General features: G+C 70.9%; 46 protein-coding genes (2 of these 46 cut by a window edge). 27 read left to right on the forward strand and 19 right to left on the reverse strand.

What is annotated here, in order from left to right:
• From OHA73_RS41830 to OHA73_RS41840, 3 genes are all read left to right on the forward strand, one after another.
• Positions 1-1,708 carry the 3' portion of a dihydroxyacetone kinase family protein gene (locus OHA73_RS41830; protein ID WP_327657928.1) on the forward strand. It extends 53 nt beyond the left edge of the window, so only the last 1,708 of its 1,761 coding nucleotides appear in the window; the start codon falls outside the window, past its left edge; the stop codon is at positions 1,706-1,708.
• A complete protein-coding gene (locus OHA73_RS41835) occupies positions 1,705-2,208 on the forward strand; it encodes a ribose-5-phosphate isomerase (RefSeq protein WP_327657929.1) in 504 nt (167 codons plus the stop codon). Before OHA73_RS41830 ends, OHA73_RS41835 begins: the two co-directional genes overlap by 4 nt.
• Before the next feature lie 321 nt (positions 2,209-2,529).
• A complete protein-coding gene (locus OHA73_RS41840; RefSeq protein ID WP_327657930.1) occupies positions 2,530-4,134 on the forward strand; it encodes a peptide ABC transporter substrate-binding protein in 1,605 nt (534 codons plus the stop codon).
• A 33-nt stretch (positions 4,135-4,167) separates the two neighbouring features.
• Here the strand turns inward: OHA73_RS41840 and OHA73_RS41845 are convergent, their stop codons facing one another.
• Positions 4,168-4,911 carry a FadR/GntR family transcriptional regulator gene (locus OHA73_RS41845; protein WP_327657931.1) on the reverse strand — a complete coding sequence of 248 codons (744 nt, stop codon included), beginning with the start codon at positions 4,909-4,911 and terminating at the stop codon, positions 4,168-4,170.
• 351 nt (positions 4,912-5,262) lie between these two features.
• On the opposite strand from OHA73_RS41845, the gene OHA73_RS41850 reads away from it, so the two are divergent.
• The 6 genes from OHA73_RS41850 to OHA73_RS41875 all read left to right on the forward strand — a co-directional run bounded on the left by OHA73_RS41850 (position 5,263) and on the right by OHA73_RS41875 (position 12,358).
• Entirely contained in the window at positions 5,263-6,792 is a 1,530-nt protein-coding gene (locus OHA73_RS41850) for an AfsR/SARP family transcriptional regulator (RefSeq protein WP_327657932.1), read from the forward strand.
• A 70-nt stretch (positions 6,793-6,862) separates the two neighbouring features.
• On the forward strand, positions 6,863-8,458 hold the full coding sequence (locus OHA73_RS41855) for a peptide ABC transporter substrate-binding protein (protein WP_327657933.1): 1,596 nt from the start codon (positions 6,863-6,865) through the stop codon (positions 8,456-8,458).
• A gap of 28 nt (positions 8,459-8,486) precedes the next feature.
• The gene (locus OHA73_RS41860; RefSeq protein ID WP_266724242.1) at positions 8,487-9,413 is read left to right on the forward strand and encodes an ABC transporter permease; all 927 of its coding nucleotides are present in this window, start codon (positions 8,487-8,489) and stop codon (positions 9,411-9,413) included.
• Positions 9,406-10,299: an ABC transporter permease gene (locus OHA73_RS41865; protein ID WP_266724244.1), complete on the forward strand. Its 894-nt coding sequence runs from the start codon at positions 9,406-9,408 to the stop codon at positions 10,297-10,299. The genes OHA73_RS41860 and OHA73_RS41865 overlap by 8 nt, the downstream gene beginning before the upstream one ends.
• Before the next feature lie 8 nt (positions 10,300-10,307).
• Positions 10,308-11,351, forward strand: coding sequence for an ABC transporter ATP-binding protein (locus OHA73_RS41870; RefSeq protein ID WP_327657934.1), 1,044 nt, complete (start codon positions 10,308-10,310; stop codon positions 11,349-11,351).
• A complete protein-coding gene (locus OHA73_RS41875; RefSeq protein WP_267073587.1) occupies positions 11,348-12,358 on the forward strand; it encodes an ABC transporter ATP-binding protein in 1,011 nt (336 codons plus the stop codon). Before OHA73_RS41870 ends, OHA73_RS41875 begins: the two co-directional genes overlap by 4 nt.
• Here the strand turns inward: OHA73_RS41875 and OHA73_RS41880 are convergent.
• The 5 genes from OHA73_RS41880 to OHA73_RS41900 all read right to left on the reverse strand — a co-directional run bounded on the left by OHA73_RS41880 (position 12,353) and on the right by OHA73_RS41900 (position 18,141).
• Positions 12,353-13,816, reverse strand: a complete 1,464-nt coding sequence (locus OHA73_RS41880; RefSeq protein ID WP_327657935.1) for an MFS transporter — start codon at positions 13,814-13,816, stop codon at positions 12,353-12,355. The two genes, OHA73_RS41875 and OHA73_RS41880, sit on opposite strands and share 6 nt — an antisense overlap.
• The gene (locus tag OHA73_RS41885) at positions 13,806-14,855 is read right to left on the reverse strand and encodes a dipeptidase (protein ID WP_327657936.1); all 1,050 of its coding nucleotides are present in this window, start codon (positions 14,853-14,855) and stop codon (positions 13,806-13,808) included. Before OHA73_RS41885 ends, OHA73_RS41880 begins: the two co-directional genes overlap by 11 nt.
• Positions 14,852-15,520, reverse strand: a complete 669-nt coding sequence (locus OHA73_RS41890) for a hypothetical protein (RefSeq protein ID WP_327657937.1) — start codon at positions 15,518-15,520, stop codon at positions 14,852-14,854. The genes OHA73_RS41885 and OHA73_RS41890 overlap by 4 nt, the downstream gene beginning before the upstream one ends.
• Positions 15,517-17,265, reverse strand: a complete 1,749-nt coding sequence (locus OHA73_RS41895; RefSeq protein WP_327657938.1) for a hypothetical protein — start codon at positions 17,263-17,265, stop codon at positions 15,517-15,519. Before OHA73_RS41895 ends, OHA73_RS41890 begins: the two co-directional genes overlap by 4 nt.
• A 90-nt stretch (positions 17,266-17,355) precedes the next feature.
• A complete protein-coding gene (locus OHA73_RS41900) occupies positions 17,356-18,141 on the reverse strand; it encodes an IclR family transcriptional regulator (protein WP_327657939.1) in 786 nt (261 codons plus the stop codon).
• 160 nt (positions 18,142-18,301) lie between these two features.
• Between OHA73_RS41900 and OHA73_RS41905 the strand changes: the two genes are divergently transcribed.
• Positions 18,302-19,345 carry a YncE family protein gene (locus tag OHA73_RS41905; RefSeq protein ID WP_327657940.1) on the forward strand — a complete coding sequence of 348 codons (1,044 nt, stop codon included), beginning with the start codon at positions 18,302-18,304 and terminating at the stop codon, positions 19,343-19,345.
• Positions 19,346-19,393: 48 nt separating this feature from the next.
• Here OHA73_RS41905 and OHA73_RS41910 read toward each other — a convergent pair whose 3' ends face one another.
• Positions 19,394-19,690: a ribosomal protein L7/L12 gene (locus OHA73_RS41910; RefSeq protein WP_267073584.1), complete on the reverse strand. Its 297-nt coding sequence runs from the start codon at positions 19,688-19,690 to the stop codon at positions 19,394-19,396.
• An 82-nt stretch (positions 19,691-19,772) separates the two neighbouring features.
• Here OHA73_RS41910 and OHA73_RS41915 point away from each other — a divergent pair, with 82 nt between their 5' ends.
• Together OHA73_RS41915 and OHA73_RS41920 are read left to right on the forward strand one after the other, a co-directional pair.
• A complete protein-coding gene (locus tag OHA73_RS41915) occupies positions 19,773-20,978 on the forward strand; it encodes a cytochrome P450 family protein (RefSeq protein ID WP_327657941.1) in 1,206 nt (401 codons plus the stop codon).
• 120 nt (positions 20,979-21,098) lie between these two features.
• Positions 21,099-21,866, forward strand: coding sequence for a hypothetical protein (locus OHA73_RS41920; RefSeq protein WP_327657942.1), 768 nt, complete (start codon positions 21,099-21,101; stop codon positions 21,864-21,866).
• Positions 21,867-21,879: 13 nt separating this feature from the next.
• Here OHA73_RS41920 and OHA73_RS41925 read toward each other — a convergent pair whose 3' ends face one another.
• Positions 21,880-22,470, reverse strand: coding sequence for a CGNR zinc finger domain-containing protein (locus OHA73_RS41925; RefSeq protein WP_327657943.1), 591 nt, complete (start codon positions 22,468-22,470; stop codon positions 21,880-21,882).
• Between the two features lie 89 nt (positions 22,471-22,559).
• Here OHA73_RS41925 and OHA73_RS41930 point away from each other — a divergent pair, with 89 nt between their 5' ends.
• A complete protein-coding gene (locus tag OHA73_RS41930; RefSeq protein WP_327657944.1) occupies positions 22,560-23,792 on the forward strand; it encodes a cysteine desulfurase in 1,233 nt (410 codons plus the stop codon).
• A gap of 66 nt (positions 23,793-23,858) precedes the next feature.
• Here the strand turns inward: OHA73_RS41930 and OHA73_RS41935 are convergent, their stop codons facing one another.
• Entirely contained in the window at positions 23,859-24,770 is a 912-nt protein-coding gene (locus tag OHA73_RS41935; protein ID WP_327657945.1) for a phosphotransferase family protein, read from the reverse strand.
• A 273-nt stretch (positions 24,771-25,043) separates the two neighbouring features.
• Between OHA73_RS41935 and OHA73_RS41940 the strand changes: the two genes are divergently transcribed.
• Entirely contained in the window at positions 25,044-25,316 is a 273-nt protein-coding gene (locus OHA73_RS41940; RefSeq protein WP_327657946.1) for a hypothetical protein, read from the forward strand.
• 67 nt (positions 25,317-25,383) lie between these two features.
• On the opposite strand, the gene OHA73_RS41945 is transcribed toward OHA73_RS41940, so the two are convergent.
• Positions 25,384-27,837, reverse strand: a complete 2,454-nt coding sequence (locus OHA73_RS41945) for a GH92 family glycosyl hydrolase (RefSeq protein WP_327657947.1) — start codon at positions 27,835-27,837, stop codon at positions 25,384-25,386.
• 172 nt (positions 27,838-28,009) lie between these two features.
• Positions 28,010-28,588: a TetR/AcrR family transcriptional regulator gene (locus OHA73_RS41950; protein ID WP_266724284.1), complete on the reverse strand. Its 579-nt coding sequence runs from the start codon at positions 28,586-28,588 to the stop codon at positions 28,010-28,012.
• A gap of 119 nt (positions 28,589-28,707) precedes the next feature.
• Here OHA73_RS41950 and OHA73_RS41955 point away from each other — a divergent pair, with 119 nt between their 5' ends.
• From OHA73_RS41955 to OHA73_RS41970, 4 genes are all read left to right on the forward strand, one after another.
• Positions 28,708-29,589 (forward strand): SCO6745 family protein, encoded by an 882-nt coding sequence (locus OHA73_RS41955; RefSeq protein ID WP_327657948.1) that lies wholly within the window; start codon positions 28,708-28,710, stop codon positions 29,587-29,589.
• 366 nt (positions 29,590-29,955) lie between these two features.
• Positions 29,956-31,458: a flavin-containing monooxygenase gene (locus OHA73_RS41960; RefSeq protein ID WP_327657949.1), complete on the forward strand. Its 1,503-nt coding sequence runs from the start codon at positions 29,956-29,958 to the stop codon at positions 31,456-31,458.
• Positions 31,459-31,502: 44 nt separating this feature from the next.
• On the forward strand, positions 31,503-32,474 hold the full coding sequence (locus OHA73_RS41965; protein ID WP_266724290.1) for an AurF N-oxygenase family protein: 972 nt from the start codon (positions 31,503-31,505) through the stop codon (positions 32,472-32,474).
• A gap of 221 nt (positions 32,475-32,695) precedes the next feature.
• A complete protein-coding gene (locus OHA73_RS41970; RefSeq protein ID WP_327657950.1) occupies positions 32,696-34,303 on the forward strand; it encodes an FAD-dependent oxidoreductase in 1,608 nt (535 codons plus the stop codon).
• Positions 34,304-34,409: 106 nt separating this feature from the next.
• On the opposite strand, the gene OHA73_RS41975 is transcribed toward OHA73_RS41970, so the two are convergent.
• Positions 34,410-35,099 carry a TetR/AcrR family transcriptional regulator gene (locus tag OHA73_RS41975; protein ID WP_266724294.1) on the reverse strand — a complete coding sequence of 230 codons (690 nt, stop codon included), beginning with the start codon at positions 35,097-35,099 and terminating at the stop codon, positions 34,410-34,412.
• Positions 35,100-35,306: 207 nt separating this feature from the next.
• Between OHA73_RS41975 and OHA73_RS41980 the strand changes: the two genes are divergently transcribed.
• Both OHA73_RS41980 and OHA73_RS41985 read left to right on the forward strand, forming a co-directional pair.
• Positions 35,307-37,202, forward strand: a complete 1,896-nt coding sequence (locus OHA73_RS41980; RefSeq protein WP_327657951.1) for a serine/threonine-protein kinase — start codon at positions 35,307-35,309, stop codon at positions 37,200-37,202.
• Positions 37,203-37,406: 204 nt separating this feature from the next.
• Positions 37,407-38,015 carry a YdcF family protein gene (locus OHA73_RS41985; protein WP_327657952.1) on the forward strand — a complete coding sequence of 203 codons (609 nt, stop codon included), beginning with the start codon at positions 37,407-37,409 and terminating at the stop codon, positions 38,013-38,015.
• Positions 38,016-38,033: 18 nt separating this feature from the next.
• Here the strand turns inward: OHA73_RS41985 and OHA73_RS41990 are convergent, their stop codons facing one another.
• Positions 38,034-40,376 carry an ATP-binding protein gene (locus OHA73_RS41990; protein ID WP_327657953.1) on the reverse strand — a complete coding sequence of 781 codons (2,343 nt, stop codon included), beginning with the start codon at positions 40,374-40,376 and terminating at the stop codon, positions 38,034-38,036.
• A 250-nt stretch (positions 40,377-40,626) separates the two neighbouring features.
• On the opposite strand from OHA73_RS41990, the gene OHA73_RS41995 reads away from it, so the two are divergent.
• Positions 40,627-41,307 carry an AroM family protein gene (locus OHA73_RS41995; protein WP_327657954.1) on the forward strand — a complete coding sequence of 227 codons (681 nt, stop codon included), beginning with the start codon at positions 40,627-40,629 and terminating at the stop codon, positions 41,305-41,307.
• A 19-nt stretch (positions 41,308-41,326) separates the two neighbouring features.
• On the opposite strand, the gene OHA73_RS42000 is transcribed toward OHA73_RS41995, so the two are convergent.
• On the reverse strand, positions 41,327-42,103 hold the full coding sequence (locus OHA73_RS42000; protein WP_266724302.1) for an IclR family transcriptional regulator: 777 nt from the start codon (positions 42,101-42,103) through the stop codon (positions 41,327-41,329).
• A 274-nt stretch (positions 42,104-42,377) separates the two neighbouring features.
• On the opposite strand from OHA73_RS42000, the gene OHA73_RS42005 reads away from it, so the two are divergent.
• From OHA73_RS42005 to OHA73_RS42015, 3 genes are all read left to right on the forward strand, one after another.
• Positions 42,378-44,030 carry an OPT/YSL family transporter gene (locus OHA73_RS42005; RefSeq protein ID WP_327657955.1) on the forward strand — a complete coding sequence of 551 codons (1,653 nt, stop codon included), beginning with the start codon at positions 42,378-42,380 and terminating at the stop codon, positions 44,028-44,030.
• Positions 44,031-44,154: 124 nt separating this feature from the next.
• Positions 44,155-45,219 carry an S-methyl thiohydantoin desulfurase domain-containing protein gene (locus OHA73_RS42010; RefSeq protein ID WP_266724305.1) on the forward strand — a complete coding sequence of 355 codons (1,065 nt, stop codon included), beginning with the start codon at positions 44,155-44,157 and terminating at the stop codon, positions 45,217-45,219.
• Positions 45,212-46,690: a M20/M25/M40 family metallo-hydrolase gene (locus OHA73_RS42015; protein ID WP_327657956.1), complete on the forward strand. Its 1,479-nt coding sequence runs from the start codon at positions 45,212-45,214 to the stop codon at positions 46,688-46,690. The genes OHA73_RS42010 and OHA73_RS42015 overlap by 8 nt, the downstream gene beginning before the upstream one ends.
• An 85-nt stretch (positions 46,691-46,775) precedes the next feature.
• Here the strand turns inward: OHA73_RS42015 and OHA73_RS42020 are convergent, their stop codons facing one another.
• The 5 genes from OHA73_RS42020 to OHA73_RS42040 form a co-directional block, all read right to left on the reverse strand.
• The gene (locus OHA73_RS42020; protein WP_327657957.1) at positions 46,776-48,728 is read right to left on the reverse strand and encodes a DUF2264 domain-containing protein; all 1,953 of its coding nucleotides are present in this window, start codon (positions 48,726-48,728) and stop codon (positions 46,776-46,778) included.
• An 88-nt stretch (positions 48,729-48,816) separates the two neighbouring features.
• Entirely contained in the window at positions 48,817-51,210 is a 2,394-nt protein-coding gene (locus OHA73_RS42025) for a polysaccharide lyase 8 family protein (RefSeq protein WP_327657958.1), read from the reverse strand.
• A 21-nt stretch (positions 51,211-51,231) separates the two neighbouring features.
• Positions 51,232-52,608, reverse strand: a complete 1,377-nt coding sequence (locus OHA73_RS42030; protein ID WP_327657959.1) for a M60 family metallopeptidase — start codon at positions 52,606-52,608, stop codon at positions 51,232-51,234.
• Positions 52,609-52,809: 201 nt separating this feature from the next.
• Positions 52,810-53,955: a LacI family DNA-binding transcriptional regulator gene (locus tag OHA73_RS42035; protein ID WP_327657960.1), complete on the reverse strand. Its 1,146-nt coding sequence runs from the start codon at positions 53,953-53,955 to the stop codon at positions 52,810-52,812.
• Between the two features lie 80 nt (positions 53,956-54,035).
• Complete coding sequence (locus OHA73_RS42040; RefSeq protein ID WP_443063243.1) at positions 54,036-55,022, reverse strand: hydroxyacid dehydrogenase; 987 nt, start codon at positions 55,020-55,022, stop codon at positions 54,036-54,038.
• 346 nt (positions 55,023-55,368) lie between these two features.
• On the opposite strand from OHA73_RS42040, the gene OHA73_RS42045 reads away from it, so the two are divergent.
• The 3 genes from OHA73_RS42045 to OHA73_RS42055 all read left to right on the forward strand — a co-directional run.
• A complete protein-coding gene (locus OHA73_RS42045) occupies positions 55,369-56,328 on the forward strand; it encodes an ABC transporter permease (RefSeq protein ID WP_266724316.1) in 960 nt (319 codons plus the stop codon).
• Between the two features lie 94 nt (positions 56,329-56,422).
• Complete coding sequence (locus OHA73_RS42050; RefSeq protein ID WP_266725733.1) at positions 56,423-57,283, forward strand: carbohydrate ABC transporter permease; 861 nt, start codon at positions 56,423-56,425, stop codon at positions 57,281-57,283.
• Positions 57,284-57,394: 111 nt separating this feature from the next.
• A protein-coding gene (locus OHA73_RS42055; RefSeq protein WP_327657961.1) for an extracellular solute-binding protein crosses the window boundary here: on the forward strand, positions 57,395-57,671 show its beginning. 1,409 nt of this gene lie beyond the right edge of the window; the window shows 277 of its 1,686 coding nt (coding positions 1-277); the start codon lies at positions 57,395-57,397; its stop codon lies beyond the right edge, outside the window.

The following is a 57,671-nucleotide window of genomic DNA, read 5'->3' on the forward strand; positions in this document are numbered from 1 at the left end:
CTTTCTCGACCTGTACGCGGACCGGTTGCGCGGAGTGCCCGGAGGTGTCGTCGCGCACCGCGGCGAACAGCCACAGGTGGCGGTCGTCATCGGCGGCGGCTCGGGCCACTACCCGGCCTTCTGCGGAACGGTCGGACCGGGCATGGCCCACGGCGCGGTGGTGGGCAACGTCTTCACCTCGCCGTCGGCCACCCAGGTCTACTCGGTCGCGAAGGCCGCCGACCAGGGAAGGGGAGTGATCCTCAGCTTCGGCAACTACGCCGGGGACGTGCTCAACTTCCGGATCGCCGCGGAGCGTCTCAACGCCGAGGGCATCGACACCCGGATCGTGATCGTCACCGACGATGTGGCGTCGGCCGAGGAAGAGTGCAAGCGCCGAGGCATCGCGGGTGACTTCACGGTCTTCAAGGTGATGGGCGCGGCGGCGGCAGAGGGCCTCGACCTCGACGAGGTGGAACGCCTCGGCCGCGCCGCCAACGCCGCGACGCGCAGCCTGGGCGTGGCCTTCTCCGGCTGTACGCTGCCGGGCGCGGGGGAGCCGCTCTTCGAGGTACCCGAGGGACACCTGGGCCTCGGCCTCGGCATCCACGGCGAGCCCGGCATCGAGGACGTACCGATGCTGAAGGCCGACGAGTTGGCGGCGCTCCTCGTGGAACGCGTCCTCCAGGAGGCACCCGCCTCCTCGAGCCGCCGAGTGGGCGCGATCCTGAACGGCCTCGGCGCCACCAAGTACGAGGAGCTCTTCCTGCTCTGGGGCCGGGTGTCCGCGCGACTGCGGGAGCGCGGGATCGAGATCGTCGACCCCGAGGCGGGCGAGCTGGTGACCAGCCTCGACATGGGTGGCTGCTCGCTCACCCTGATGTGGCTGGACGAGGACCTCGAGCCGCGCTGGCGCGCCGACGCCTACACCCCGGCGTACCGCAAGGCACGCGCACCGCTGACCGGCCTGCACGCCGCCGACGCGAACGGCGGCGCGGCGGCCGTCACCGAAATCCCCGAATCATCCCCCGCAGCAAGGGAGTTGGCGGACGACATACGCACGGCCCTCTCCGCCATCCACCGCACGATGGTGGACAACGAGGAGGAACTGGGCCGCATCGACGCGGTCGCCGGAGACGGCGACCACGGCCGCGGAATGGTCCGGGGCGCCCGGTTCGCCTCGGAGCGGGCCGAGCAGGCTAGCCGGGAGGCCGGCGCCGGATGGCTGCTGCGACAGGCGGGCCAGTCCTGGGCCGAGTACGCGGGCGGCACCTCGGGTGTGCTCTGGGGCGCGGCACTGGAGGCGTTCGGACGCTCACTGGACGACGGGGCGGAGTCCTACACGGCCGCCGATGTCGCCACGGGCGTACGGGCGTTCGCCGACGCGATCGGCGACCTGGGCCGGGCGGCACCGGGCGACAAGACCATGCTCGACGCCCTGCTCCCGTTCGCCGACACACTGCAAGAGGCAACGGACTCCGGCGTCGACCCGGCCGAGGCCTGGCGCGCGGCGGCGGAGGCGGCGACCCACGCCGCCGAGGCGACGAAGGACCTGCGCCCCAAGATCGGCAGGGCCCGACCGCTCGCGGAGCGCAGCCTGGGCACACCCGACGCGGGAGCGACCTCGCTGGCCCTGATCGTGACGGCGCTGGCCAAGCCGCCGCACGCACAGGGCCGGACACACGATCAGACACACGAACAGAACCGACAGGGAGTGACAACGGCATGACGGACCGGCTGCGTCTGGTCGTCGGCTGCGACGACGCCGGCTTCGAGTACAAGGAGCGCATCAAGGCCGACCTCCAGGCCGACCCGCGCGTCTCCGAGGTACTCGACGTCGGCGTGGAGGCCGACGGCACGACCGCCTACCCGCACATCGGCGTGGCCGCGGCCCGCCTCGTCGCCGAGGACCGCGCCGACCGTGCCCTGCTCATCTGCGGCACGGGCCTCGGCGTGGCGATCTCCGCGAACAAGGTGCCAGGCATCCGCGCGGTGACCGCCCACGACGTGTACTCCGTGGAACGCTCGGTGAAGAGCAACAACGCGCAGGTGCTGTGCATGGGCCAGCGCGTGGTCGGCCTCGAACTGGCCCGCAAACTCACCTCCGAGTGGCTGGAACACCGCTTCGACCCGGCCAGCTCCTCGGCGGAGAAGGTGGCGGCACTGAGCCGATATGAGGCGGATCCCGGCGGGGCGGCTCCGGAGGGGGTGGGGTTCACGGAGTGCTGAGGAGGGACGGCGATGGACGCCGAATGGACGTCCTCACGCGTCCCGCGTCACGCGCGTAATCCGCTCCTCCGCCGCAGAGTTGACGGTGCGTGACACCAAGCCGCCCATCGATGCCCTTGGATGCCCCCTCCCATCCGAGACGTCGGAAATCTTCCTCGCGGACAGTCGCCGAACACGGGACATGCCGCCGCGGGACGCCGGACGCGGAGGCGTCCGGCGTCCTTGACGTGCGATCGGACGCCTCTCTACCGTCGCCGCCCGTTCACCAGATGTCGACGTGGCGGGGGCCCGGGCCCGTTCCGTCACCCGCGAGGAGCTTCGATGAGACGAACACGCAGCGTCGGTGGTGCGGTGGCGGCCGCGGCTCTGACACTCTCCCTGGCTGCCTGTTCGGGCGGCTCCGGAGGCTCGGACAGCTCGGGCGGCGGAGCCGGAGGCAAGCACCTCACCATCGGCACCGCCGCGGAGGTGCCGCACCTGATCCCGCAGAACGATCTCGGCGCGACCGGGATCCAGATCGAGTCCGCGCTGTGGGCGCCGCTCACACAGGTCGATCCGAAGGACGGCCACCTGCGCAATGTGGTCGCCGACTCGATCAAGTCCAAGGACGCCAGGACCTGGACCATCAAGATCAAGCCCGGCTGGACCTTCACCAACGGCGAGAAGCTCACCGCGAAGTCCTTCGTGGACACGTGGAACTACACCGCGTACGGGCCGAACGGCTTCGCCAACAACGGCTTCTTCCAGCGGGTCGAGGGCTACGAGGCGCTCAACCCGGCGAAGGGGAAGCCGAAGCGGGACACGCTCTCCGGCCTGAAGGTCATCGACGATCTCACGTTCCAGGTGAAGCTGAAGCAGCCGTTCTCGCCCTACCCCACGACCCTCAGCTATCTCGGTGCCACGGCGCTCGCCTCCGAAGCCCTGAAGGACCCGGAGAAGTACACCCACAAGCCGATCGGCTACGGGGCGTACAAGCTGGACGGCGCCTGGAAGCCCGGGCAGCCGGTCAATTTGGTGCGCAACAAGGGCTACAAGGGCGGGGACGCTCCCGACGCCGAGTCGATCAGCTTCCGGTTCTTCGCCAACCCGGAGACCGGCTACAACGAGTTTCTCGCCGGGAACCTCGACTTCGCGCCGCTGCCGACATCCAAGATGGACACGTACAAGCAGGAGGCCGCGGGCCGGTATCTGCAGGCCAAGGCGGCCAACAGCACGGGTTATCTGGTCCTGCACGTCAACGTGAAGCCGTACGACAACCTCAAGGTGCGCCGGGCCCTGTCGCTCGCCCTGGACCGCGCCGCGCTCGCCAAGGTGAAGCCCGGCAGCGTCCCGTCGAAGTCCTTCACACCGCCGAGCATCGCGGGCCACCGCGACGACACCTGTGGTGACTGCAAGCTGGACGTGGCCAAGGCGAAGAAGCTGCTGAGCGAGGCGGGCGGATTCCCCGGCGCGCTGAAGATCTACTACTCCACCGACGATTCCGGCAGCCAGGTCTACGCGGAGGCGATCGGCAACATGTGGCGCCAGAAGCTCGGAATCAAGGTCAAGTACGACGGCCAGCCGGGTAGCGAGATCGGCAAGCTGGACGAAGCCGGCAAGCTCGACGGCGTCCGCATGCAGGGCTGGGGCCACGACTACCCGTCGATCGAGGACTACCTCACCCCGGTCTTCGCCTCCTACGGTGATGTCAACACCGGCAAGTACGACAACCCCGAGGTCGACAAGGCGCTGCAGAAGGCGAACGGCATCGCCGACCAGCAGCGGGCGATCAAGGCGTACCAGAAGGTGGAGGACATGGCCGCCGCGGACATGCCGATCATCCCGCTGTCCGTCGTCAGCCCCATCTACCTGCACGCCAAGGGTGTCGAACCGCTCAACTCCCCTTACGCGGGCGTCGATCCGATCCGGTCCACCCTCACGCGCTGACCGCCATAAGGCCCGCACCGGCCCCGCGCCACCTCACGCCGGCCCCGTACCGTCCCGCGTCGCGGCCGGTGCGGGGCCGGCTTCGCCGTCGGGCCCGCCGACCGCCGGCATCAGTTCGCGCAGCCAGTGTTCGGCCTGGGCCACATGCGTGTGGGCCGCGCAGGTCGCCGCCGCCGGATCGCGGTCGGAGATCGCCCGGGCCAGCTCGCGGTGCCCCTCGTCGCTGCGGCGTCGCAGGTGCCGGCCCTCGGGCAAGGTGAAGATCTGGTACTTGCGGGAACGGGAGCGGAAGACCGAGATCAGCGCGGCGAGCGTCGGGTTCCCGCCGATCCGCGCGATCTCGCAGTGGAAGTCGTGGTCGAGCGCCGAGGCCTTGTCGGGATCGTCCGTCAACTCCATCGCATCGACAAGGCCGTTGAGAATCCGCACGTCGTCCTCGGTGCGGCGCGCCGCCGCACGCGCCGCGGCGTGACCCTCGAGCAGCCGCCGGATCTCGTACATCTCGAGCAGCCCTGCCAGCGGCAGCAGATCCACCGTGAGTGACAGGCTGCCGATCAGATCCTGGGGTCGAAGGCCGGAGACGTAGGTGCCGGAGCCGTGCCGCGGCTCGATCACGCCCAGGGCCGCGAGCATGCGCACGGCCTCGCGCAACGAGCCGCGGGACACCCCCAGTTCGGCGCACAGGTCGGCCTCGGCGGGTATCCGATCGCCGGGTCCCAGACGCTCCGTGGCGATCATGTGGCGCAGTCCGTGGAACGCCTTCTCCACTGCCGACATCGGTTTTCCTCCCCCTGAGGTCCGGCGCGGTCCGCCGAGTATCCAGTGCGGCGCCGACGTTCGGAGCACTGTAGCCAGCCGGTGAGTCATCGTATGACTTCAACTCCTGGCCATGGGCGGCATATTGAATGCCGAGCAAGAGGGGTTGTGTCGGTGGCGGGCACCTGCCAAGATTCCCGCATTCATCAGATGACTCCTTGGTCACGAGTGAGTCGGGAGTGATGACGCACGCGGTGATCCGCTGCCCTGAGGGCGGTCGGAGCGCCGTGTCCCACCGGTTCCGTCGCCAGTGCCGTCCGAGGCGCCGGTGCGAGGCGCCGCGCCTGTCCGGAAGCAGGGAGGGAGTAGGGCATGGAAACGCTTGGTACCGGATGGCGGGACGTCGTGCGCTACGAGGTCCTCGGGCCGGTCCGTGCGCTGCGTGCGGGTACCGGGCTCCGTCTCGGTACACCTCAACAACTCGCTCTCCTATCCGTGCTGTTGCTGCACGGCGGCCGACCGGTGGAACGGCACGAGTTGGTGGCCGCCCTGTGGGGCGAGCGCCCCCCGGCCGGCGCCAACGGACTCCTGGCGACCTACGCGGCCCGCCTGCGCAAGGTCCTCGAACCCGACCGCCCGCGCCGCACCTCACCCCGCGTCCTCGTCACCCGCAACACCGCGTACGGGCTCGAACTCGGCCGCGACGACCTCGACCTGTGGTGCTTCGAGGACGCCGTGGCCGGGGCCCGCAGCGCCCGCCGCAACCGCGATCTTGACGCCGCCCGTTCCGGATACGAGCGAGCGCTGGCCGTATGGACGGGCGAGGAGGCCCTGGCAGGGGTGATCGCCCCGTTCGTCGAGGTGGAACGCCTACGGCTCGCCGAACTTCGGCTTGCCGCGCGGCTCGAACACGCCGAAGTACTCCTGGAGTTCGGTGCGTCCGAGGAACCGGTCGAGGTGCTGAGACCCCTGTCCCGCGCCCACCCGCACCACGAGCGGCTGCACGCCCTGCTGATGCTCTCCCTCCACCGGGGCGGTCGGACGGGGGAGGCGCTGGAGGTCTACCAGGAAATCCGGCGGGCCCTGCTCGGCGAGTTCGGTGTGCCGCCGGGCCCGCGCCTGGCCCGTATCCACGAGCGGATCCACGCCGCGGACCCCTGGCTGCTGCCCCGCGCCGCCGGCACACCCCTCATTCCCGCCCAACTGCCGCGCGACATCGCCGACTTCTCCGGACGTGCGTCTGAACTGGGCCGACTGCGTCACCTGCTGGCCGCACCGCACGGCGTCGTGGCGGGCCCCAGTGTCCTGGTCACGGGGCCACCCGGCGTCGGCAAGTCGGCCCTCGCCGTGCACGCGGCCCATCAGGTCGCACCCTGCTTCCCGGACGGCCAGCTGTACGCGGAGCTCGGTGGTGCCACCGGGAGCCCGGCCGAACCCGCCGACGTGCTGGGCCGGCTCCTGACCGACCTCGGCGTACCTGCCGCGGAGCTGCCCGACGGTGCCGCACACCGCGCGGCCCGCTTCCGTACCCTCACCGCGCGCCGTCGCCTGCTGCTCCTGCTCGACGACGCCCATGACGAGGCGCAGGTGCGGCAGTTGCTGCCGGGCGGTCCTGGCTGTGCGGTGCTGGTCACCAGCCGGTCCCGCCTCGCCACGCTGCCCGGACGGTCGGCCGTGCCGCTGTCCTATCTGCGCGAAGAGGAGTCGCTGCGCATGCTGACCCGGGTGGCCGGCGCCGACCGGGTTGCCGCGCAGCCCGCCGCGGCCCGCACCCTGGCCCGCGTCTGCGCGGGTCGGCCGCTGGCCGTCCGGGCGTTGGGTGCGCGGATCGCCGACGCGGACGCGGCCGAACTCCCGTTACTGGCCGACCGGTTGGCTTCACCCGGCTCGCGCGCCGGCTGACTCCCCGTCGGTCCTCGTCGCCGAGCATCACCCGCAGTCCACACACCCCCGAGACACCAAGGAGAAGCGCATGCGTCGATCCCGTCATGCGGCCCACGCCGTCACCGCCCTCGCGGTGGCCGTCGCCGCCACTGCCTGCTCGTCCGGGAGCGGTTCCGACGACGGCGCCTCGGGCGGCAAGAAGTCCGTCGTCGTCGCGACGAAGAACGAGATACCCGCCATCAACCCGGCCAAGGACAACAGCTCCACCAGCATCCAGCTCGCCTGGGCCATGTGGGCTCCGCTCACCGACCTCGACCAGAAGACCGGCAAGTTGAAGTACGTGGTGGCCGACTCGGTCACCTCCAAGGACGCCAGAACCTGGACCATCAAGCTCAAACCGGGGTGGACCTTCACCAACGGCGAGAAGCTGACCGCCAAGGCGTTCGTCGACACCTGGAACTACACGGCCTACGCGCCCCACGGCTACAAGAACAACGGATTCTTCAGCCGCATCAACGGCTACGACGACCTCAACCCGGCGAGTGGCAAGCCCAAGAAGACAACGATGTCGGGCCTGAAGGTGATCAATGACCTCACCTTCCGGGTCACGCTCGACAAGGCCTTCTCCCCGTACCCGACGACGCTGATGTACTACGGATCCGTCGCGCTCGCCCCCGAGGTGCTCAAGGACCCCGACGCCTACGACCACAAGCCGATCGGCTACGGGCCGTACAAGCTCAAGTCCCAGTGGAAGGCCGGACAGCCGGTCGACATGGTTCGCAACAAGAAGTACCCGCTCAAGGGCCCGGAAGCGGACCAGCTCACCTATCGGCTCTTCTCCAACCCGGAGACCGCCTACAACGAGTTCCTCGCGGGCAGCGTGGACTACACCATCGTCCCCGACACCAAGAGCGACACCTACAAGAAGGACGCCCCTGGCAAGGGCGCCGTGTCCAAGGCCGCGGTCAACATGACCTACCTCGCCCCGCCGGTCAACTCCGGCCCCTACAAGGACCCGAAGGTGCGCCGCGCCCTGTCGCTCGCCCTGGACCGCAAGGCGCTCACCAAGCTGCGCGCGGGATCCTTCCCCGCCACCTCGTTCACCGCGCCCTCGCTGCCCGGACACCGCGAAAACACCTGTGACGCCTGCACGTTGGACGTCGCCAAGGCCAAGGCGCTCCTGAAGCAGGCGGGCGGCTTCCCGGGCACGCTGAAGATGTACTACAACAGCGACGACCCCGGGCAGCGTGTCTTCGCCGAGGCGCTGGGCAACATGTGGCGGCAGAACCTCGGCATCAAGGTCGCCTACGTCGGCAAGCCCGCCCTCGACCTCAGCGGCCTGTTCAGCAAGGGCAAGGTCGACGGGATGTACCTGGCCGGCTGGGGCCACGACTACCCGTCCGTCGAGGACTGGCTCACTCCCATCGCCGGCAGCCACGGCGACGTGAACGGCGCCCGCTACAGCAACCCCGCCCTCGACAAGCTGATCGACGAGGGCAACGCGCTCGCGGACCCGGCCGCCGCCATCAAGAAGTACCAGGCCGCAGAGGACCTCGAGGCCGAGCAGATGCCCATGATCCCGCTGTACCACAAGCCGGACGCCTATCTGCACTCGCCCGGGGTCGATCCGCTGGACTCCCCGTACGCCGGGCTCAACCCGGTCTGGTCGACCGTCTCCCGCTGAACCACCCGACACCACAAGGAGATCCACGATGTTCAGGTATGCGCTCCGGCGCCTGATCATCATGGTGCCGATCGGGATCATCGTGACGTTCATCGTCTACGCGATGGTGTTCGCCCTACCCGGCGACCCCATACAGGCACTGTCCGGCGACAAGCCGCTCGCCCCCTCGGTGATCGCGGCGAAGCGCGCCTACTACCACCTCGACGACCCGCTGTTCTCCCAGTACCTGCACTTCATGGGGAACCTGCTGCAGGGCAACCTCGGCCAGACCTTCGACGGCCAGGACATCGGCGAACAACTCGCCCTGCGCTGGCCGGTCACCCTCCAGCTCGGACTGACCGCGCTCGCCATCCAGACCGTCTTCGGCCTGCTGTTCGGCATCTACGCCGGCTGGCGGCGCGACGGGCTCGTCGACCGGTCACTGCTCGGTGCCACCCTCGCGGTGCTCGCCGTGCCGGGACTCGTCGTCATGTTCTTCGCCCAGTCACTGTTCAGTGTCCAGCTCGGCTGGTTCCCGGTCTCCGGCAGCGCCGATGGCTGGCCCACCAGCTATCTGCTGCCCGCCACGGTCCTCGGTGTGCTCGGCTTCGCCGGGCTCGCCCGCATCACCCGCACCAGCCTCGTGGAGGTGGCGGGCGCCGACTTCGTGCGCACCGGCCGCGCCAAAGGGCTGTCCCCGCAGCGCATCCTCTGGCGACATGTGCTGCGCAACGCCCTGCTCCCTGTGATCACGTTCATCGGGCTCGACCTGGCCGGCACGCTCGGCGGCGCGATCATCACCGAAGGCATCTACAACCTCAACGGCATCGGCCAGTTCATGTTTCGCTCGATCGGAATGAAGGAGGGCGGAGTCGTCGTCACTCTCTCCACTGTCCTGCTCATCGGCTACATGGTCGTCAACTTGATCGTCGACCTGCTCTACGGCCTCCTCGACCCGCGGGTGCGTCATGTCTAGCCCCGCGCTGGTCGTGGCGACCGAGACCGAGCCGACCGCCGAGGACGCCCCCGCGGGCGCCGCGGTCCTGCGTGAACTGCTGCGCAAGCCGCGGTTCGTCCTGTCCGGTGTGGTGATCCTCGTCATCGTGGCGATGGCGGCCTTCCCACGCCTGTTCACCTCCGTCGACCCCACCGCCTGCAACCTGCGGTACAGCAAGATCGGACCCTCCGCGGCGCACTGGTTCGGCTACGACATCCAGGGCTGCGACTACTTCGCCAATGTCATCTACGGCGCCCGCCCCTCGGTCCTGGTCAGCGTCTCCGTCACCCTCGTCGGCTTCGTGGTGGCCTGCACCCTCGGCATGCTCGCCGGATACTTCCCCGGATTCGTCGACGGCCTGGTCTCCCGCACCGCCGACGTCCTGTTCGCGCTGCCCGGCCTCGTCGCGATGATCGTCATCCTGCAGGCCTTCTCGGCCCGTTCGGTGTGGACGATCGCCTTCGTGATCGTGCTGCTCGGCTGGCCCGCCGGGATGCGTCTGATGCGTTCCACGGTGCTGTCCGTGCGCAGCCGCGAGTACGTGCTGGCGTCCCGGGTGCTCGGCGCGACCGCACCGCACATCCTGCGCAAACACATCTTCCCGAATTCCGTGGCTCCGCTGCTCGCCCTCACCACACTCTCGGTCGGTGTCGCCGTCGGAACCGAGGCCGCGCTGACCTTCCTCGGCATCGGGCTGCAGCCGCCCACCATCTCCTGGGGTCTGCAGATCGCCATCGCCGCGTCCTACCGCGACGACATCCATCTGTTCCTCTTCCCCGCGCTGTTCCTGACGCTGACAGTGATGTCCTTCATGATGATGGGCGACACCGTTCGGGACGCGCTCGACCCGAAGCTGCGGAGGTGAGCGCGGACATGACCGCCACCGACACCGTCGAGCACACCGCCCCGCTGCTCGAAGTCACCGACCTCACCGTCGAGTTCGCCACACAGGGCGGCACCTTGCGCGCCGTCGACGAGGTCTCCTGGTCCCTGCACCGGGGCAAGACCCTCGTCGTCCTCGGCGAGTCCGGTTCCGGCAAGAGCGTCTCCACGCAGGCCATCACCGGCATCCTCGACTCACCGCCGGGCCGCGTCCGCGCGGGCAGCGCACTCTTCGACGGCCAGGACCTGATCGCGATCCCCGAGAAGCAGCGCCGCCGGATCATCGGCAGCCGCATCTCGCTCGTCTTCCAGGACGCCCTGTCCGCCCTCAACCCCGTGCACACGGTCGGCCGCCAGATCGCCGAGCTCTACCAGGTGCACCGCGGCATGTCCCGCAAGGACGCCATGCGCGGGGCCGCCGTCATGCTCGACCGGGTCGGCATCCCCAGTGCCCGTGCGCGGGTGCGCGACTACCCGCACGAGTTCTCCGGCGGCATGCGACAGCGCGTCATGATCGCCATGGCGCTCGCGCTCGGTCCCGAGGTGCTCATCGCCGACGAACCGACCACCGCGCTCGACGTCACCGTCCAGGCCCAGATCCTCGAACTCCTGGAGGAGATCCAGCAGGACAGTGACATGGGCGTCGTCCTCATCACCCACGACCTGGGCGTCGCCGCCGAGATCGCCGACGATCTCGTCATCATGTACGCGGGCCGGGTCATCGAATCGGGCCCCACCGCGCTCGTCCTCGGCGACCCGGCCCACCCTTACACCCAGGGCCTGCTGCGCTCGATGCCGTCGAGCGAGATGAAGGGACTCGAACTGCCCGCCATCCCCGGCACCCCGCCCAACATGCTGCGCCTGCCGACCGGCTGCCCCTTCAGGCCGCGCTGCCCCAAGGCGATCGACCTGTGCGCCACCGAGCGCCCCGAGCTGTCCGCCCTGTCGGGCGGCGGTCCCCGCAAGGTTGCCTGCCACCTCGCGGACACCCTCGACACCACGCAGACCCCTTCACTGGCCGGAGGTGCCTCATGAGTGACGTACTCCTCCAGGCGACCGGCCTGGCCAAGCACTACGACACCGCGCCCCGGCTGCGGCCCGGACGCGCCAAGTCCCTGGTGCGTGCCGTCGACGGCGTCGACATCGAACTGCGCAAGGGGGAATCCCTCGGCATCGTCGGCGAGTCCGGCTGCGGCAAGTCGACCCTGCTGCGCCTGCTGTGCGCGCTGGAGCGGCCCACCGCCGGCAGCCTCACCTTCGACGGCCAGGACGTCGGCCGGCTGCGCGGCGCCGCACTGCGCCGCTGGCGACGCCGCGTCCAGGTGGTGTTCCAGGACCCGTACGCCTCGCTCAACCCGCGCATGCGCGTACGAGACATCATCGGAGAGGGCTACGACGTCCATCCCGACGCCGTCCCTAAGCAGGGGCGCCGCCACCGGGTCGAGGAACTGCTCGAACTGGTGGGCCTGGAGCCCGCGCACGCCGACCGTTTCCCGCACCAGTTCTCCGGCGGACAGCGTCAGCGCATCGGCATCGCCCGGGGTATCGCCCTCGGCCCCGACGTCCTCCTGTGCGACGAACCCGTCTCGGCCCTCGACCTGTCCGTACAGGCCCAAGTGGTCAACCTACTGCTGCGCCTGCAAAGGGAGTTGGGCCTCAGTCTGGTCTTCGTCTCCCACGACCTCGGCGTCGTACGCCACATCTCCGACCGGATCGCGGTCATGTACCTGGGCAAGGTGGCCGAGTACGCCGACGCCTCCCACCTCTACGAACGCCCCGCGCACCCCTACACCCAGGCACTGCTGTCGGCCGAGCCGTCCCTCGACCGGATCCGCAAGCCCGACGCCCCGCGCCGTCGCCGCATCGTCCTCGCCGGCGACCCGCCGTCGCCGGTCAACCCGCCTTCGGGGTGCCGGTTCCACACACGGTGTCCGGTGGTGCGGGATGTGTGCCGACACACCGAGCCGGAACTGGAGCAGGTGGCCGGGCGGCTGGCGGCATGTCACTTCGCGGAGGAGCTGCTCGGCGCGGACGCTCTATGACGCCGACCCGGACAGCGTCTCCAGTGAGCGGCCCTTCGTGGCCGTGGACAGGGTGAGCGTGAGGACGCAGCCCGCGGCGAGGACCGCGCAGATGAGGCTGAAGACGCCGGTGAAGCGGAGGGTGGCGTACATCGTGCCGATGAGCATGGGCGCGACGATGCCGCCGATCCGGCTGAAGGCGTCCGACGTGGCCGCCGCCATCGAGCGCAGCTGCGTCGGGTAGACCTCCGGGAGGTAGGTGTACAGCGGTGCGTAGAGGCCGTTGAGGAAGAAGCCGAGGAGCAGGCTGAGGACGAGGACCGAGAGGTCGGTCTCGGCCTGCGAGACGAGGAAGGCGCAGAGCGTGGACGCGGCGAGGCACGTCACGATCGACCACTTGCGGTCCGTCCGGTCGGCGAGCCAGGCCGCGGGGTAGTAGCCGAGCACCTGGGCGACCTCGACAAGCAGCGCGTAGCTGAAGCTGTCGGTGATGCTCATGCCCCGGTCGAGCAGCATGCTGGGCAGGAACGTCAGGAATCCGTAGTAGGCGAAGCTCGCGACGAAGAACATGCTCCATACGACGATCGTCTGGCGCAGGTACGGGCCCCGCCACAGGCCGGCGAACTGCGCCGCCGCGCCCAGGTCTTCGTCGCGTGCGGTCGTCCCTGGCGGCTCGGGGGCGGGGAGGGGCGCGCCGGTGCGTGCGAGGACCGATTCCTCCAGTCTGGTCACCACCGCCTCGGCCTCGTCGTCGCGGCCCTTGAGCAGCAGGTAGCGCGGCGACTCCGGCAGATTGCGCCGCCACCACAGGGCGAGGATCACGGGCAGGCCCACGAGGACCAGGCCCCAGCGCCACCCGTGGTCGACCCGGGCCACGACGAAGGTGCCCACCAGAGCGGCCAGTACGTACCCCAGGCCGAAGAACCCGGCGAGGGAACCGACGTAGGTGGCTCGCTTCGCGCGTGGCGCGAACTCGGCCAGGTACGGGATCACGACGTTGACGTTGATCCCCACTCCGACACCCGCGAGGAAGCGCAGGGCCAGGAGGAAGCCGTAGTCGGGGGCGGCCGCCGACAGCAGTGTGCAGCCGCTGTACAGGACCAGCGACCACAGGAGCAGCGGCTTGCGGCCCACCCGGTTGCCCAGGAGTGCCAGCGACAGGTCACCCACGAGCGCGCCGGCCAGCGTCGCGCTCGCGATCATGCCCTGCTCGCTGCCGGTGAGCGCAAACGCCGTGGTGATCAGCGGGAGCAGGAAGGACATGATGCCCAGGTCGAGCCCGTCCAGGGTGGTGCTGAGTCCGCCCTGCGTGAGGATGCGGCCCTGCACCCATGTCATGGGGAGCCGGTCGATGCGGGCGGTCAGCCGGGCGGCGCGTGCGTCCGGATCGTCCGGGGGCGGCGGCACTGTTGCGGCCGGATTCGGGTCCGGAACCTGTGCCGGTTTCCGTGGCATGTTCGCGGTCTGCTCAGATGTCATCGCCCGTCGGCCTTTCGCTTTCGAAAACGGCGGAGTAGAGGCGCAGCCAGTTGCCTCCGACCACCGCGTGCGCCTCGTCGGGTGCGAAGCCGAAGTCGACCAGCCTGTCGGCGACTTGGGCGAGGCCGGAGGCGTCGGTGAGCCACTCCGTGGTGTCGGTGTCGGTGTCGGTGTCGGTGTCGGAGGCGGGAGAGGTGCCGAGGTCCGCGCCGCGCTGTTCGCCGCGTGTCCAGCGCCCCTTGCGCATCCACGTGAACTCCGCCGCCCCCGCCCTCGGGCTCAGGTCCGTGCCGATGGCCACATGCCGGGCACCGACCAGGTCGACCGTGCGGGCCACCATCGCGCACCAGTCGTCCAAGGTGCGCGCGTAGTGCCCACAGATCGAGCGGTACGTGGCGAGGCCCACGACCCCGTCCCGCGCGGCGAGCGCCTTGAGCGTGGCGTCGTCCGCGTTGCGCGGATGGTCGTACAGGGAACGGGGGTTGGCGTGGGTGAGGGCCACCGGCAGCGCGGAGTGCTCGATGGCGTCCCGCCGGGTGCGCTCGCCGGAGTGCGAGAGGTCGACCAGCATGCCGACCGCGTTCATCTCGCGCACCACTTCACGGCCGAAGCGGGTGAGTCCCGGGTCGGACTCCTCGTAACAGGAGCCCCCGAACTCGGTGTTGTTGTTGTACGTCAGCTGCATCACGCGCAGCCCCATGTCGTGAAAGAGCCGGACGAATCCGAGCCGGCCCTGGAGCGGGCTGGCGTTCTGCGCCCCCAGGAGGATGGCGGTGCGGCCCTGCTCCTTCGCCCGTTCGATGTCGGCGGCGGTGCGTGCGGGCACGACCAGGTCGGCGTTGGCGGCGAGGAGGTCGTTCCAGGCGGCCAGCGCGTCCATGGTCTCGACCGCGTCCTCCCAGAACGCGACCGTGGCCGTCGCGCAGGTCACGCCGCCCGCGCGCAGTTGGAGGAAGACGTCGCGGTCGTAGGGGCCGCATTGCAGGCCGTCGATGACGAGGGGTGTGTCCCGGCTGGGGGCGGTAGCGGTGGCGGTCATGAGGCGACCTCCACCGGTTCGTCCTCGCCGACCTCCGCGAGGATCTCGCCGCCCGGGCCGAACAGCGAGTCACCGGCGTGGGTGCGCGACAGCGCGCTGTCCGGGGTCAGCGCGGCCTCCGCCTCGGCGACGAAGCGCTGCCACAGCGCGCCCGTGACCGGCACTCCGTAGGTCAGGGCGCGCAGCTCGGCGGCGTCCGGCCCGGGGCGCGGGCCGTCAGGGGCGGGCGTCGCGGTGACCGTGGACTCGGTGAGGGCCAGTTCCACGCCGTAGCGGCGGGCCAGCGGTGGCAGGGCGCGGACGGCCCAGTCTTCGCCGGGGGCGGTGAAGGAGGCGGAGCCGTCGGTGTGGGCGGCGGCCACGGCGAGGTCGAGGAGGTCGGCGGCCGTGGCGAGCGCGGGTTGTGCGTCCGGGGCGGGGAACTGGGCTGTGGCGCCATCGAGTTGGGGCCGCAGGTGCCGGGCGCGCAGGGCGGGCAGCGCGTCCAGCAGGCCGGCCAGACCGTCGAGTCCGTGTGTCTCGGCGCCGACGACGATGTCCCGGGTCGCCGCCACGGAGCCGAACGGGATCGCGGTGGTCAGCAGCACCCGGCCGGTCATCAGACGCAGCTCGCGGACCGATACGCGCAGGTCGGCGGGGGCGTGGTGGGCAGGGGTGGGGGTCACGCGTTCTCCTCGGTGCGGGTGGGAGCGGCGGCGGCCGGTCGTGCGGGCAGCGTCCAGTCGTCGCGGTCGTGTCGGTGGATGGCGTGGCGCGTGGGCGCGCCGTGGAAGAGCAGGCCGAGGACATTGCGCCCGGCGGAGTCGGCGGTCTTGTCCAGGCCGTGGACCGCCGAGTTGAGGAACCGTACGAGGTACGCGGGCACGAACGCGTCGTCGGCGATGTTCATGTGCGGGCTGTGCAGGGCGAGTTCGGCGAGGCCCTGGACCCGCGCCACCGTGTCCCGGTGCCCGGGATGGCGCACGCAGAACGCTCCCGTGGTCTCGCGCGGATCGGCCGCCTTCAGGTCCGCGTACAGGGCCTGCACCGAACGCGGCACGTTGAGCTGCCAGTCGAGGCCTTCGGCGACCTCCTCGCGCGGACCGCGCCGGGGCTCCTCTGCGGCACGGGACTTGTACCAGATGTGGCGCAGCGCGCCCGGCGCGGTCAGATCCAGGTCGAGTGCCCAGCGGTAGGCGGTGTCGAGGTGCTCCAGGAGGGCCCCGGTCGTCTGCTGAGGTGTGGCGGTCAGCGTCTCGTCCACCCGCTGCCGTTCGACGAGCGGATCCGTGAGGTGCGGCACGCTGTCGATGAGCACACCGGCGAGGGTCTCGACGGCCCGCTCGTCCAGCTCCGCGTTCCACCGGGCCCACAGGCGCGGGAGCGCATCGGCGCTGCTCGGCCGCTCCAGGGCGTCCAGGAGGGCGATCGCCCGGTGCAGGGAGCGGCCGAGTTCGGCCGGCGGCTCGAACTGGTCGTAGACGGTGGGGTCTTGTGCGTGGAAGCGCGCGGTGCGCTCGACCAGCTCTCGTACGGCGGACAGGTGCGGGGCGCCGCGCCGCGCGTCCAGGGCCTGCGCGAGGGCCTGTTCGCGCAGGTCGAGCCAACGGTCGACGAGGCGGGGGTGGTTGTTGGCGAAGAAGACGAGGCCGAGCGCGGAGGCGTTGCCGAGCCCCAGGCGGCGCCGCAGTTCCGGGTCGAGCGCGGGGGCCTCGGGGTTGCGATGCCGGGCCAGATGCTCGGCGAGGTCGGCGGCGAACTCGCGCATGAGGTAGGCGGCGAGCATCTGGGCGTGCAGGGGCGCGGCCAGGGGGTGGTTGTCGGGCAGCGCCGCGAAGGAGCGGGTGCCGAACGTGCCGTTGCCGTCCAGGCCGGTGTTGCGCATCAAGTAGCCGACGTCCCAAAGGCGTTCGGCGTCCGGCTGATGTCCCTCGGCGAGGCTGGAGACGACGTGCTCGAACAGTCGCAGGCTGCGGTTGGAGCGGCACCACACCAAGGTGTGCGCGGTGGCCCGGCCCCCGTAGAGCTTCGGCATCTCCCGTTCGGTGTGCGCGAGTTCGCTGTCGTCCGCAGTGCCGTCGAAGAGCGCGCCCGTCATGTCCCAGTCGGTGCCGACGATCCGGCTGGTACGTCCCTCCAGGCGCGGTCGGAAGGAGAAGGCGACGAAGTCGAGGGGCCCGCTCGGCGTCCGGACGCGATAGCGGGCGCGGCCGCGGGCCTCCTCGTCGATGGCGAACTCGAGCCGCTCGACCCGCCAGCCCTGCGCCGTCATGCGGTTGACCAGTGCCCGGCTCGCGCTGAGCCGGGTGGGCGGGATCTGGGCGAGGCGCTCGGGCCGCAGGAGCCGGTCCGGGGTGCGCCCGGCGGGTTCCGTGTGTCCGGCGGGTTCGGTGGCTCCGGCGGGCTCGACGACGGAAAGGGGCACGTTCATACGCAGTCCTGATCGTGTGTGGGTGGTACGTCGGCGGGCCCGGGGGAGCGGGCCGGCCGGGACAGGGGGACACGGGGAGAGATGCAGGTGTCAGCCGTGCAGGCCGAGGGCACCACTGGTGTCGAGCCGGAGCAGCTGCTCGATCTCGTGGGCGGTGGGTCGCAGTACGGCGAGTGCGTCGGCCGTCGTGATGCGCTCGCGTGGTCCGTGAACGCTGAGCGCCGCGACGACCTGGTTGCCGGGGCGGCACAGCGGGACGGCGAGTGCGGCGATGCCGTCCTGCTCGTCGTCGGTGGACGTCGCCCACCGGGTTCCGTTGATGAGGCCGAGTTCGTCGGCATCGGGCAGGGCGATGCCCCGATCCCGCAGCGGTTCCGTGATGTCCTGCGCGCACAGCGCCGCGAGCAGGCGTCCGGAAGCACTGGAGGTCAGGCTGAGCCGGTCGCCGAGGAGCAGCGTGGCGTGCAGGGACCGGCCCGGATCGGCGCGCTGGACGACCCGCGCGGTGTCCGTGTCGAGCACGGCGATGCTGACGACCTCGCCCGCCTGCCGCGCGGCGCGCTCCAGCAGCGGAGCCGTGCGTTCGCCGATGCCGGCCTGGCGCAGGGCGGCGTGTCCCAGGTGGGCCGGGCGCAGCGTCAACCGGTAGGAGCCGTCCGGGAGTTGTTCCATCCAGCCGGCCGCCTCCAAGGTGACCAGCTGGCGGTGTGTCTCGGCCCGCGATGTGCCCATGGCCCGGGCGAGGGACGAGACCCGGACGGGCTCCGTCGCGTCGGCCAGGGAGTCGAGCAGGGCCAAGGCCTTCAGGACCGTGGCCAGGGGAGGCGTGGCGGGCCGTGGCGGCCCCGGCGTCGCGGCGCTTGTCACAGTATTCATGACACCGTCTTTCTTTGAGAGACGGCGGGACTGTAGGGAGCGGGCGGGGGTTGCACAAGGGGGTGACGCATTAATTCCCCGTCACCCTTGCCATTACATTAGGTTAGCCTTGCCTAATCTTTACTCGATGGTTCATCGGATCGGCAGGGAGACCGCACCCATGTCCTCGCTCAACAGACGCGTCCACCGCACCGCGGCGAGCGCCGTCGCCCTGGTGTCCTGCACCGCGTTCACGCCGACGGAAGCCGCCGCTACGGCCGGTTCGACGCTCATGTCCGCGCCGCTCGCCCCCGGCCTCTACCAGTCCGCGTACTCCGAGAGGAACGACGTGCTCTGGGCGACCAGCTCGGTGGGGCAGCCGCCGGCGCCGGTCACGGACTCGCGGCTGGTGCGCCTCGACCCCGACACACTCGAGGTCGAGGCGACCCACCCGACACCCCTCGACGACGGCGACGGCACCATCGAAGCGGCCTACGGCATCGATGTGGACGACGAGCACAACACGGTGTGGGTCACGAACACACGCAACGACAGCATCGCCGTCTATAGCCAGAAGACGGGCCGCCACCTCGCGACCGTGCCGGGCGTCGCGCACGCGCGCGAGATCGTCGTCGACGAGAAGCGCGACACCGTCTGGGCCACGGCCTTCGGCACCGGCTCGGTCGTCGGCTTCAACACCCGTACGTACGAGGAGACCCGGCGCGTAACCGTCGAGGGGGCGGGCCCGACGGGCCTCGCGGTGAACGAACGCACGGGAGCGGTCCACGCCACCGATTTCACGCACGACCGCATCATCCAGATCACCCCCGGCTCCTCCGAACCGCGCCTCCTCCCTACGGGCGACGGCCCCCTCTCCATAGCCTTGTCGGCGAACGGCCGGACCGCCTACACCGCCGACCAGGGCGCGGGTGGTGTGTCCGTCGTGGACCTGCGCAAGGGGGCGGTCGTCAGGTCGATAACCACCGGGGAGGGTGCCAAGTCCCTTGCCGCAGTGAGGCGTTCGGCGCGTGTGTTGGTCGTCAACCGGCTCGCCGACTGCGTCTCCGTCGTCGACACACGGTCGGGAGCGGTCAAGGAGACGATCGGCACCAACGCGCTCCCCAATCATGTGCACATGAGCGACGCGAGCGCGTACGTCCTGGACAAGTCGGCCTCCGGGCCCAAGGGCGAGGACCATGTCACCCGGATCGACGTGGCCCGCTGACCCGGAGGGTGCCGCGGCGCCCTCAGCTGTGGCCGACCCGACTCCGGGTCAGCTCTGGCCGGACTCGATGCGGTCGACCTCGTCCTTGGCCTCCTTGAGGCCCACGCCGGTCGCCTCGCGGTAGGCCTTGATCGCCTCGATCTTCTTGCCGTCCCGCACCAGGGCGCGTACGCCGTCGAGACCCGGGACGAGCGTGCCGGTCTCGATTCCCAGGTGCTCGATGACCAGATCCAGCTTCCGCTCGACGCGGGCGGTCCTGCGGTCGGCACGGTCGACCTTGCGCTCGATGGTGCCGATCGCGATGAGCACACCGACCAGGAGGATGAGTATTGCTGCGCTGTCCATAGTCACTGATCCTAGGCAACTCGGATGACGAGGATGACGCGAATGGCACGCGGACACCTGCACGTCATTGGATCCTGAGGTGATGACCGACCCGACCCAGGATCCCCGCTTCCTCCGGAACCCCTATCCGGCCTACGCGGCCATGCGGGCCACGTGTCCGGTGCGGCCCGTACCGGCCGGTTCCGCAGGCCGCGCCAACTACGTGGTCACCGGCTACAAGGAAGCCAGGGAAGCCCTCCACGACGCCCGGCTGTCGAAGGACACGGCCGCGTTCTTCGCGGGCAAGGAATCACGGCGACGTCTGCACCCCGCAGTCGCCCACACCATGCTCGCCAGCGACCCGCCCCAACACACCCGGCTTCGCAAGCTCGTGACGAAGGCGTTCACGACCGGGGCGGTCGCGCGACTGCGTCCGTTCATCGCGCGCGTCACCGAGGAGCTGCTGGACCGGTGGCCCGTCGGTGAACCGTTCGATTTCGTGGCCGGCCTGGCGGTGCCGCTCCCGGTCGTCGTGATCTGCGAACTGCTCGGGGTCCCGGCGGCCGACCGGCCCGACGTGCAGCGCTGGTCCGCGGAGCTGTTCGCGGCGGGGGAGCCCGATGTCATCGACGCGGCCTCGCACGCGATGGCGCAGTACATGACGGACCTGATCGCCGCCAAGCGCCTCGATGCCGGCGGTTCCCTCCTGGACCGGCTCATCGCCGCTCGCGACGGAGAAGACCGTCTGAGCGAGCACGAACTCGTCTCCCTGGCCGTCCTGTTGCTCGTGGCCGGACACGAAACCACCACCAACGCCCTCGGCAACGCCGTCCTGGCGCTGCTCCGGCACCCGGCACAACTGGATCGCCTGCGGCGAAACCCGGACGACATCCCCGGCGCCGTGGACGAACTCCTCCGCTTCGACTCCGCGGTGAGCACGTCCACCTTCCGGTTCACCATGGAGTCCGTCACGCTCGGCGGCACCGAAATCCCGGCAGGCGTACCGGTGTTGGTCGCCCTGGGTGCAGCCAACCGGGACCCGGCGCGGTACCCCGGACCGGACGAGCTGGATCTGGACCGGGACGCCGCCGCCCACCTCGCCTTCGGTCACGGCATTCACCGCTGTGTGGGCGCACCCCTGGCCAAGGCGGAGATGGAACTCGTGCTGCGAGCCGTTCTTGCACGCTTCCCGGAACTCCAACTGGCCGTATCGGTAGACGAGTTGATGTGGCGACGTACCCGCCTTGTCCGAGGCCTGTCGTCGCTTCCCGTTGTCGCTTCGGGGACGCAGCTCCGCACCGGCGAATAACTCGGGACGCATCTCCACATCGCCGAATAAGAGGTCGTGAGGCTCTTCCCGCTCCAGTAAGGTCGGGATCTTCAGGCGGCCGAGGTCGCTCTGGAGTCCTCGAAGGTACGGGTCACCGTCATGCATCCAACCGACCACCCTGCCCGTTGCAGACTCGACGCGGCCCTGGCCGATCTCGCCACCGTCTTCCGCGGAATGACCGCGCGCCCGGACGAGTCCAACTGCGAGTGTCATTGGGGGAGTGCGGAGGAGCTGGCCCTCCTCAAGACGCCCGACACGGAACTCGACCCGGACCTCCTGCGCCGCGCCTGGCAGGCCATCGACTGGACGGATCACGGGGCTGTGCTGCGCCGCATCCTGCCGCAGTTCGCTGCGGCCCTGGTGGCCGGTCGCGTCGAGCCACTGTTCGGCCTTGAGGAGGCGGGGTACTCCTTCGCCCGTGGCCGCTGGCAGCAGTGGCCCGATGAGCAGGCCGGTGCGGTACGCGAGTTCCTGCACGCCTGGTGGGCGCAGAGCCTCACGGATCCGGACGCCGCCGTCCCGGCGCACCAGGTCATGGCGATGTGCGCCGAGGCGTCCGGCACGGTCACCCCCTGGCTCGCCGACTGGGAGCGGCATACCGACCCCCTCAGCGACCAGCGGCTCACGGAGGCCGCGGAGGAGTGGGAGTACGAGCTGCTGGGCGACCAACTCCCGTGGTACGTCAACTGGTACGAGAACGACGAGGACCGGATGAGCGCCGAGCTGGCGGCCTGGCTCCATGGCCACGCCGCGACGCGACTCCGGGCTTCAGGTGCCTCGCCGGAGCTGCGGCGCCGGATAGCGCTGCTCGCACTCACCGGCGAGGATCGCTGGACGCACCCGGACTGGCCGGGGCACCGCTACTGACGCCCGCCCCGCGTCACTGCTGCTTGCGCGCCGCGTAGGACCGGGCCGCCCGTACGCGGTTCCCGCAGCGCGTCGTGCACCAGCGGCGGGCGCCGTGGGAGCGCAGGAACCAGCGGGCGCAGTTCTGGGCGGCGCATTCGGTGAGGCGCTCGGCCTCCGTGCCGACGAGGAGGTCGGTGGCGTCGTCGGCCAGTTGGGAGAGCGCGGCCGCGACCGGGTTGCCGGTGTCCGGGGTGTCGGCGCGGTGCGGGCCGGTGGTGGACCAGGCCAGCCGTGGGGTCGAAGGGGCCGCGGCGAGCGCGGAGTTGAGGGTGGCGAGGGCCTCGGCGGGAGGTGGCCCTGCGCCTTCGGTGCGCGCCCGCAGCAGAGTGCGTACGGCCTCGCGCAGACCCAGCAGCCGCCCGTGCTGCCGCCCGTTCAACGCGGTCCGGTCGGTCAGCAACTCGTGCCGGACGAGCCACAGATGGGCGGCCTCGGTGTCGTCGAGCAGGTCGACGGCGCCGTGGCTGAGGTCGAACCGCGTGTTGACCAGGGCAAGCGAGAGGAACCGCTCCTCTCCGGGGACCGGTGGCTGGCGCAGATAGACAGGGTCGGCATGATCCACGCCCTCATGTTAACGCTTGCGATTCTCCGTGAGAAAGCCTAGCGTCACTCACGTCAAATGAGACGGAAAACCGTGAGAGGTGGTCGGCCGTGGGCTTCGACGTCGACGCAGTGCGCAAGGACTTCCCGATTCTCGGGCGCACGATGGACGGTGGCGCGCCCCTCGTCTACCTCGACTCCGGCGCCACCACCCAGAAACCGCTCCAAGTCCTCGACGCCGAGCGGGACTTCTACCTGCACCACAATGCGGCCGTCCACCGCGGCACCCACCAACTCGCCGACGAGGCCACCGAGGCGTACGAGAACGCCCGGCACACGGTCGCGGGCTTCATCGGCGCGGCGGACGACGAGGTCGTGTTCACCAAGAGCACCACCGAGGGCATCAACCTCGTCGCGTACGCCCTGGAGAACGCCCGCCGGATCGGTCCCGGCGACCGCATCGTGGTGACGGAGATGGAACACCACGCCAACCTGGTGCCGTGGCAGCAACTGGCCGAACGCACGGGCGCGTCCCTCGACTGGTTCGGCCTCACCGACGAAGGCCGCCTCGACCTGAGCCGCGCCGACGAACTCCTCGACGAGCGCACGAAGGTCCTCGCCCTCACCCGCCAGTCCAACGTCCTCGGCACCCTCAACCCCGTACGGGAACTCGCCGATCGGGCCCACGCGCACGACACGCTGGTCGTGGTCGACGGCGCCCAGTCCGTCCCGCACCGCCCGGTCGACGTCCACGCCCTCGGCGCCGATTTCCTCGCCTTCTCCGGCCACAAGATGCTGGGCCCCAGCGGCGTCGGCGTGCTGTGGGGGCGCCGCGAACTCCTCGCCGAACTACCGCCGTTCCTCACGGGCGGCTCGATGATCGAGGTCGTCGAGATGGACCACTCCACGTTCCTCCCGCCGCCGCAGCGCTTCGAGGCCGGCGTCCCGATGGCGGCCCAGGCGGTGGGTCTGGCGGCGGCCATGGATTACCTGACGGCCCTCGACATGAACGAGGTGGTGGCCCACGAGGACCGCCTCACCGAACACGCCCTGCGCCTCCTGGCCGAAATCCCCGGCGTCCACATCGTCGGCCCCGGCGATCTGCGCGACCGCGGCTCGGCCGTCTCCTTCACCGTCGACGACATCCACCCGCACGACGTCGGCCAGATCCTCGACGAACGCGGCATCGCCGTCCGCGTGGGCCACCACTGCGCCCGCCCGATCGTGCGCCGCTACGGCATCCCCGCGACGACCCGGGCGTCCTTCTACCTCTACAACACGCACGCGGAGGTCGAGGCCCTCGCCGAGGGTGTCCGCGAGGCGCAGAGGTTCTTCGCGAGGTGACTGGTGGGTGTCGAGTCAGCGCGTCAAGTCCGTGCCATCAGGCCTGTGCCCGTCAGGCCCGTGTCATCAGATCCGTGCCATCAGGCCCGTGACGTAGGCATCCAGCCGCTCCTCCACGACCCGCGTCGTCAGCTCCGTCCTCCCGGCCTCCCGCCACGGCCGCGCCACCACGTGCACCTCTTCCGAGAACGCCAGCGCATCCCGCACCCGCCAGTACAGCCGCTCGCCGTCGTCCGCGGCGAGCACCCCACCGGCCTCCTCGTACGCGTCGGCGAACCGCTGTCCCCACTCCGGCCCGTGCAGCAACGCGAGGTTGGTGCAGCTGTGTGCCACGTCGAGATCTGCCGGGCCCCAGGAGGCCCCGGCCCAGTCGACGACGCCGGTGATCCGGGTCGGGGACGCGTCGAACAGTACGTTGCCGAGGTGGAAGTCCCGGTGCAGGAAACGCCCTTCGTAGGGCGGCGCGGGCGCACGGATGACGTCGATGGCCGCGGCCCACGCGGCAGCGTCGGCGCCCTCGGGGACCACGACGGTGTCGGCGGTGGTCAACGCCTCGTACTTCGGGGGCTGTTCGCTCGGGCACACCGCATGAATCGCCGCGAGCTGCCGCGCGAGCAGCCGGACCCGCGGCGCCAGCCCGTCACCGCCGAGAAGCGCACGCCCCGGCAGACACGTCATCAGGAGCGAGGGGTACTCGCAATGCGCCGCGGTCGGATCGACCGCGAGCAGCCCAGGGGCCGGTACGTCGGTCGCCCCCTCAAGGAGTGCCAGCGCGCCGGCCTCCCGGTCCAGCGCGTCCTCGGCGCGATCCACGAAGAACGGGTCCACGAAACTCCGCAACACCAGTTGACGGGTGGATCCGCCCCGCGCGGCGACGGTCAGCCTCCGCATCTCGGCGGTGACACCACCGTGCAGCGCCTCGACGCGGACGATGCGCTCTCCGGCCTCCAGGAACCGCCCCACCCACGCAAGCGTCAACGGGCGGACGGTGGCCGACGCGTCGGCTGATTCACGGTGATTGATCACCCGGCCACCGCATCATCCGGCGGACGACACGCGCAAGCGCATTTCGCGAGGGGCCCTACGCTTACGAAGGCTTGGTGACGCGTCACCCGCCTTCACCCAGGCATAGGCGGGCAGCGTGGCGGCGCGCTCGGCGATGGCGGCGTACAGGGCGTCGAGCGTGGGGCAGGCGGCGTGTGAGCCCGGGCCGGTGTCGTCCCCGCCGAGGTCACGGAGACCGGCTCCTCGTTGTTCGCGCAGGCGCAGGCGCAGGCGCAGGCGCAGGCGCAGGCGCAGGCGCAGGCCGCGGCCGGGCGCGGGGTGTGTCTGGTGACGGACCATGCCCGCTTCGACCTGACGGAACTCGTCGTGAACACGCCTGAAGGCGCACTCACCGTCCCCCTGTGCGCCGGCTGGGACCGCTCGCACTACGCCTGCGATGCGATCCGTTCCTACGTGGAGGGGCTGCGGGCGTACTGCGAGGAGCGTCTGGAGGTGTTCCCGGGGATGGCGACGCCGTAGCGCGCATTACGCAGAGAAGGGCGCGGCCCCCCCCGTGAAGGAGGAGCCGCGCCCCAGTACCTCAACCTCAGTTTCCGGCCACCGCAGGCGGCGCCGCGTTCGCGCCCCAACTAGTCGGCTTGTCCGAGAGCTTGAAGCCGATCTTGCCGGCGCCGAGCAGGTCCTTGTGGGAGAGCCAGCTCTGGCGCAGCGGCGTGCCCTTGCCCGTGGTCACGGACGAGACGTACTGAAGCTTCGACGCGTCGGCGCCGGGTGCCTCGATGCTGATCTTGCGGCCGTGTGCCGGGCGGATCTCGACCTTGTCGAACATCGGGGCCGACAGGACGTACTTCGCCGAGCCGGGCTGGACCTCGAAGACACCGGCCATGGCGAAGACGAGCAGCGACGACGTGGCGCCGAGGTCGTCATTCCCGGGCATGCCGTACGGGTCGTCGGTGAACAGCGTCCGCATGGCCCGCAGCACCGAGGAGGTCTTCCACGGGGTGTCGGTCCACGCGTACATCCACGGAGCGTGGAAGTCGGGCTCGTTGTTCGGGTTGAACGCGAAGTTGTTGTGGTAGTCGTACGCGCCCGTCACCCAGGAGTCCTTCGCGGCCTTCGCCGGGTCACTGAGCACGGTCGGCATGTCGAAGAACTTGTCGAGCCGCTTCTCGGCCGCCGCCTTGCCGCCCATCAGGCCGTAGAGGGCCTTCGGGTTCTGCTGCGCGAGCCACTGGTACTGCCAGGCCGTGCCCTCGTGGAAGGCGCCGGACTGGGTCGGGTCGGGGTCGCCCGCGACGCTGCCGTCGGCGTTCTTCGTCACCGGGAAGCCGGTGAAGCCCTCCGAAGTGACGCCCGAGTCCCACAACTTGCTGAAGTTGTCGCAGCGCGAGGCGAGCGTCGCGGCTTTGTCCCGGTGACCGAGGCCGTCGGCCATCGTGGCGAGGGCGCAGTCGCCGAGCGCGTACTCGAGCGTGGCCGAACCGGCCTGGCGGCTGTCGCCGAACTTGTAGCCGGGCAGATCCTGGTAGCCGACGAAGCCGTTCTTGACGTACGTCGGGTTGCCGTCGCGGCCACGGAAGGTCGACTGGTCGGCCGGCACCTCGTTGACGTTCTTCCACAGCGCGTCGAAGAGCTCGCGCGAGGTGCGGTGGTCGAGCAGACCCCGGTTGTACAGGTCGACGATGAACGGGGTGACGGGGTCGCCGCTCATCACGTTCGTCTCACTGTTGCCGAGGCCCCAACGCGGCAGCCAGCCACCGTCCTTGTACACGTGCAGCAGGGACTTGGCCATGTCGGCGGCCTTGTCCGGGTGCAGCAGCGCTACCAGCTGGTTCTGCGAGCGGTACGTGTCCCAGAGCGAGAACATCTGGTAGTACGTGGAATCCGCGCGATGCACCTTGTCGTCGAAGCCGCGATAGCGGTTGTCGACGTCGGAGCCGATCGACGGGTGCAGGAGCGAGCGGTACAGGGCGCTGTAGTACGTGCGCTGGTCGGCGGTGGAGCCACCGGCGACGCGCATCCGGTTCAGCTCGTCGCGCCACGCGTCGTGCGCGCCGGAGCGAGCCCGGTCGAACGAACTCGGCTGCTCCGCACCGCGGTTGAGGCGCGCGCCGTCGACCGAGGTATAGGACAGGCCCACCGACGCGCCGACCTTGTCGCCCTTGGACGGGTCGAACGACAGCCAGGCACCCGCGCGCTTTTCGCCCCGCGAGGCCGCACGCTGGTTCGGGGTGAGGGTGCCGTCGCTCCAGGTGCCGAACTTCGAGAACGTCCGGTCGAACTTGGCGCTGAAGTAGACCCGGTAGCGCTCCTTGCCGGTCTCCCCGCAGAAGTTGCCGCCCTGCACCCAGCCTTCGACGGTGTTGTCGCCGACGACCTTGATGTCACCGGCGTACGTGCTGCCGTTGCTCTCCCCGGCCTCGATGAGGACGTTCTCGGCGCCCGAACCGCTGGGGAACGTATAGCGGTGCTGGCCGGTCCGCTGGGTCGCCGACAGCTCGGCCTTGATGCCGTTGTCGAACTTCACGCCGTAATAGCCGGGCGAGCGGGTCTCGTTGTCATGGCTGAACTTCGCGCCGTACTGCGCCGGATCGGACGAGGTCACCGCGCCCGTGGTCGGCATGAACCGGATATTGCCCATCGTCTGACAGCCGACACCGGAGAGGTGCGTGTGGCTGAAGCCGAGGATGGTGTCCTGCGCGTAGTCGTACGAGGCGTACTTGTTCAGCTGCGTGTCGGGGCTCAGCTGGACCATGCCGAAGGGGGTGGTGGCACCGGGGAAGGTGGTTCCGTCGCCGTTGTTGCCGATCGACGTGTCGACCAGGCTCGTCGGGTCGGAGGCGAAGCCGGGCCCGCTCTCCTTGGCGCTCGCGACACCGGGGGTGAGGGTGGCGGCGGCCACCGTGGTGACGACGAACGCGGCGGTGACGGTGCGCCGCAGCGATCGCAGCGATCGCAGCGATCGCAGTGGTGCGAGCGACCTCAGCGATCTCAGTGGTCCCGGTGAGTTCTGCGAGCTCGGTGACGGCGACGCTCTCATCGCGGCCTCTCTTTAGACAACGTTGTCGAAGTGATTCCTTTCGATCTTTGTCGTGAGGGAGGGGATTCGTCAATGGATCGTCAATGGATGGACCCATAGGCGCTGTTGGGGAGGGGTGTGTGAGATGGGGTGGAGGGACGCTTGGGTGGAGGGGTGCTTGCGTGGAGGGGCGCTATCCCCGGCCTCCGGAGAACAGCAGCTCGGTCAGCGCCCGGAACACGTCCTCCGGGTCCCGACCGTCCACCGGCCCCCGCAGGTTCTCGCTCAGCAGGAGCGTGGTGAAGCCGTGGGCGAGTGACCAGGCGGCGACTCCCGCGAGTTGGGCGTCCTTGCCTCGTCCGCTTGCCGGTACGTCGGCGACCCCGGAGCGCAGTTCGGCTCCGGTGCGGGCGCGGGCGGCGAGCAGCGCGGCGTCGTCGGAGCGCAGCAGGTCCGGCTGGAACATGACCTGGAAGTGCGCCGGGTGCTCGATGCCGAACCGGAGGTAGCGCACCCCGCGTTCGCGCAGGTCCGCCGCCTCGGCCAGGGCGTCCGCCAGCAGTTCGAAGCCCTCCGCGGCGATCGCGGTGAGCAGGCCCGTGCGGTCCTTGAAGTGGTGGGCGGGGGCCGCGTGCGAGACGCCTGCGCGGCGGGCGAGGTCGCGCAGGCTCAGGGCGCCCGGCCCCTCGGTGGCGATGACGTCGAGGGCCGCCGTCAGGATGGCGCGGCGCAGGTCCCCGTGGTGGTACGAGCTGCTCTTGGCGGTGGGCATGGTCAGCAGGCTACGCCGAATCTAGGCATTGACAAGTTCAGGCGGGACGAGGAATCTAGCCAGTGTCAAGTTCGAGCGAGTGGACGCCTTAGGGCGACGGCTTAGGACAGGGGAGCGCCATGTCGGTACAGAGCGTGGATCGGATCGATCTCGGACGCGTACGTCAGCTGTGGCACATGCTGGAGCCGCTGCACGCGGTGGTCTACTTCGCCCCGGAATCCTTCGAGGAGTCGCGTCGGCTCGGCGTTGAGCCCGGCCGCTGGCCCACCTACTTCGCCTGGCGGGCCGCGCCGCTCGGGCCGGTCGGGAGCGAGCAGGTGACATCCGCGTTCTACAGCTTCAGCCCGGAGACGGTCGGGCAGCACATCCCCTCCGTATGGAACGCCGCGTCCCCCGCGGACGCCCTGGCCGCCCGCCTTCGCGCCGTCGACCGGGCCTACCGCGCGCTCTTCGGTGACCGTATCGACAGCCCGGAGCTGGCCGAGGCCGCCGCCCTGGCCCGCCGCGCCGCGGAGGCCGCCGTGCACGCGGGCCGACCACTGGCCGCCGCCAACGCGGCGCAGCCCTGGCCGTCGGCGCCGCACCTGGTGCTCTGGCAGGCCGCGTCGATCCTGCGAGAGCACCGCGGGGACGGCCATCTCGCGGCGCTGCTGGTCGCGGGGCTCGACCCGGTGGAGGCGCTGGTGTCGTTCGCGGCGATCGGGGCGGCACCCGAGGAGACCTTCGCGAGCCGCGGCTGGAGCGAGAAGGAGTGGTCCGCCGCGCGTGAACGGCTGGTCGGGCGAGGCCTCTTGGAGTCGGACGGCACGGCGACCGAAGCGGGACGTGCGCTGCGCGCCACGGTCGAGCGCCACACGGACGAGCTGGCGGCAGCGCCCTGGCAGGCACTGGGCGCGGCCGACACGGGCCGGCTCGCCGACCTACTGGGGGACTACTGGGTCGCGGTCATCGGATCGGGGCTGCTGCCGGGGACGAACACGTTGGGGATCGGCAAGGTGTGACGGGACGGTGCCGGTCGCTCAACGACCGGTGGTCGACATCCGGATCCCGATGGCCGTGAACAGCGTGCCGCCCCCTCGCGGAGGGTCGTGACCTCCGCGTTCCGTTGGCCGGGCGCGGTTCCTGGTCACGGCCGCCTCCGCCAACTTCTTTACCGTTCGCGGGTGTTCGGCCGTGCCACGCGAGTTCTCCTGTGTGACCCACGTCACGTTACCAACGGTATCTGAAACAGAGTGTCGCAGGTAAATTGCGGGTACCGCGCAGATGAGAACCACGTGTCTGAGTAGCCGCCAGTGCCCCGAGTGGCGCTGAACCCTCCGTCCCTGTCTCTCTCAGGGGCTCACGAGCGAGAGCGAGGACCCTCCGCGATGGAGCAGCAGCACGTCGACGTCCTGGTCATCGGTGCCGGAATATCCGGCATCAGCGCCGCGCGCCATGTCCTGCGCGACAACCCCAGGGCCTCGCTCGTCGTACTCGAGCGCCGCGCCCGCGTGGGCGGGACCTGGGACCTCTTCCGGTACCCCGGCATCCGGTCGGACTCCGACATGCCCACCTTCGGCTTCGGGTTCCGGCCCTGGAGCGACGCGCGCATCCTCGCCGACGGAGCGCAGATCCGCCAGTACGTGGAGGACGCCGCGTCCGACGGCGGCATCCTGGAACGCACCCGCTTCGGCCGCCGCGCCATCAGCGCCGACTTCTCGCACGAGACCGGGCGCTGGACCGTCGAGGTCGAGGACGAGGGCACCGGCGAGCACGAGTCGTACAGTGCCGGCTACCTCGTCGGCGCGACCGGTTATTACGACTACGACAAGCCCTACCGCCCCGAGTTCCCGGGCGAGGCCGACTACCAGGGCACGCTCGTGCACCCCCAGCAGTGGCCGGAGGACCTGGACTACGCCGGCAAGCGCGTGGTCGTCATCGGCTCCGGCGCAACCGCCATCACCCTGCTGCCCGCGATGGCCGACAAGGCCGCGAGCGTCACCATGCTCCAGCGGTCGCCCACGTACGTCATGGCACTGCCGGAGGTGGACCCGCTCACCTCCGTCATGAAGAAGCTGCGCGCCCCCGCCCGGCTGACCCACAAGGTGGTCCGGGCGCGCAACATCGCACTTCAGCGCGGGAGTTACGCCTTCTGCCGCAAGTACCCCCGCCTCGCCCGCAAGGTGCTGCTCGGGCTCGTACGGGCCCAGGCGGGCAAGGGCGTCGACATGCGCCACTTCAGCCCCACGTACAAGCCCTGGGACCAGCGTCTGTGCGTCGTCCCCGGCGGCGACCTGTTCAAGGTGCTCAAGCGCGGCAAGGCGGCCATCGCCACCGACCACATCGACACGTTCACCGCCGACGGCATCCGCCTGAAGTCGGGCGAGGAGCTCAAGGCCGACATCGTCGTGACCGCGACCGGTCTGAGCGTGCGCCTCATGGGCGGCATGGACGTGACCGTCGACGGCATCCCGGTGGACGTCACGAACCGCGTGCTCTACAAGGCCGTACTGCTCGAGGGCGTGCCCAACATGTCGCTCGTCATCGGGTACACCAACGCCTCCTGGACCCTGAAGGCGGACCTGGCGGCCGACTACACCGCCCGCCTGCTCGCGCACATGCGCCGCAACGGGCACGACATCGCCACTCCGGTGGCCTCCGACGGCGACCGTTCCGAGTTCTCCGTCATGGGCGAGGCGCTGACCTCCGGTTACATCGCCCGCGCCGACAAGGTCATGCCGCGCCAGGGCACCCGCGACCCGTGGCGGCTGTGGAACAACTACTACCGCGACCGCGCCATGCTCCAGAACGCCCCCATCGACGACAGCCCCCTGCGCTTCGACAAGGCGGGCCGGCCGGCCGAGGCCAAGGAACCGACCCGCGCAGCCTGACCGCCCGTTCGACCAGCAGCTCCTACCACCGACAATCGAGGACGATGATGACCCCGAACCTGTCCAGGAAGGTCTACGACGAGCGCCTGCGGACCTTGTCCGAGGGCTCAGTCAACGTCAACTTCAACGCCTTCGTCGACATCAAGTGGGACGACCCCGAGTTCGCCGTCGACACGAGCGACACCCGCTGGGTGCTCACCTCCGCGGACGCCCTGGGCGCCCATCCCTGGTACCAGAAGCAGCCGCTGGAGACGCAGATCCGGATCGGGATCTGGCGCTGGGCGGTGATCGCCAAGGTGGGGATGCAGTTCGAGAACCTCCTGATGCGCGGGGCGCTGGACTACATCTACCAACTGGGCAACCAGAACCTGGAGTTCAGGTATCTCACCCACGAGATCACCGAAGAGACCCACCACACCCAGATGTTCCAGGAGCTGGTGAACCGCACCGGCGTGGACACCCCGGGCGGCAAGCGCTGGTTCCGCCAGCTCAGCCGGGTCCTGCCGCTGTTCGGCTCCCTCTACCCCGAGGCGTTCTTCACCGGCATCCTCGCCGGTGAGGAGCCCATCGACCATCTGCAGAAGGGGGCCCTGCGCAGCGGGGAGCCGGTGCACCCGCTGCCGCAGCGGATCATGCAGATCCATATCGCGGAGGAGGCCCGGCACATCTCCTTCGCGCACGAGTTCCTGCGGCTGCGCGTCCCGCGCTACGGCAAGGCCCGCCGCGGCGCCCTGTCCGTCCTCTTCCCGGTGATCATGCGAACCCTGTGCGACGTCATCATGATCCCCGACAAGAAGTCCGCCGATCTCGTCGGCATCCCGGACTGGGTGATCAAGGAAGTCTTCTGGAAGTCCGAGGCCGGCCAGAAGATGCTCCAGGAGCTCTTCTCCGACGTGCGGATGCTCGCCCAGGACATCGGCCTGATGAACAAGGTGTCCCGCCCGCTGTGGAGGGCCCTGCGCATCGACGGCCGCCCCGCACGCTTCCGCGGCGAGCCCTCCCCGCTCGCCGACTGACCACCCATTTCCGCGGTGAGCCTGGCCAGCTCGCCGACTGACCACCGGCTTCCGTGGCGAGCCCTCCCCGCTCACCGACTGACCGCCCGCTTCCGCGGTGAGCCCGGCCTGCTCGCCGACTGACCGTCCGCGTCCGCCGTGGGCCCGCCCGCTCGCCGACTGACCACCCGTCAGTCCCCGCACCGCTCTTCCCTGAACGTCCGAACGGAGACCAGCCCGCCGTGCCGTACGCCGTCACCCGATCCTGCTGCGCCGACGCCTCCTGCGTGCTGGCCTGTCCGGTCAACTGCATCCACCCCGCTCCGGGCGAACCCGGCTTCGCCACCGCCGAGATGCTGTACGTCGATCCGCGCACCTGCGTGGACTGCGGCGCCTGCACGACGGCCTGCCCGGTCGACGCACTCAAGCCGCACACCGCCCTCAGCGAGGCGGAGTTGCCGTTCCTGGAGCTGAACGCCTCCTACTACAAGCAGAATCCGCACGAAGACCGCGCCCCCATGTACGTCGTGCCCAGGCAACGCACCCTTCCGGAAGGCGAGTTGTCCGTCGCGGTCGTCGGCGCGGGGCCCGCCGGGCTGTTCGCCGCCGACGAGCTGCTGCGGCACCCGGGCGTGCGCGTGACCGTCCACGACCGGCTCCCCACCCCGTACGGGCTCGCGCGGGCCGGCGTGGCACCCGACCACCAGGACACCAAGCAGGTCACCGAGCTGTTCCGGACCATCGAGTCGCAGCCCGGCTTCAGCTACCGCCTCGGCGTCCAGGTCGGCACCGACCTCACCCATGCCGACCTGCTGCGCGAGCACCACGCGGTGATCTACGCCGTCGGCGCGGCGACCGACAAGCGCCTCGGTATCGAGGGCGAGGACCTGCCCGGCAGCGTCTCCGCCACGGACTTCGTCGCCTGGTACAACGGCCACCCCGACCGCGCCCACGACGACCACCCCCTCGACACCGAACGCGCCGTCGTCATCGGCAACGGCAACGTCGCCCTCGACGTCGCCCGCATCCTCACCGCCGACCCCGACGCCCTGGCCCGTACCGACATCTCCGACCGCGCGCTCGACGCGCTGCGCGCCAGCAAGGTCCGCGAGGTCGTCCTCCTCGGCCGCCGGGGCCCCGCTCAGGCCGCGTTCACCGTGCCCGAACTCCTCGCGCTCTCCGCCCTCAAGGACGTGGACGTGAGCATCGAGGGCTGGCCCGAGGGCCTGGCCCCCGACACCAACGAGAAGACCCGGCTGCTGGCGGAACTGGCCGCCCGTACCCCGGTCGAGGGCCGCCGCCGCATCGTGCTGCGCTTCCTCGCGGGACCGGCGCGCCTCGTCGGCGAGGACCGCGTACAGGCCCTGGAGCTCAACCCGACCACCCTGCACACCGACGAGGACGGCACCGTACGCGCCCGGCCCACCGGCTCCACCGAGACCCTGGAGACCGGCCTCGTGCTGCGCTCCGTCGGCTACCGCGCCCGGCCCGTCCCCGGCCTGCCCTTCGACGAGGACAGCGCGACCGTCCCGCACGAGGGAGGCCGGGTCGAGCCCGGTGTCTACGTCGCGGGCTGGGTCAAGCGCGGCCCGACCGGGTTCATCGGCACGAACAAGACCTGCGCCCACGAAACGGTCGAGTCCCTCCTCGACGACTTCGCCGCGGGCCGCCTCCCGCAGCCGGAGCCCGGCGCCACGGCCGCGCCGGACGCCCTTGGCCTGGAAGCCTGGCAGGCGATCGACCGCGCGGAACGGGCGGCGGGCGAGGCCCAGAGCCGCCCCCGCGTCAAGCTCACGGACACCGAGGCCCTGCGCCGGGCCGCGCAGGCCACCCCGGTCGCGGCCGGCTGACGCACAGCGCTGCCGGCCGGTCCCGACCGACCGGCAGCGCAGTTAGGGCCTGTCGTTTGGATCAGGCCGGACCCCGCGAGCCCGGCCTGATCCAAACGACAGGCCCTTAGGCCCCTTCCACATCCGCCACCCGCTCCTGCGGCGACAGCTCCACGCCGAAGTCCCGCAGTGCCGCCTCCAGCACCGCCCAAACCGAGCGGCACAGCATGGCGCGCAACTCGTCCTCGGACAGCTCGCGTTCGGGATCCCGCATCCACTGGTTGACCGCGGTGTCCACGAACCCCACGATGCCGACCGCCACCGAACGGATCGGCGCCCCCTTCAGCCCAAGGGCCGCCAGTACGTCACTGAACCGCTCGCTCAGCATCAGCGCGATGGCCGTCTTGGTGTCCGCCACCAGCGAGCCGTCGCCCATCGAGTGTTCTGCGACGCCCATGTAGGCGTACAGGCGCGGATGTTGGGCCACCCAGTCCAGATGCGCGCCCACCACGCGGTACACGGACTCCTCGACGGTGCCTTCGAAGCTGAGCGTGGGCTCCATCCGCTTCACGAACGACTCCACGACCCGCCGGCGGATCAACTCGTCGAAGGAGGCGCGGTCCTTGAAGTGCCGGTAGAGCACGGACCGCGGCAGGCCCACGCGCTCCGCCAGGCGCTGCATCCGGAAGTGCGCGCCCTCCTCCTCGATGAGCGCGACAGCCGCGTCCACCAACTCGACCTGACGCTGTGCCTTGTGCCCGTCCCAGCGGGTGGAGCGTCCATCAATCTGCGGCTCACCGCCGGTTCTCTCCGCCATCCCCCCAGGATATCGGCCCGATCCGAACATATAAGCAGGAGAATGGCCGAAGGTGGCCCGCAGTGTGCGCCCGGCCGCGCCCCACAACCGCACGCCTCGCCGCATCCAGGGCTGCACCCTTGTCATCGTGGTGGCGACGGACGGCCCTACGGGGCGGGACCTTTGGCTGTGGGCCGGTCGGGGAACGGCTCCCTACCCTTGGGGAGCGTGACCTCGACGTTTCCTGCCCCGCCGCACGACGCCCCCTCCGCGCTGTCGCCTCCGCTGTCCGCCGACCCTGATCGCGTCGGACCCTACCGGGTGGTGGGCCGACTCGGGGCCGGCGGGATGGGCGTCGTGTACGCGGGCCTCGACGCGGATGGGGTACGGGCCGCCGTGAAGGTGGTGCGCGCCGAGATCGCCGAGGACACCGGGTTCCGCGCTCGCTTTCGCCGCGAGGCCGACGTGCTCGCACGCGTGCACGGACCCGGCCTGGTGCCGCTGCTCGCCGCGGACCCGGACGCCGAGCGTCCCTGGCTGGCGACCGCGTACGTGCCCGGCCCCACCCTCCAGCAGTACGTCGACTCCTACGGGCCGCCCCCGGAGGGCCTGCTGCGCGCGCTGGCCGTGGGTACGGCCACCGCCCTGGAGACGGTGCACGCCGCCCGCGTCGTGCACCGCGACCTCAAGCCCGGCAATGTCATCCTCGGTCCCGACGGGCCGTGTGTCCTGGACTTCGGCATCGCACACGCACTGGACGCCACTGCCGTCACCCGCACCGGAACCTGGATCGGGTCCCAGGGCTGGGTCAGTCCCGAACAGTACGAGGGACGCACGGCGGGCCCCGCCGCCGACCTCTTCGCCTGGGGCGCCCTCATGGCCTACGCGGCCACCGGCGCTCATCCGTTCGGCACCGGCGCCCCCGACGTGGTGGCCTTCCGCATCATGCGGGAGGAGCCCGACCTGAGCGTGCTGGGCGAACCCCTGCGCCCGCTGGTGCACGCGGCCCTGCGCAAGGATCCGGCCGACCGCCCCTCCGCCGCCGACCTGGGCGCCCGCCTTGCACAGTTGCCGCCCTGCGACGCCACACAGGTGCTCCCGAGCGCGGCGAGCGTCGCGGCCTTCGCCCCGCTGTGGCCCACCGCTCCGACGGCGCGTACTCCGAAGCGACGCCGCCGCGCCGTGCTGGCGGCGGCCGCGGCCGGAGCGGTCCTCACCGTTGGTGCGACCGCGGGTTATCTGGGTGTGAGCGCGGGATCGGACGGGACGGCGACGGCCAAGGGCTCGACCACGGGCCGCACGGTGGCCACGAGCAAGGCCAAGGCGCACTCGACCGAGGGGCGGAGCAAGGAGAAGGAATCCGCGCGGCAAGCCGACGCCCCCACCCGAGCGGCGGCCGCCACCGAGGGGCACCTGCCCGATCTCACCTTCGAGGTGCCCTCGGGCTGGCACCTCAGCGATGAGGTGAGCGGCAACAAAGCCCGTCTCCTCCCTGAGGGCGCCGACGGCGAGTCCGACCCCACCACGGGACTGTGGATCCGCTACTTGCCCGGCAACAACGGGGCGGTGCAGGAGGGGTGGGGCCCCGACGCGGACGACCGGATGATGGCCAAACTCCAGGACGTGTCCGAGGACACTCCCACCACGACAGAGGTCGCCGGGCGCACAGCCAATCACTACGGCACGGCGGACCTGCAGATCTGGGAGGTCTCCCAGGAGAAATATGCCTTCTACGCGGTCGGCCTCTCCGCCGGCCAGCAGGACGCGGTGCAGCAGGTCCTGGACTCCGTCGAGTACAACGCGGATCCCGCCACGGAGACGGAGAAGGCGCTCCTGGACAAGCTCGCCGCCGTCCATGAACAGACCCAGGAAGTGCTTCGGCAGGACACCTCCGGCAACGTCCAGTCGCTGGGCATGCTCGTGGACGAATGCCGGTCCGCGGCCGACACCTCGTCCACCGGAGGCACACTCACGGACCGCGAGACGCAACTCGCGGATGAGGTGTGGCACTACTGCACGGACGTGAACGACTGGCAGTTCGGGGACCAGGAACAAGAGGACGGCACGACCGCCCAGGACCTTGCCGACACGTATGCGGACATCAAGGCCCGCTACGGGGACTGACAAGCCCCGTGCCTGCGGGCATGACCACACTTTGGAGACCGGACGGCGCGCCCCCGCCACTCCGCCCCCGCAGTGTGGAAACGTTCCTTCTGCAAGGTGGTCGCCGCCGGGGACCTTCCGCCCCCTCCTGGGCCCCGGCGGCGCTTGCGTTCGAGCGGGTCCACGGATCACTCGCGGCTGTCCGCCACCCGTTACAGTCGCCGCATGCGACGGCGTACGGGCCTGGTGACAGCAGGGGCAGCCGCCCTGCTCTGGGGCGAGTGGCTGAACCGGCGCTGGTCGCGCACCTTGGTGGGGAGCGCCAGGGGCGGAACCGGATCCGAGGCCGTGGTCGTGCTGGGTTTCCGCAACCCGCAGCCGACGGCGAACTTCATCAACCGCTGGCGGGTACGCGCCGGCCTTCGCTCCGTATCCGCCGACAACGCCCGCGACACGCGCGTGATCTTCAGCGGTGGCGCGGCGGCCGGGGGTCGCATCACGGAAGCCCGGTTGATGGCCGACCACGCGAAGTCGGTGCTCGCGTTCGACGGCACGGTGCTCCTTGAAGAACGGTCGACTACGACGTGGGAGAACATCACGAACGTGATCCCCATGCTCGAGGACGCCGACCGCATCAAGATCGCCTCCCAGCCGGCGCATGCACTGAAGGCCCGCGTCTACCTGCGCCGACAGCGCCCCGACCTCGCCGAAAAGCTGGTGCGGGCGGACGACTGCCGACCGGGCGAGTGGCTGGTCGGCAAGCCGCTGCTGGCGCTGTACGGGCTGTGGACACTCCGCGGCCTCAGGGCCGAAGAACGGAAGGCCGCCATGTAGACGACCGCTGCGAGGCCCTCACTCTCCGGTCGTCGCCGTGGCGAGCTTTACCGCGATGCGGTTGCGGGAGTTGATGCCGAGTTTGGAGAGGATGCGTTCCATGTGGGCATCGACCGTACGGCGGGAGATGAAGAGGCGCTCGGCGATCTCCCGGTTCGACAGGCCATCGGCCGCCAGGCGTGCCACCTCGTGTTCGCGGCGGGTCAGTGACTCCCCGGAACCCGCTCTGCGCTGGCCCGGCAACTCGGCCGGTTCCAGGACGAGTTCGTCCGCCCCGGTGAGCGCGGCCGCGAACAGGGCCTCGCGCGGTGCGGTGGCGCCCAGCTGCCACAACTGCTCGTAGACGTCGCCGCCCAGGTCCGAACGCGTCGCCTCCGCCGCCATCCGGTGGTTCTCCACGGAGACCGGAGCTCCGCTCAGCAGCTCGCCGCCGGTCGACTGCCACAGCGCGTCCGAACCGCCGAACAACCAGGCGGCCCGCCGGTGACGGCCGTCGCGGGCCGCGGCCCACGCCATGATCTCCACCGCGTAGCCGCAGCCGATCACGTCGCCGAGAGCCGCCTTGAGCGGCAGGGCCTCCTTGAGGGCCACCTCGCTCGCCCCTGGGTCCCCCTTCGAGTAGTGGCTGAGCCCCACGATGGTGTGCACGAAGCCGCGCAGCCAGCACTCCTTGGAGCCGACGCCGAGCCGGGCGAGCCCCTGGCCGCTGCGCTCCAGGGCGAGGTCGTCCTGCCCGGACAGGTGGTACTGGTATCCGGCCTGAACATCCAGGCAGACCAGGCCGACGAGGTCGCCGAGCGCCGCGAGCCGTTCATGGGCGGCCACCGCGGCCCGCTCGGCGCGATCGAAGTCGCAGGCGAACGTGTGCGCGCAGTGCAGATACAGCCAGCCGCGGGCCCGGATCAGGGACTCACCGAGCCGGTCGGCGATCTCGATGCCCTCCTTGATCTCCGGAACGGCGCCGGCCGGGTCACCCTGGAAGGTCTTGATGTACCCGCCGATTATCAGCGCCCAGGCCCGCTCCGGTGTCGCCCCGGGAAAGGCCGCCGCGGCCTTCTGCTGCCAGTACCGCCCCTCCGTGAGGAGCCCCGTGATCTGCCAGTACCCCCACAGCGCCCCCGCGAGCCCGGCCCCCTTCTGCTCCCGGTCACCGCGCCCGAGCGCGTACTCCAACGCCAGCCGGATGTCGGGGTGTTCGCGGCGCAGCGCCTGGCAGCGCGGCAACTGGTCGTCGTCGATGAAGTGCCGGTCGAACTCGTCCGCCGCCTTGACGTACCGGGCCAGGTGCCGGTCGCGCGCCGCGGTCTCCTCGCCGGAGCCGGCCAGCTTCTCCGCCCCGTACTCGCGCAGGGTGTCGAGCATCCGGTAGCGGGTGGCACCGTCGACGCCGTTGCCGGGCCCGAACTCGTCCACCCGCTGCACCACGGACTTGTCGACGAGGTCGATGAGTACCTCCAGCACCTCGTCCGATCCCAACTCACCGAAGCCACACACCTCTTCGGCGGCCGAGAGGTCGAAGACGTCACCGAAGACGGAGAGCCGAGCCCACAGCCGCTGCTCGCGGGCGTCGCACAGGTCGTAGCTCCAGTCGATGGTCGTACGCAGCGTCTGATGGCGCGGCAGCGAGGTGCGGCGGCCGCCGGTGAGAAGACGGAAACGATCCTCCAGGCGGTCGATGAGCTGGTTCAGCGGCACGGCGCGCAGCCGGACGGTGGCCAGTTCGATGGCGAGCGGCATCCCGTCCAGGCGGCGACACAGCCGCACCACTGCTTCCCGGCTGGCGTCGGTGACCTCGAATCCGGGGACGACGGCCGCGGCCCGCTGCTCGAAGAGGGAGACGGCCTCGCCGCCGGCGTCCGAGACACCGAGCGGCGACAGCGGGAAGGTGTGCTCACCCGGCACGTCGAGGGGCTGCCTGCTGGTCGCGAGAACGCGCACGCCGTCGGTCTCGCGCAGCAGCACGTCCACGAGCTCGGCGCAGGCGTCCACCAGGTGCTCGCAGGTGTCCAGGACGATGAGCGCGGGCGTCTCCCGCAAGTGGTCCAGGACCACGTCCAGTTGGGGCCTCACCGACTGCTCGGGCAGGTCGAGGCAGGCGGCGAGGGTGTGCGGAAGCAGCCCGGGGTCGCGCAGCGCGGACAGTTCCACCAGGCACACCGGCGCATCGGCCCCGGCTGTGCGGCCCGCGAGGGCGCGGAGCGCGAGCCGGGTCTTGCCGACCCCGCCAGGACCCACCACGGTGACACATCGCTGTGTGTCCAACGCCGCTGCCAACTGGGTCAATTCAGGGGCCCGGCCGATGAAACCGGTGAGCTCACGGGGGAGTTCGCCGGGACGGCGCCGCACAATGCCGAACGTCATGCAGCGGATTTTCCCCCGCGCGCCCGGAGCGTGCGGCGGGATGCGCGAAGGTCCATACGAATCGGTGAGGTGCGGCGTAGGATCCGCGTTCGATTGCTGGGTGGTGCGGCTCAGTGGGCGTCGTCGAAGTGGTCGACGATCGCATCGGTATCCGCATCAGCCACACCCCTCGATGACAATGCCGCCCACCGCATGTCTATCTTTCTGGAATCCAGTCTCATAATCTTGAACTCGAAGGAATCCAGAACTCATGCGAAACGTCGGCTTTCTGACCATCGGCCAGTCGCCGCGCCCCGACCTCAGTGGCGGGATCGAGGCGGCACTGCCCGCCACCGCGCGCGTGCGGCACGCCGGTGTGCTCGACGGGCCCGACCCTGCGCGAGCGGCGGAGCGCCTTGCCGCCACCCCCGGGCGGCCCACCCTGATCACCCGCCTCGCGACCGGAGTCACGGTCACCCTCGACGAATCCGCCGTGGGGGAGGCCCTGCAGGATCGGGTCGACGCGCTGGAGGAGGAGGGCGTCGACACCGTGGTGCTGCTGTGCACCGGCGAGTTCCCGGCCCTGCGCGCCCGGCGTGCGCTGCTCGTCGAACCGGACGCCCTGCTGACGACGTACGTCCGTGGTGTGTTGAGCGGCGTGCCGGTGGGCGTGATCGTGCCGCTGTCGGAGCAGGTGGCCGCGGCGCGTGAGAAGTGGCGGGGTGTCACGCCGGCGCCGGAGTTCGCCACGGCGTCGCCCTACGCCGCGGACGAGACCGAACTGCTCGACGCGGCACGGGAGTTGATGGGTCGGGGCGTGGTGGCCCTCGTCCTGGACTGCATGGGATACGCGGACCGGCACCGCGAGGCGCTGCGCGCGGGCGGCGTCCGCGTGCCGGTCCTCACGTCGAGCGGGATCACCGGAGCCATGACCGGCCCGCTCCTCGCGTAGGGCGCCGCAGGTCCCCGGGTCAGCCCTCGTCGGCGACGAAGCGCAGCCAGTACGGGTCACCGATGCGCTTGCCGACGCGGGCGGCCGCATCGCGTACCGCCCTGCCGAAGCGTTCGGTCGTCTCGTCGCGCAGTTCCGGGGCCGGCAGTGCGATGCCGATGCCGAAGATCTGGCCCGTGTCGTTGTCGAGCACGGCGGCCGAGATGCCACCCACGTTCGGCACCCACTCGCCCTGCGAGATGTCCCAGCCGTCGACGCGGATCCGGGCCAGCGTGGCGACCAGCTCCTTGCGGGTCCGCGGGGCCGTACCCGTCGCCTGTCCGAGACGGGCGTCGACGAGCCGCATGACCTGCGCGTCGTCCAGGCGGGCCAGCAGCGCCCGGCCCATCGAGGTGGCGTACGCGGGTGCCCGGGTGCCCGCCGGTGTGTACGCCTGGAGGGCGCCGGCCGTGCCGATGCGCATGTGCAGCACCAACGACTCGGCCCCGTCGAGCACGTCCACGTACCCGGTGTACCCGGTGTCGGCGACGAGGCGTGCGGCCTCCTCCTCCAGCAGGGAGACGGTGCCGCGCGAGGCGCGGAAGTGGTACGAGGCCTCCATGATCAGGCCGCCGGGGCGGTAGGCGCGGGTCAGCGGGTCGCGGTCGAGGAAGCCGTACTCGGCCATCATGCTCAGCGTCCGTGACACCGAGCTCTTGGGCAGCCCGAGCTCGGCCGCGACATCGGTCACGGTGACATCGCGCTGCAGGTGCGCCATCAGGCGCAGCACGTCCCGTGCGTTGGCGAGTGTGCTCACCGGTTCCTGTGCCTCCCCCGATCGGTTTCCGGGTCCGATCGTATGCGCTCGTGCGGCGCCGCCCGCACTGCCCCGTCGTCGGGCTCATGTGCGGCTCACATCGTGAGAACTCCTCGAAGGGGCTTGACGGCACGCCCGAGGTCTATGAATGATCCAGGTCCAGATATTCGGAACTAGTTCCAGAATATAGAACTCGACAACTTCGCGACGTCGCAACCCCGCGACTCCGCGACTCCGCCAGGTCGCCGACCGGCGCCGACCGTCAGGAGCACCCATGAGCACCAACGCCGACACCGAGCGGCCACCCACGGCCGACGCCGGGGACCCGCACGACGCGGGCGGCGCCCCGCGCCGCCATCCCCGCGCCCTCGCCCCCGGCAACCTGGTCCTGACCGTGGTGCTCAGCGTGTTCGGCGCGATCGTCGGCGTGCAGCTGCTCGCCACCCTCGGCGTCACCCCGAGCACGTCGCTGATCGGCGCGCTGGCCGCGATGACGCTGGCCCGCGTCCCGCTCGTCGCCTTCCGCGGCTTCCGTTCGGTGCACGCCCAGAACCTGGCGCAGACGAGCATCTCCTCGGCCACCTTCGGCGCCGCCAACAGCCTGTTCCTGCCGATCGGCATCCCGTTCCTGTTCGGCCTGGACAACATGATCGTGCCGATGCTGATCGGCGTCTCCGTCGCGATGCTGGTCGACGCCTGGCTGCTGTACCGGATGTACGACACCCCGGCCTTCCCCGCGAGCAACCCGTGGGCCCCGGGACTCGCCGCCGCCGAGGCCATCAAGGCGGGCGACGAGGGCGGCCGGCGCGCCGGAGTGCTGGGCCTCGGCCTGGTCACCGGCCTGGCGGGAGCCGCGTTCGCGCTGCCGATGTCCGCGTTCGGTGTCGCCCTGATCGGCGGGCTCGCCTCGATGGCCGCGTTCGGCGCGGGCCTGCTGATCATCAGCTACGCCGAGCCGCTGTTCGGCCTCGACCTGAACGCCATGTACCTGCCGCACGGCATGATGATCGGCGCCGGTCTGGTCGCCCTGATCCAGGTCGGCCGCACGGTCCTCAAGACGCGCAAGACGACCGCTCCGGCCGCCACAACCGGGCCCGCTGCTGCCCCCGACGACGGCGCCCGGCGCCTCGGCAAGTCGCTGCGACTGGGCTTCGGCGCCTACCTCGCCATCTCGATCCTGCTCTCCCTCGGCACCGGCATTTTCACGCACATGAGCGTGGGCATGCTGATCGCCTTCGTCCTCTACGCCACCGTGGCCGCGTTCCTCCACGAACTGCTCGTCGGTATCGCCTCCATGCACTCCGGCTGGTTCCCGGCCTTCGCGATCGCCCTGATCACGCTGCTGCTCGGCATCCTCGTCGGCTTCCCGCCCGAGGCCCTCGTCGTCCTCTCCGGCTTCACCGCGGCCACCGGACCGGCATTCGCCGACATGGGCTACGACCTCAAGGCCGGCTTCATGCTGCGCGGCGAGGGCGCCGACCCGGCCTTCGAACTGGAGGGCCGCCGACAGCAGTTGATCGCCGCGATGGTCGGCTTCGGCATCGCGATCGTCGTCGTGGCCGTCTCGTACCAGATGTTCTTCAACAAGGGGCAGACCGCCCCGATCGACGCCGCGTACGTCGCCGCCATCAAGGCAGGGCCGTCCGTGGAGACGGCCAAACAGCTGGCCCTGTGGGCGATCCCCGGCGCGATCATCCAGCTCATCGGCGGCCCGAAGCGCCAGCTCGGCATCATGCTCGCCACCGGCCTGCTGATCACGACGCCCATGGCCGGCTGGATGGTCGCCGCGGGCCTCGTCGTCCGCGTCCTCGCGCCGCGCTTCCTCGGCCCCAAGGCCAAGGAGAACCTCGAGGTCTTCGCCGGCGGAGCGATCGCGGGCGACGCGCTCTATTCGTTCGGCAACGGCGTGTGGACGGCGACGAAGTAGGCCTCCGCGCCGCCACGCCCCCCGCACCACTCGTAGCCCCCGCACCACTCGTAGCCCCCGCACCACTCGTACCACCCGTACCGCTCGTACCACCCGTACACCGAGAACCACCCAGGAGACCCCTGTGAAGCGACAGTTGACGCACGACGACCTCAAGGCAGCCGTCTACGGAGGCGCCGTGCTCGGCGGCGGAGGCGGCGGATTCGTCGAGCGGGGCCTGCGCACCGCCGAACTGGCCCTTCAGGTGGGCACGCCCGAGCTGTGGAGCGCGGACGAGTTCGCCGACGACGCCCTGACCGCGACCGTCGCCCTGGTCGGCGCCCCCGCCGCGCCCGACCCGCAGGTGCTGCCCACGCACCTGCTGCGCGCCCTCGAACTGCTGCGCCGCGACCTGCCGAGCCCGCTCGTCGCCATCCACACCAACGAGAACGGCGCCGAGACCACCATCAACGGCTGGTTCCACTCCGCGATGACCGGCCTGCCCGTCATCGACCTCGCCTGCAACGGCCGCGCCCACCCCTCCAGCCAGATGGGCGCGATGGGCCTGCACGCGCGCGAGGGCTACCGCTCCTACCAGGGCTACGCGGGCGGCAAGCCGCACACGTACGTCGAGGGCGCCGTCACCGGCACCCTCGACGCCACCTCGAACGTGGTCCGCCGCGCCTCCGTCGAGGCGGGCGGCTGGGTGGGCGTCGCCCGCAACCCGGTCGAGGTCGGCTACGCGACGCAGGCCGGCGCCCCGGGAGCCATCGGCTTCGCGATCGAGCTCGGCCGTCGCTTCCTGGCGGAAGGACCGACGGGCGCGGCCGCGCACCTCGGCGGTGAGATCGCGGTGACCGGCACGGTCCGCGAGTACCGCTGCGAGCAGCGCGAGGGTCTGGACATCGGCGTCGCGATCCTGGACGACGCGGCGGGCACGGAGCTGCATTTCGTCAACGAGTACATGACCTTCGAGGCGGGCGGCGAGCGCAAGGCCGCGTTCCCCGACCTGATCACGACGTTCGACGCGGCCGGGCAGCCGCTCGCCTCCGCCGACGTCGAGGTCGGCAAGGAGGTCTCCGTTCTGGTGGCCCCGGCGGCGAACCTGCTGCTCTCCTCCACGATGCACACGCCCGAGCTGTACGCGCCGATCGAGGACCTGCTCGGCTTCCCGTTCGCCCCGGCGGCGAAGGCGCTCGCCGATGCCTGAGCAGGTACGCGCCGCGGACGCCGCCCTCGTACGGGACTTCTGCGCGACGCGCTGGGACGAGGAGGTGCTCCCGCTGGTCCGGGAACACATCCGCGTTCCGGCGGTCAGCCCGGCGTACGACCCGCAGTGGGAGTCCCACGGATTCCTGGACCGGGCCGTGGAGGCCGCGGCGGCGTGGCTGCGCTCCGTGGAGGACCTGCCGGGCCTGCGGGTCGAGGTACTGCGCGCGCAGGGACGTACGCCGCTCGTCTTCTTCGAGATCCCCGGCCACGACTCGACCGCCGAGGAAACCGTCCTCTTCTACGGTCACCTCGACAAGCAGCCCGAGGGCGAGGGCTGGGCCGAGGGCCTGTCGGCGTGGGAACCGGTCTTCGACGGCACCCGGCTGTTCGGCCGCGGCGGCGCCGACGACGGCTACGCGCTGCCCGCCGCCCTGACCGCCGTACGGGCCCTCGCCGCACAGGGCGCGGCCCGCCCACGCTGCGTCGGCGTCTTCGAGGCGGGCGAGGAGTCGGGCAGCCCCGACCTCGACCACTGGTTCGCCGAACTGGCCCCGCGCATCGGGGAGGTCGGCCTGGTGGTGTGCCTGGACTCCGGCGCGGGCGACTACGAACGGCTGTGGCTCGTGACGTCCTTGCGCGGCCACTGCGGTGGCACGCTCGACGTGCGCGTGCTGGACGACGGCGCGCACTCCGGGGACGCGGGCGGTGTCGTGCCGTCGACGTTCCGCGTCCTGCGCCACCTGCTGGACCGCGTCGAGAACAGCGGGACAGGCGAGCTGCGGGTGGAAGAACTGCACTGCGAGGTGCCCGACGAGCGCCGCGCCCAGGTCACAGAGGCGGCGGCCCTCCTCGGCGACCAGGTCTGGCAGCGCTTCGACTGGCACGAGGACGAGACCGGCCACCGCACAGGACCCGTCACGCACGACCCCGAGGAACTGCTGCTCGCCCGCGCCTGGCGCCCGAGCCTGGCGGTCACCGGCGCGGACGGACTGCCGCCGGTCGCGTCCGCCGGCAATGTGCTGCGCCCACACACCACCGTCAAACTCTCGTTCCGACTGCCCCCGTTGGTGGACAGCGCGAAGGCGCTCGCGGAGGTGGCACGCCTCCTGGAGGAGGCGCCCCCGCACGGCGCGTCCGTCCGCTTCACACCCGACCGGGTCCTGGCCGACGGCTGGCACGCCCCGCCCGAGCGCCCCTGGCTCCGCGAGGCGCTCTCCGCCGCGAGCCGCGCCTGCTTCGACGGGGCGGACGCGGCCCGCATCGGCCAGGGCGGCACGATCCCGCTGATGGGCCAACTGAGCCGGCAGTTCCCCGAGGCCCAGTTCCTCGCCTGCGGAGTCCTCGGCCCGGGCGCGAACGCCCACGGCCCGAACGAGTCGTTGCACGTGCCGTACGGCCAGCGGTTGACGGCGTGCCTGTCGCTGGCGGTGAACGCGTTCGCTCTGCGGGCGGGTGGCGCTGCGGGCTGAGGTCCGGGCGGGCGCGGATCGTCAACTTGGTCAGGCGATACGCGCCCGCCGCGGCCATCGCGTTCAACAGCGCCCCCGACACCACCTATGAGGCCGCCGCTCGCCGGCTCGAGTGAGGTGTCACCCTCACCACCTCACCGTCCGGGAACGTGACCGCGACCGTGCCCGCCGCGTCCACCGTGCACTCGATCGCCTCCCGCAGCGCCCGCGGGTGCACCGCGTCGCGTGTGAGGGCCACCAGGGTTACGTGGACGGTGGTGCCGCCCGGGTGGGGGAGGGAGCGCAGATACGGGGTCGCCGAGTGGGGGCCGTAGGCGTTCGCCGCCACCTCGCGGGCGATCCCGGCCTCCGTGTCCCAGCCGTGCAGGGCGACCACCGCGCTCGTCAGCCCCGATTCCGTGCGGGTCAGCGCCCAGCCCGGCCCCTGGTCGGTGTGCGGTCGCACGGTGTCGGCGACCGCGTGCCCGCCCTCGCGGACGGTGACACCCGCCGGGGCCCGCACCCGGTGCACCCGCAGCTCCCACGGGCCGTGCAGCACACTCGTCGACTCGATCGGGAACTGTGCGTCACTGTCCGGGAGTTGAGCGTGGTGACGGGAGGACGCACGGTGTCCCTCGCATGTGAGGGGGTGGATGCGGCGGCGGCGCGAAGGCGTGCCGTCCGGGGCCAGCAAGGCGATGTGGTTGTCGACGGTGCGGGACCAGGCGTGCGGGGCGGACTCGGGTGCGGTCGCGGTGGAGTAGGCAAGCTTGGCGTAGTGCGGATCGTCGTCGGCCGGTCCTTCGAGCGGGTTGTGGTCGCTGCCGTGGTTGACCAGGCGGACGATGCCGTCGTGCGGGGTGCCGTGCAGCAGCCAGCCCGGTGCGGGCAGGGCGGTGTACTGCGTGTCCCGCTCCACGGGCAGGGGGAGTTCGCGGTCGGTCCACACCGGGTGCTCGGCGGGCAGGAGGAGTCCCAGGAAGCCCTTGCTCGACCAGTACGGTGAGGCCGGCCCCGAGTACGGCTGGGTGGTCGGCAGGTGTGTGCCGTACCAGCCCAGGGGCTGGAGTCCCCGCTCGTCCGGTACACCGCGCTCGGTGAAGTGGCGTGCCGTGCCCGATGCCAGCCGGCGTGTCAGGCCCGGAGCGAGGGGTGTGCAGTCGGCGAGCGCGCCCAGCCAGACGGGCGCCGTCGCCGCCATGCGGTAGGTCAGGGAACGGCCCTGGTGCACGGGTGCGCCGTCCGCGCCGAAGAACTGCGGGTACGTCTCCAGGAACAGGGAGAGCCGTTCGCGGTAGGTCTTCGCGCGGCCATCGTCGCTGTCCGGGCCCGCGATCCTCGCCCACAGCAGCGGGTACAGGTGCAGAGCCCAGCCGACGTAGTAGTCGAAGTTGCGGCCGTCGCCGTCGCTGTACCAGCCATCGCCGACGTACCAGTCCTCGATCCGGTCGAGTCCGCCGTCGATGTCGCTCTGGCTGTACGGGGCGCCGACCGAGGCCAGGAACTGCTCCGCCACCACCTGGAACAGGCGCCAGTTGTTGTCCCACGTGCGGGCGCCCACGAAGCCCGAGAGCCAGTCGACCACGCGTTCCTGGACCCGGCTGTCGAGCCGGTCCCAGATCCAGGGGCGGGTCTCGTGCAGGCCGATCGCGATCGAGGCGGCCTCCACCATCTGCTGGGAGCAGTCAGTGAGTTCGGGCCAGGCCTCCGCGTGGTCACGGTCCGTGCCCGTTGTCAGACCCTGCGTATACCTTTCGATCAGGTGGGAAACGGCCGGGGCTTCGGTCCCGTTCCCCGGTCCCGTCGTGTCCTTGCCCGCGCCCGCGATCCGAAATGAGGCCAGCAGAAATGTCCGAGCGAACCCTTCGAGCCCGTCCAGCACCACCCCGGACCAGCTGCCCCGCCCGGGAAGCCGGTACTGCGCGAACCCCGGTGTCGCGTAAGGGGCCAGCGCCGCCAACTGCCGGTCGGCGAGGGCCTCCCAGTGTGCCCGGGTCCACCCCGTCAGCGGGGAGCGGACGCGGTCGGTCGGTGGCAGGGAGAGGTACGGGGCGGGCATGGTGGCTCGACGGCTCCTCGGTCGGGGCGGGCGGGGAGGTGGGCTGGCTGCTGTGCGGGTTTCTGTACGGGTTGCTGTACGGGCTCCGCTACGCGAGGTCGGCGGTGTGCGTATGGCCGCGCGAGCCCGCGACGCGGACCGTGACCACCGGGCGACGGCCCGGCGTGACGGAGACCGTGTCGTCGGCGCGGACCACGTGGCGCACGGCGAAGGGGAGTTCGACGGACAGGGTGGTCCCGGTGCGGCCGGGGTCGGACACGGCGACGGTGATGCCGTCGTCCCGGCGGCGGACGAGCACGGTGCCCGGGCCGTCGGCGCGCAGCCCGTCGACGGATCCCGCCGCCCAGAAGTGCGCGGCGAGCAGGCCGAGCCGGGGTGATTCGACGGCCTGGACGGTCGCGTTGTTCGTGCGGACGCGCACCGGAGTGGAGCGGGACCACGTGGCGGTCGCGGCGGCCGTCGCGCCCGGGAGCAGGACGTAGGCGTAGGAAGCGGATTCGGGGGAGGGGCCGTGATCGAACCAGAGGGTGGCGTAGCGCCGGGTGACCGGGGTGGTGGAACCGCCGGTGTCCGCCCCGGTGTTGAGGGAGCGCCAGGCCCCGGTGCGTTCCTCGCGCAGTGCGCGCAGGGGGCCGCCGGCCGGGAAGACGTAGCCTCCCGTTCCCTCCAGGTGTACCCAGCGCGCGTCGGTGAGCCGCGCCGACCAGCCCTGCTCACCGGGCTGCGGGCGGTCGTCGACGGTGAGCCGGGGAGCGCCGTCGGCGTGCAGGTTCCGGTTCTCCACGACGGTCTCGACGGTGCGGCCGTCGCCCGCGGTGATGCCGGCGCCCAGCGCGACGACCGCGTTGTCGAGGAAGAACCACGCCTTCTTGGCGCGCAGCGTCGACCCGTCGGCGATCAGCTCCATCGCCGCCGCACCGTACTGGCCATCGAGCACCGCGCCGCCCGCGACCGCGTTCTTCGGGCGGAAGGTGTCGGTTCCCGGGGCGGTGCCGAGGTCGGCCCGTGTGCGGGTGTCCACGGTGGTTCCCGGCAGCCGGTAGGGGTTCACCGTCGGCCAGAAGTCGTCACCGAAGGCGTCGAGGTCGTCTCCGTCGTACAGGTACGTCATGCCGTCGCCGGTGTACCAGCCGTGCAGGTTCTCGCCGTTGCCCGCCTCGTACGCCGCGATGCGCTTGGAGGACATGGACAGGGTGCACGACCAACCGGGCCGCCGGTGCACGACCCGGTCCATGTCGGCGAACACGTGATGGCCGGTGACCCGCTCCGCGGGGCGCACCGCCGTATCCGCCAGCAGGGCCTTCGCGCGGGCCAGGGCGGGGACGCCGACAAGCCCCAGGTACGGGGTGTCCCGGTTGCGCAGGATCCAGCCCTTGACGGCCGAGCGCCAGCGGTCCGCGTACGACTGCGGTGCGCCGTCGGCCAGTTGGAGGATGTACGAGGCGGTGGCCGCCCCGTCCGTGTGGTCGCGGGCGCGTTCGCGCGAGATGGCGCGGCCACGCAGCGCGTCCATCATCACGCCGTCGAGGAGCACGGGCACGAAGGAGCGCTCGACCGCCTCGTACAGCACCGTCACCGCCGGGTCGGTGACGGACCACTGGGAGTCGGCGAGCAGCGCGATCAGCTGGCCCGCGCTGCCGAGCAGGACGCCGCCGTAGGTACCGGTGTAGGCGACCGAGGAGTGCTGGACGAAGGAGCCGTCCTCGTAGAAGCCGTCGCCCGAGGTGACGTACTGGAAGAGGCTGTTCTTGCCGTCGTCGCGCACGTCCGAGAGACCGTCGCGGGCCAGCGCGACGACGTCCGGATCGCCGGCGAGCAGGCCGCGCAGGGCGACGATGACGGCCTTGTCCGCCCGGTTGGCGCCCGTCTCCGCCAGCGTGGGGGAGTTGGTGCGCCGGTCCGCGTCGGGGACGAACTTGGCGACGGTCTTGAGGTAAGCGGACAGATCCTCGGCGGGGAGGTGGGCGCGCAGCAGCACACAGGTGTCGAGCAGCGCACGCGGTGCGCCTATCTCCCAGAACCACCAGTTGCCCGATTCGGAGCGCGAGTCGTTGTAGCCGGCGGTGCGCAGGAAACGCAGGGCGTCGAGAAGCGCCTCGCGCACGCTGGTGTCGTCGGTGAGGGAGGTGCCGGGGGTCGCCCAAGCCGTGGTGATGGTGCGCAGCCGTGTGTAGCTCTGGCCGAACATGCCCGGATCGGAGGCCGGGGCCAGATCGGACCACAGGGCCTTGCGTCCCGCGGAGCGGTCGAGCTTCTGCCACCAGTCGGCGGCCTGCTTGTCCAGGGCGGCCAGCGCGGCGGCGACATCCGGGTCATCCGGGTCGACCTCGCCGCCGGTGAGCTGCTGGGCCGCCCGCGCGAGCAGCGGCTCGTAGGGGTCCTCGGCCGCGGCGGCCGACATGGCGCCGAGACCGAGGGGAAGTGTCGTCGCCACGGCGCCCGTTCCCATGAGGGCGAGGGTGCGTCGTCTGGTCAGCTGCATGGTCGGTGTTCGCCCTTCGGTTCAGTCGGTCAGCGTGGCCGGGTCGACGGACGGCTTCGGCAGCCCGAGCGCGGCGAGTTCCGCGCGCCCCTGCGCGTCGATCGGGAAGGCCCAAGTGGTGACGAAGAAGTCGGTGAGATCGCGCTCCGCGACGCGGCTCGCGTAGAGGGCGAGGGCCCGGTAGCGCCCTGCGGAGTCCGAGGAGTCCGACTGCGGGTTCTCCTCGCGCACCAGCCGGTGAAGCCGCGGCCAGAACGAGTCGCCGAACGCCAGCTCCAACTGCCGCAGCGGAACCAGCTTCTCGTACGCCCCGAAGGACTTCTCGTACGTGAGCCCGTCCGTGCCGAACTTGGCGCGGGCCGACTGGAAGGGGTTGAGCCCCGTCGCCGGGTCGGCGGTCAGCAGATTGGACGGCTGCCCCAGGGCTCGCTGCACGGCCAGGGAGTAGATGTTCACGGTGACCTCGGTCATCGCGGCGGGCTTGTACGCGAACTGCTGATGCAGATGGCCGAGTTCGTGGTAGAGCCCCCAGCCACGGGTGCGCAGCCCCTGCACCGTCGTGGCCCGGTCGAGGTACGCGCGCGGGAAGCCGTTGTAGCCGTGGGTGGCGTACGCGCCGACGCCGGACGGCACCACCGACACCTCGGTGAAGTGGTAGCCGCCCGCCTTGGGCCGGTGCACGGGCTTGGAGCCGTCGAGACCGCTGATCGCCGACTCCGCGTCGATGATCTGCTCAAGGAGGCGCAGCAGCTCCGCGTGGCTCTCGTCGCGGTACAGCAGGGCGCCCTCGCGGGACAGCGTCACGATGGAGCGCGGGCCGTGCAGTTCCACGACCGGCACGTCCGTCAAGGTGTCCAACTGGCTCTGGAAGTCGGCCTCTTCGGTGCTTCCGAGGGTGAAGACCGGCATGGGTGTGCTGCCGCTCTTGAACGCCACCGTGGCTCTCTCCCAGTTGCCCTCCAGGGAGAAGTAGACGGGGCCGCCGTGCGGGTCGGTGACCGTGTTGGCGCCGGCCTTGAGCGGGTAGCTCCGCGGAGCGGTCAGGGTGGCGTAGTAGTCCCACCGGCCGATCCACACGGTGGGCAGTACGCCGTCGTTGGGCTGCACGTCCAGGCGCAGCGGGATGCCCGCCGCGACATGGCGGCCCGTCGGCTGGAACTCGGAGGCGCGCAGGGCCTGTCCGAGGCGCAGCCGTTCGGCCTCGGCCGACGGGCGGGCGGTCAGCCGCGCGGTCGTGGAGGTGGCGGCCTGCGCGGAGCCCGTGCCGAGGGTGAGCGCGAGGCCGCCGGCGGCTCCGGCACCGGCCAGCGCGGTGAGCACCGTGCGCCGCCCGGGCCCGGGGCGCGCGTCGGGGTGGCCAGCGGCGTGGACGTGGGAGGACGTGTCGGCAGGGCGCATGCAGGGACTCCCCAGGAGACGAAGGACGTCGGAAGGATGAGCGGGACGTGGTGCGTGCGAACTGGGCGCCAGCATGTAAGCGTTTGCTGCCGGGTGGCAAGGTGCTGGAGCGATTTTCTGCTCGTTACTACGCCAAGAAGCCCTGAACCGAGCAGGATTGCGCAACCGGGCGGGGTGCTGTGGTACTGCGAAGGCCGTGGCTCAGGCCTGCCGACGGCTCCCGCTGCTCCCGCTGCTCCCGCGGCCACGCGCCGCCGCCGGGGGAGCCACGGAGTCACGGACCACGATGTGCGTGCCCAGGCGCAGCGTGCCGATCGTGGGGGCGCGCCAGTCGTCCTCGTCCCCGCCGTTCAGGGCGACCCGCACGGCCTGTCGGCCCATCTCCTCCAGCGGGATGCGGACCGTGGTCAGGCGCGGCCGCAGTTCCTGGGCCACCGGAATGTCGTCGTAGCCGACCAGCGACACGTCCTCCGGTACCCGAAGCCCGGCCTCCTCCAGCGCCTGCGCGGCCCCGGCGGCGACGATGTCGTTGGCCGCGAAGACCGCCGTGAACTCCGGCCCGTCCCGCAGCAGTTCGCTCATGCGCCGGTAGCCGAAGGACCGGCCGAAGGCGCCCGGCTGCTCCAGCTCGGGGACCCGGTCGATGCCGCGCAGCTCGAGCGCGCGCCGGTGCCCGGCGAGCCGGTCGCGCGCCGTCGACAGCGCGGGCGGGCCGCCCAGGTAGAGGATCCGCCGGTGCCCCCGGGTGATCAGATGGTCGGTGATGGCGAACGCGCCGCCCTCGTTGTCGTACTCCACGTCCACCGTGGGCACACCCTCGCCAAGAGAGGGGCGCCCGCACAGCACGAGCTTGGCGCCGTCCGCGGCCAACTCATGGGCTCTGCGCGAGAGTTCCGCGCGGTAGTCGGGATCGTCGACGCTCCCGCCGACCAGCACCACCGCGTCCGCCCGCCGCTCGTGCATCAGCTCGATGAAGGCCAGCTCGCGCTGGGGATCGCCCTGCGTGCAGCACACCAGGCACAGCCGGTCGCCCGCGGTCGCCTCGCGTTCGACGCCGCGCGCGATGTACGCGTAGAACGGGTCGATCAGTTCGCTCACGATGATGCCGACCGTGCGCCCCGAACTGCCGGCGAGGGCGCGGGCGTGGGCGTTGGCCACGTAACCCAGCTCGCGCGCCGCCGCTTCGACGCGCTCGCGGGTGGCCGCGGCGACCGGGTAGTTGCGGTTCATCACGCGGGAGACGGTGGCCGTGGAGACCCCGGCGTGCTTGGCGACGTCGACCACCGTCGCGCGGCGCCGCTCCCGGTGACCGGAGCCGCCGGGCGCCGTCGATCGTTGCCGGGCCATCCGGCCCACCCCCTGGTGATCCTGCCGTGCCGTCGCTGCTCCGCCCGCCCCAGAGCTTATGCCGTGCGGGGTGGGCCCGGTCACGCGATGTGCTCCAAGTCGTCGAGGCGGACGGGGTGGTCGAGCGGAGCGCCGTGCGCGTACCGGGTGAGCTCGTCGACGGCGAGCGCGCCGAGCCGCCCCACCTCGTTGCCCTGGGCGCCCGCCATGTGCGGCGTGATGAGGACGTTGGGCAGGTCCCACAGCGGATGGTCGGCGGGCAGTGGCTCCGGGTCCGTCACATCGAGCACGGCGTCGATCCGCCCGCTGACCAGGTGCTCGACCAGGGCCTCCGTGTCCACGAGGGGCCCGCGCGCGGTGTTGACCAGCAGGGTGCCGGGACGCAACAGGTCCAGGCGGCGGGCGTCGAGCAGCTGCCGGGTCTCGTCGGTGTCGGGCGCGTGCAGGGTGACCACGTCGCTCGCGGTGAGCAGGGTGTCCAGGTCGGTGCGGGTGACGCCGAGCAGGACGGCCTCGGTGTCCTCGATGTACGGGTCGTACAGGAGGACCTCGACGTCGAGCGAGCGCAGCAGCCGCACCACCCGGCGGCCGACGTGCGAGGCGCCGACGACCCCGACGGTGAGGCCGCGGGTGCCGAGCCAGTGGTGCCGGTCCAGGTCGGCATCGGTGCGGTGGGTGCGCCTTGTGCGGAAGAGATGGGCGAGCGGGAAGGCCCGCTTGGCGCCCATGATGATCGCCGCGAGGGTGAACTCGGCGACCGGCACGGCATTGGCGGCGGCGGCCGACGACACCGCGATACCGCGCTCGTAGGCCTCCCGCCCCAGGAACGGCTTGACGGTGCCGGCCGCGTGGATGACCGCGCGCAGCCGGGGCGCGCCGTCGAGCACGGTGGTGTCGATGGGCGGGCAGCCCCAGCCGGTGAGCAGCACCTCGCACTCGGCGAGCGCGGCGCGCGCCTGTGGGCTGGTGAACTCGCGCAGGACGTGCGGCGGCCGGATGTCGGCCGTGTCCTCGAGCCGGACCCGTACGGCGGGTGGGAAGACGTCGTCGACGACCGAGGAGTGCATCGCCAGAACCGTACGGGGCCGCCGCGGGGGCGGTGTGGTGCCGATGGCCGAAGCCTCGGCCCCGGTCGACACCTCGTCAGTGGTACGCACCCTGCCTCCGGACAGTAAACGTGTTCTATCAGGTGACCGCACGCTAAGGACACTGCCGTACGACCGTCAACCCAAAAGCCAGACCCAGTCAGTGAGTTGGCAGGTCAGAGACTCAAATCCCGCGCAGAACGCTCGTATTGGAGGGCCATCGACATGCAGCGCTTGCCCGGATCTATTGACGGCAGGGTTAAACGCTTACTAACTTGCCGCCGCAGTAACGCAGTTCTTGCGTCACCCGGCCGAACAGGACCGCCCCATGACTGCTTCCGCGCCACCCTCAGCCGTGCCCGGCACCATCCGCAGAACCCTGTGGCAGCGCGTCAAGCGCGACAAGGTGATGCTGCTGCTCTGCCTGCCCGGCTTCCTGTACTTCGTGGTGTTCCACTACGTGCCGCTGCTCGGCTACATGGTGGCCTTCCAGGACTACCAGCCCTATCTGGGCTACATGCACAGCGCCTGGACCGGCTTCGCCAACTTCGCGAGCGCCTTCGCCGACCCCGACTTCTGGTCGGCGACCGCGAACACGCTGGAGATCGCGCTCGTCCAACTGGTCCTGTTCTTCCCGGTGCCGATCGGGCTCGCGATGCTGCTCAGCAGCATCGTCAGCGACAAGCTGCGGCGCTTCGTGCAGAGCGTCGTCTACCTGCCGCACTTCATCGGCTGGGTCATCATCGTCTCGATCTTCCAGCAGATCCTCGGTGGCGCGGGGGCGGTCCCGGACCTGCTGGAAGCGGTCGGCCTGCCGCACTACGACATGATGACCGACCCGAATGCCTTCCCCTGGCTGCTCGCGCTGCAGGTCATGTGGAAGGACGCCGGCTGGGGCACCATCATCATCCTCGCCGCGCTCCTGAACATCGACCGCGGCCTGTACGAGGCGGCTGCCATGGACGGCGCCGCGCGCCGGCGCCGGTTCTGGCACGTGACGCTGCCCGGCCTCGCCCCGGTGCTCGTACTGCTGCTGATCCTCAACCTCGGCAACATTCTCACGGTCGGTTTCGAACAGATCCTGCTGCAGCGCGACGCCGTCGGCCCGGGCGCCGGCGAAGTGCTCGATACCTACGTCTACTTCCACGGCATCAAGGACAACCAGTGGGGCACCGCGGCCGCCGTCGGTCTGGTGAAGGCGGTCATCGGCACGGCCCTGGTCATCGGCGCCAACAAGTTCGCCCACCGGCTCGGACATGAAGGGGTGTACAGAGGTGCTGACCGCTGAGACGACCGCGGTGGGGACGCGCCGCAAGGCCACGCCCGCCGCACCGGACGCCGGACCCGGCGAACTCCGTCCTTCGGGGGCCCGCCCGCCCTGGATGGAGCGCCCCACCAGGGTGGGACTCGCCCTCAAGGGCCTCGCCCTGGTCGTCGTCGTGGCCCTCGTCGCGTACCCGCTGCTCGGTGTGATCGGGACGAGCTTCGCCTCGCAGACCGACATCATCCACGCCAACGGGCTCGTCCTGTGGCCCGACCACCCCAACCTCGACGCCTACCGCACGGCCTTCACCGGGGGCCGGGTCACCCGCGCCCTGTTCGTGAGCATCGCGGTCACCCTCGCGGGCACCGTCTGCAGCCTGCTCGCCACCATCGGCATGGCGTACGGCCTGTCGCGGCGCGGCATCGTCGGAGGCCGCTTCCTGCTGATGACCGCCCTGTTCACGATGCTGTTCAACGCGGGCGTCATCCCCAACTTCCTGCTGGTCAAGGAGCTCGGCCTCTACAACACCTTCGCCGCCCTGGTCCTGCCCACCATGGTCAGCGCCTTCAACCTCGTGGTGATGCGGGCGTTCTTCATGAACCTGCCGGAGGAGCTGTACGACGCCGCGAAGGTCGACGGCGCGGGCGACTTCCGCACCCTGATACAGGTCGTGCTGCCCCTGTCGAAGGCGGTCATCGCCGTCGTCGGCCTCTTCTACGCGGTCGCCTACTGGAACGCGTACTTCAACGCCCTGCTCTACCTCGGCGACAACGACAAGTGGCCGCTGCCCATGGTGCTGCGCACCTTCATCCTCCAGGGACAGAACCTCGACACCGCCGCGGCCGGTGAGGCGATAGCCCCGCAGCAGGCCGTGCAGATGGCCGTGCTCGTGATCGCGGTCGTGCCGATCCTGCTCGTCTACCCGTTCCTCCAGCGCTACTTCACCAAGGGCGTCCTCACCGGCGCCGTCAAGGGCTGAGAAGGCCCTGGGGCTGTCGTCGAACTCCCGTCTGCGCCGCGACCCCAGGTCCCGCACACCGGCCGCCACGCCCCGACTTCCGTGTGCCCCTTCACGTTGAGGAGACTTCGCATGCCCGGCACCACGACCATGAACCGCCGCACCATGCTCCGCTGGGGTGTCGGCGCCGGGCTCGGCGTCGCCGCCGCGCCCCTGCTCGCCGCGTGCGGCGACGGCGGCACGGCCGCCAAGGCGGAGGCCAAGAGCGCCAAGCTGCTGCCGGCCACGGCCATCCGCAACATCGGCATCGAGGCCGACCTGCCCGGCACCGTCGCGGGCGTGCCCGCCGCGTTCCTGAAGTACCCCACCGAGATGGCCCGGGCCACCAAGGGCACCTCGCTCAAGGGAG

Source organism: Streptomyces sp. NBC_00483, from assembly GCF_036013745.1.
Taxonomy (GTDB): Bacteria; Actinomycetota; Actinomycetes; order Streptomycetales; family Streptomycetaceae; genus Streptomyces.

Coding starts and splice junctions, on each gene's coding strand:
- OHA73_RS41885 (WP_327657936.1), bottom strand. CDS start 14,855: ATGACCGCCACCGCTACCGCCCCCAGCCGGGACACACCCCTCGTCATC.
- OHA73_RS42030 (WP_327657959.1), bottom strand. CDS start 52,608: ATGCGCCCTGCCGACACGTCCTCCCACGTCCACGCCGCTGGCCACCCC.
- OHA73_RS41950 (WP_266724284.1), bottom strand. CDS start 28,588: ATGCCCACCGCCAAGAGCAGCTCGTACCACCACGGGGACCTGCGCCGC.
- OHA73_RS41915 (WP_327657941.1), top strand. CDS start 19,773: ATGACCGACCCGACCCAGGATCCCCGCTTCCTCCGGAACCCCTATCCG.
- OHA73_RS41870 (WP_327657934.1), top strand. CDS start 10,308: ATGACCGCCACCGACACCGTCGAGCACACCGCCCCGCTGCTCGAAGTC.
- OHA73_RS42015 (WP_327657956.1), top strand. CDS start 45,212: ATGCCTGAGCAGGTACGCGCCGCGGACGCCGCCCTCGTACGGGACTTC.
- OHA73_RS41985 (WP_327657952.1), top strand. CDS start 37,407: ATGCGACGGCGTACGGGCCTGGTGACAGCAGGGGCAGCCGCCCTGCTC.
- OHA73_RS41880 (WP_327657935.1), bottom strand. CDS start 13,816: ATGACATCTGAGCAGACCGCGAACATGCCACGGAAACCGGCACAGGTT.
- OHA73_RS42050 (WP_266725733.1), top strand. CDS start 56,423: ATGGAGCGCCCCACCAGGGTGGGACTCGCCCTCAAGGGCCTCGCCCTG.
- OHA73_RS42025 (WP_327657958.1), bottom strand. CDS start 51,210: ATGCAGCTGACCAGACGACGCACCCTCGCCCTCATGGGAACGGGCGCC.
- OHA73_RS42035 (WP_327657960.1), bottom strand. CDS start 53,955: ATGGCCCGGCAACGATCGACGGCGCCCGGCGGCTCCGGTCACCGGGAG.
- OHA73_RS41865 (WP_266724244.1), top strand. CDS start 9,406: ATGTCTAGCCCCGCGCTGGTCGTGGCGACCGAGACCGAGCCGACCGCC.
- OHA73_RS41975 (WP_266724294.1), bottom strand. CDS start 35,099: ATGGCGGAGAGAACCGGCGGTGAGCCGCAGATTGATGGACGCTCCACC.
- OHA73_RS41860 (WP_266724242.1), top strand. CDS start 8,487: ATGTTCAGGTATGCGCTCCGGCGCCTGATCATCATGGTGCCGATCGGG.
- OHA73_RS41900 (WP_327657939.1), bottom strand. CDS start 18,141: ATGAATACTGTGACAAGCGCCGCGACGCCGGGGCCGCCACGGCCCGCC.
- OHA73_RS41840 (WP_327657930.1), top strand. CDS start 2,530: ATGAGACGAACACGCAGCGTCGGTGGTGCGGTGGCGGCCGCGGCTCTG.
- OHA73_RS42045 (WP_266724316.1), top strand. CDS start 55,369: ATGACTGCTTCCGCGCCACCCTCAGCCGTGCCCGGCACCATCCGCAGA.
- OHA73_RS41995 (WP_327657954.1), top strand. CDS start 40,627: ATGCGAAACGTCGGCTTTCTGACCATCGGCCAGTCGCCGCGCCCCGAC.
- OHA73_RS41845 (WP_327657931.1), bottom strand. CDS start 4,911: ATGTCGGCAGTGGAGAAGGCGTTCCACGGACTGCGCCACATGATCGCC.
- OHA73_RS41955 (WP_327657948.1), top strand. CDS start 28,708: ATGTCGGTACAGAGCGTGGATCGGATCGATCTCGGACGCGTACGTCAG.
- OHA73_RS42020 (WP_327657957.1), bottom strand. CDS start 48,728: ATGCCCGCCCCGTACCTCTCCCTGCCACCGACCGACCGCGTCCGCTCC.
- OHA73_RS41835 (WP_327657929.1), top strand. CDS start 1,705: ATGACGGACCGGCTGCGTCTGGTCGTCGGCTGCGACGACGCCGGCTTC.
- OHA73_RS41990 (WP_327657953.1), bottom strand. CDS start 40,376: ATGACGTTCGGCATTGTGCGGCGCCGTCCCGGCGAACTCCCCCGTGAG.
- OHA73_RS41850 (WP_327657932.1), top strand. CDS start 5,263: ATGGAAACGCTTGGTACCGGATGGCGGGACGTCGTGCGCTACGAGGTC.
- OHA73_RS42040 (WP_443063243.1), bottom strand. CDS start 55,022: ATGCACTCCTCGGTCGTCGACGACGTCTTCCCACCCGCCGTACGGGTC.
- OHA73_RS41960 (WP_327657949.1), top strand. CDS start 29,956: ATGGAGCAGCAGCACGTCGACGTCCTGGTCATCGGTGCCGGAATATCC.
- OHA73_RS42005 (WP_327657955.1), top strand. CDS start 42,378: ATGAGCACCAACGCCGACACCGAGCGGCCACCCACGGCCGACGCCGGG.
- OHA73_RS41910 (WP_267073584.1), bottom strand. CDS start 19,690: ATGGACAGCGCAGCAATACTCATCCTCCTGGTCGGTGTGCTCATCGCG.
- OHA73_RS41855 (WP_327657933.1), top strand. CDS start 6,863: ATGCGTCGATCCCGTCATGCGGCCCACGCCGTCACCGCCCTCGCGGTG.
- OHA73_RS41895 (WP_327657938.1), bottom strand. CDS start 17,265: ATGAACGTGCCCCTTTCCGTCGTCGAGCCCGCCGGAGCCACCGAACCC.
- OHA73_RS41965 (WP_266724290.1), top strand. CDS start 31,503: ATGATGACCCCGAACCTGTCCAGGAAGGTCTACGACGAGCGCCTGCGG.
- OHA73_RS41920 (WP_327657942.1), top strand. CDS start 21,099: ATGCATCCAACCGACCACCCTGCCCGTTGCAGACTCGACGCGGCCCTG.
- OHA73_RS41945 (WP_327657947.1), bottom strand. CDS start 27,837: ATGAGAGCGTCGCCGTCACCGAGCTCGCAGAACTCACCGGGACCACTG.
- OHA73_RS41875 (WP_267073587.1), top strand. CDS start 11,348: ATGAGTGACGTACTCCTCCAGGCGACCGGCCTGGCCAAGCACTACGAC.
- OHA73_RS41905 (WP_327657940.1), top strand. CDS start 18,302: ATGTCCTCGCTCAACAGACGCGTCCACCGCACCGCGGCGAGCGCCGTC.